This window comes from Pseudohongiella nitratireducens (genome assembly GCF_001642735.1).
GTDB classification, from domain to species: Bacteria; Pseudomonadota; Gammaproteobacteria; order Pseudomonadales; family Pseudohongiellaceae; genus Pseudohongiella; species Pseudohongiella nitratireducens.
In genome coordinates, this window is record NZ_LWHM01000019.1 from 56896 (window position 1) to 113473 (window position 56578).

57 protein-coding genes and 1 pseudogene (2 of these 58 running past the window's edge) are annotated in these 56578 nt (G+C 52.6%); 36 read left to right on the plus strand and 22 right to left on the minus strand.

All coding sequences use genetic code 11. The features are described from left to right. The 4 genes in view from PSCS_RS07120 to PSCS_RS07135 are tightly spaced (at most 48 nt apart) and all read right to left on the minus strand, a layout consistent with a single transcriptional unit that may run on beyond the window. A protein-coding gene (locus PSCS_RS07120) for a GlxA family transcriptional regulator (RefSeq protein WP_068811242.1) crosses the window boundary here: on the minus strand, positions 1-398 show its start. The gene continues 601 nt to the left of window position 1, outside the view; the window shows 398 of its 999 coding nt (coding positions 1-398); the start codon lies at positions 396-398; the stop codon falls past the left edge of the window. Further along, complete coding sequence (gene greB, locus PSCS_RS07125; RefSeq protein ID WP_068811244.1) at positions 398-901, minus strand: transcription elongation factor GreB; 504 nt, start codon at positions 899-901, stop codon at positions 398-400. The genes PSCS_RS07120 and greB overlap by 1 nt, the downstream gene beginning before the upstream one ends. Then, positions 898-1986 (minus strand): 3-phosphoserine/phosphohydroxythreonine transaminase, encoded by a 1089-nt coding sequence (gene serC, locus PSCS_RS07130; RefSeq protein WP_068811246.1) that lies wholly within the window; start codon positions 1984-1986, stop codon positions 898-900. Before serC ends, greB begins: the two co-directional genes overlap by 4 nt. A 48-nt stretch (positions 1987-2034) precedes the next feature. After that, the gene (locus tag PSCS_RS07135) at positions 2035-3216 is read right to left on the minus strand and encodes a phosphoglycerate dehydrogenase (RefSeq protein ID WP_068811248.1); all 1182 of its coding nucleotides are present in this window, start codon (positions 3214-3216) and stop codon (positions 2035-2037) included. A 262-nt stretch (positions 3217-3478) separates the two neighbouring features. Here PSCS_RS07135 and PSCS_RS07140 point away from each other — a divergent pair, with 262 nt between their 5' ends. From PSCS_RS07140 to PSCS_RS07205, 14 genes are all read left to right on the plus strand, one after another. Beyond that, complete coding sequence (locus tag PSCS_RS07140) at positions 3479-4351, plus strand: MBL fold metallo-hydrolase (protein WP_082866425.1); 873 nt, start codon at positions 3479-3481, stop codon at positions 4349-4351. Then, positions 4344-4670 carry a GIY-YIG nuclease family protein gene (locus PSCS_RS07145; protein ID WP_068811250.1) on the plus strand — a complete coding sequence of 109 codons (327 nt, stop codon included), beginning with the start codon at positions 4344-4346 and terminating at the stop codon, positions 4668-4670. The genes PSCS_RS07140 and PSCS_RS07145 overlap by 8 nt, the downstream gene beginning before the upstream one ends. Before the next feature lie 36 nt (positions 4671-4706). Further along, positions 4707-5666, plus strand: coding sequence for a YbgA family protein (locus PSCS_RS07150; protein ID WP_068811252.1), 960 nt, complete (start codon positions 4707-4709; stop codon positions 5664-5666). A gap of 154 nt (positions 5667-5820) precedes the next feature. Next, positions 5821-7122: a glutamate-5-semialdehyde dehydrogenase gene (locus PSCS_RS07155; RefSeq protein ID WP_082866435.1), complete on the plus strand. Its 1302-nt coding sequence runs from the start codon at positions 5821-5823 to the stop codon at positions 7120-7122. Then, positions 7119-7838: a nicotinate (nicotinamide) nucleotide adenylyltransferase gene (gene nadD / locus PSCS_RS07160; RefSeq protein ID WP_068811254.1), complete on the plus strand. Its 720-nt coding sequence runs from the start codon at positions 7119-7121 to the stop codon at positions 7836-7838. Before PSCS_RS07155 ends, nadD begins: the two co-directional genes overlap by 4 nt. A 78-nt stretch (positions 7839-7916) precedes the next feature. Next, positions 7917-8294, plus strand: coding sequence for a ribosome silencing factor (gene rsfS / locus PSCS_RS07165; RefSeq protein WP_068811256.1), 378 nt, complete (start codon positions 7917-7919; stop codon positions 8292-8294). Next, positions 8284-8754 (plus strand): 23S rRNA (pseudouridine(1915)-N(3))-methyltransferase RlmH, encoded by a 471-nt coding sequence (rlmH, locus tag PSCS_RS07170; RefSeq protein ID WP_068811259.1) that lies wholly within the window; start codon positions 8284-8286, stop codon positions 8752-8754. Before rsfS ends, rlmH begins: the two co-directional genes overlap by 11 nt. A gap of 80 nt (positions 8755-8834) precedes the next feature. Next, positions 8835-10802: a penicillin-binding protein 2 gene (gene mrdA, locus PSCS_RS07175; protein ID WP_068811261.1), complete on the plus strand. Its 1968-nt coding sequence runs from the start codon at positions 8835-8837 to the stop codon at positions 10800-10802. A gap of 57 nt (positions 10803-10859) precedes the next feature. Next, complete coding sequence (locus tag PSCS_RS16255) at positions 10860-11723, plus strand: septal ring lytic transglycosylase RlpA family protein (RefSeq protein ID WP_068811263.1); 864 nt, start codon at positions 10860-10862, stop codon at positions 11721-11723. Positions 11724-11861: 138 nt separating this feature from the next. Continuing rightward, complete coding sequence (locus tag PSCS_RS07185; protein ID WP_106387089.1) at positions 11862-13001, plus strand: D-alanyl-D-alanine carboxypeptidase family protein; 1140 nt, start codon at positions 11862-11864, stop codon at positions 12999-13001. A 71-nt stretch (positions 13002-13072) separates the two neighbouring features. Further along, the gene (locus tag PSCS_RS07190; RefSeq protein ID WP_068811268.1) at positions 13073-13366 is read left to right on the plus strand and encodes an HP0495 family protein; all 294 of its coding nucleotides are present in this window, start codon (positions 13073-13075) and stop codon (positions 13364-13366) included. 86 nt (positions 13367-13452) lie between these two features. Then, the gene (gene lipB / locus PSCS_RS07195) at positions 13453-14070 is read left to right on the plus strand and encodes a lipoyl(octanoyl) transferase LipB (protein ID WP_229694687.1); all 618 of its coding nucleotides are present in this window, start codon (positions 13453-13455) and stop codon (positions 14068-14070) included. Positions 14071-14103: 33 nt separating this feature from the next. Continuing rightward, entirely contained in the window at positions 14104-15141 is a 1038-nt protein-coding gene (locus PSCS_RS07200) for a peptidylprolyl isomerase (RefSeq protein WP_068811269.1), read from the plus strand. Next, positions 15138-16490: a sodium-dependent transporter gene (locus PSCS_RS07205; RefSeq protein ID WP_068811271.1), complete on the plus strand. Its 1353-nt coding sequence runs from the start codon at positions 15138-15140 to the stop codon at positions 16488-16490. Before PSCS_RS07200 ends, PSCS_RS07205 begins: the two co-directional genes overlap by 4 nt. A 6-nt stretch (positions 16491-16496) precedes the next feature. Here PSCS_RS07205 and PSCS_RS07210 read toward each other — a convergent pair whose 3' ends face one another. From PSCS_RS07210 to PSCS_RS07220, 3 genes are all read right to left on the minus strand, one after another. Then, on the minus strand, positions 16497-17684 hold the full coding sequence (locus PSCS_RS07210; protein WP_068811273.1) for an aminotransferase class V-fold PLP-dependent enzyme: 1188 nt from the start codon (positions 17682-17684) through the stop codon (positions 16497-16499). Beyond that, a complete protein-coding gene (locus tag PSCS_RS07215; protein WP_068811275.1) occupies positions 17681-19153 on the minus strand; it encodes an aspartate kinase in 1473 nt (490 codons plus the stop codon). Before PSCS_RS07215 ends, PSCS_RS07210 begins: the two co-directional genes overlap by 4 nt. 148 nt (positions 19154-19301) lie before the next feature. Continuing rightward, positions 19302-20684, minus strand: coding sequence for a nucleotidyl cyclase domain-containing protein (locus tag PSCS_RS07220; protein ID WP_068811278.1), 1383 nt, complete (start codon positions 20682-20684; stop codon positions 19302-19304). Positions 20685-20832: 148 nt separating this feature from the next. Here PSCS_RS07220 and PSCS_RS07225 point away from each other — a divergent pair, with 148 nt between their 5' ends. The 3 genes from PSCS_RS07225 to PSCS_RS07235 all read left to right on the plus strand — a co-directional run bounded on the left by PSCS_RS07225 (position 20833) and on the right by PSCS_RS07235 (position 22428). After that, on the plus strand, positions 20833-21399 hold the full coding sequence (locus PSCS_RS07225; RefSeq protein WP_068811280.1) for a methyltransferase family protein: 567 nt from the start codon (positions 20833-20835) through the stop codon (positions 21397-21399). Further along, positions 21372-21995, plus strand: coding sequence for a hypothetical protein (locus tag PSCS_RS07230; RefSeq protein WP_068811282.1), 624 nt, complete (start codon positions 21372-21374; stop codon positions 21993-21995). The genes PSCS_RS07225 and PSCS_RS07230 overlap by 28 nt, the downstream gene beginning before the upstream one ends. A 175-nt stretch (positions 21996-22170) precedes the next feature. Beyond that, positions 22171-22428: a DUF4404 family protein gene (locus tag PSCS_RS07235; protein ID WP_068811284.1), complete on the plus strand. Its 258-nt coding sequence runs from the start codon at positions 22171-22173 to the stop codon at positions 22426-22428. 32 nt (positions 22429-22460) lie between these two features. Here the strand turns inward: PSCS_RS07235 and holA are convergent, their stop codons facing one another. The 7 genes from holA to miaB form a co-directional block, all read right to left on the minus strand. Next, positions 22461-23468: a DNA polymerase III subunit delta gene (holA, locus tag PSCS_RS07240; RefSeq protein WP_068811285.1), complete on the minus strand. Its 1008-nt coding sequence runs from the start codon at positions 23466-23468 to the stop codon at positions 22461-22463. Further along, entirely contained in the window at positions 23465-23959 is a 495-nt protein-coding gene (locus PSCS_RS07245; protein WP_068811287.1) for an LPS-assembly lipoprotein LptE, read from the minus strand. Before PSCS_RS07245 ends, holA begins: the two co-directional genes overlap by 4 nt. 4 nt (positions 23960-23963) lie before the next feature. After that, positions 23964-26441: a leucine--tRNA ligase gene (leuS, locus tag PSCS_RS07250; RefSeq protein ID WP_068811289.1), complete on the minus strand. Its 2478-nt coding sequence runs from the start codon at positions 26439-26441 to the stop codon at positions 23964-23966. Positions 26442-26474: 33 nt separating this feature from the next. Continuing rightward, positions 26475-27374, minus strand: coding sequence for an HlyC/CorC family transporter (locus PSCS_RS07255; protein WP_068811291.1), 900 nt, complete (start codon positions 27372-27374; stop codon positions 26475-26477). Next, on the minus strand, positions 27371-27874 hold the full coding sequence (gene ybeY, locus PSCS_RS07260; RefSeq protein WP_068811293.1) for an rRNA maturation RNase YbeY: 504 nt from the start codon (positions 27872-27874) through the stop codon (positions 27371-27373). Before ybeY ends, PSCS_RS07255 begins: the two co-directional genes overlap by 4 nt. Further along, positions 27858-28889 carry a PhoH family protein gene (locus tag PSCS_RS07265; RefSeq protein ID WP_068811295.1) on the minus strand — a complete coding sequence of 344 codons (1032 nt, stop codon included), beginning with the start codon at positions 28887-28889 and terminating at the stop codon, positions 27858-27860. The genes ybeY and PSCS_RS07265 overlap by 17 nt, the downstream gene beginning before the upstream one ends. A 105-nt stretch (positions 28890-28994) precedes the next feature. Further along, a complete protein-coding gene (gene miaB, locus PSCS_RS07270; RefSeq protein WP_068811361.1) occupies positions 28995-30335 on the minus strand; it encodes a tRNA (N6-isopentenyl adenosine(37)-C2)-methylthiotransferase MiaB in 1341 nt (446 codons plus the stop codon). A 136-nt stretch (positions 30336-30471) separates the two neighbouring features. On the opposite strand from miaB, the gene PSCS_RS07275 reads away from it, so the two are divergent. Further along, on the plus strand, positions 30472-30801 hold the full coding sequence (locus PSCS_RS07275; protein WP_068811296.1) for a DUF1820 family protein: 330 nt from the start codon (positions 30472-30474) through the stop codon (positions 30799-30801). 117 nt (positions 30802-30918) lie between these two features. Next, positions 30919-31455, plus strand: coding sequence for a hypothetical protein (locus PSCS_RS15875; protein WP_157885653.1), 537 nt, complete (start codon positions 30919-30921; stop codon positions 31453-31455). Between the two features lie 122 nt (positions 31456-31577). On the opposite strand, the gene PSCS_RS07285 is transcribed toward PSCS_RS15875, so the two are convergent. Next, a complete protein-coding gene (locus PSCS_RS07285) occupies positions 31578-32852 on the minus strand; it encodes an aminotransferase class I/II-fold pyridoxal phosphate-dependent enzyme (protein WP_068811301.1) in 1275 nt (424 codons plus the stop codon). A gap of 137 nt (positions 32853-32989) precedes the next feature. Here PSCS_RS07285 and PSCS_RS07290 point away from each other — a divergent pair, with 137 nt between their 5' ends. Continuing rightward, on the plus strand, positions 32990-34009 hold the full coding sequence (locus PSCS_RS07290) for a serine/threonine protein kinase (protein WP_068811302.1): 1020 nt from the start codon (positions 32990-32992) through the stop codon (positions 34007-34009). A gap of 5 nt (positions 34010-34014) precedes the next feature. Here the strand turns inward: PSCS_RS07290 and PSCS_RS07295 are convergent, their stop codons facing one another. Both PSCS_RS07295 and PSCS_RS07300 read right to left on the minus strand, forming a co-directional pair. Then, on the minus strand, positions 34015-34548 hold the full coding sequence (locus tag PSCS_RS07295; protein WP_068811304.1) for a peroxiredoxin family protein: 534 nt from the start codon (positions 34546-34548) through the stop codon (positions 34015-34017). 26 nt (positions 34549-34574) lie between these two features. Further along, positions 34575-35780: an acyl-CoA desaturase gene (locus tag PSCS_RS07300; RefSeq protein ID WP_082866423.1), complete on the minus strand. Its 1206-nt coding sequence runs from the start codon at positions 35778-35780 to the stop codon at positions 34575-34577. A gap of 212 nt (positions 35781-35992) precedes the next feature. Between PSCS_RS07300 and PSCS_RS07305 the strand changes: the two genes are divergently transcribed. Beyond that, positions 35993-36226: a SlyX family protein gene (locus tag PSCS_RS07305; RefSeq protein WP_068811306.1), complete on the plus strand. Its 234-nt coding sequence runs from the start codon at positions 35993-35995 to the stop codon at positions 36224-36226. A gap of 50 nt (positions 36227-36276) precedes the next feature. On the opposite strand, the pseudogene PSCS_RS16120 reads toward PSCS_RS07305, so the two are convergent. Then, positions 36277-36492 (minus strand): annotated as a pseudogene (locus PSCS_RS16120) (cold-shock protein); the annotation flags it as partial. Between the two features lie 462 nt (positions 36493-36954). Here PSCS_RS16120 and PSCS_RS07315 point away from each other — a divergent pair. From PSCS_RS07315 to PSCS_RS07330, 4 genes are all read left to right on the plus strand, one after another. Further along, positions 36955-37482 (plus strand): glycine zipper 2TM domain-containing protein, encoded by a 528-nt coding sequence (locus PSCS_RS07315; RefSeq protein WP_157885654.1) that lies wholly within the window; start codon positions 36955-36957, stop codon positions 37480-37482. Positions 37483-37556: 74 nt separating this feature from the next. After that, positions 37557-37907 carry a PepSY domain-containing protein gene (locus tag PSCS_RS07320; protein WP_157885655.1) on the plus strand — a complete coding sequence of 117 codons (351 nt, stop codon included), beginning with the start codon at positions 37557-37559 and terminating at the stop codon, positions 37905-37907. 32 nt (positions 37908-37939) lie between these two features. After that, the gene (locus tag PSCS_RS07325) at positions 37940-38614 is read left to right on the plus strand and encodes a response regulator transcription factor (RefSeq protein WP_068811310.1); all 675 of its coding nucleotides are present in this window, start codon (positions 37940-37942) and stop codon (positions 38612-38614) included. A gap of 2 nt (positions 38615-38616) precedes the next feature. Beyond that, entirely contained in the window at positions 38617-40071 is a 1455-nt protein-coding gene (locus PSCS_RS07330) for an ATP-binding protein (RefSeq protein ID WP_068811312.1), read from the plus strand. Here the strand turns inward: PSCS_RS07330 and PSCS_RS07335 are convergent. After that, entirely contained in the window at positions 40064-40822 is a 759-nt protein-coding gene (locus tag PSCS_RS07335; protein WP_068811314.1) for a sulfite exporter TauE/SafE family protein, read from the minus strand. The two genes, PSCS_RS07330 and PSCS_RS07335, sit on opposite strands and share 8 nt — an antisense overlap. A gap of 162 nt (positions 40823-40984) precedes the next feature. On the opposite strand from PSCS_RS07335, the gene PSCS_RS15880 reads away from it, so the two are divergent. From PSCS_RS15880 to PSCS_RS07350, 3 genes are read left to right on the plus strand one after another with little or no spacing between them, the layout of a single operon-like run. Further along, positions 40985-41275: a hypothetical protein gene (locus PSCS_RS15880; RefSeq protein WP_068811316.1), complete on the plus strand. Its 291-nt coding sequence runs from the start codon at positions 40985-40987 to the stop codon at positions 41273-41275. 19 nt (positions 41276-41294) lie between these two features. Then, the gene (locus tag PSCS_RS07345; RefSeq protein ID WP_229694682.1) at positions 41295-41960 is read left to right on the plus strand and encodes a hypothetical protein; all 666 of its coding nucleotides are present in this window, start codon (positions 41295-41297) and stop codon (positions 41958-41960) included. Positions 41961-41984: 24 nt separating this feature from the next. Beyond that, positions 41985-42458: a hypothetical protein gene (locus tag PSCS_RS07350; RefSeq protein WP_068811320.1), complete on the plus strand. Its 474-nt coding sequence runs from the start codon at positions 41985-41987 to the stop codon at positions 42456-42458. Here PSCS_RS07350 and PSCS_RS07355 read toward each other — a convergent pair. Next, the gene (locus PSCS_RS07355) at positions 42449-42979 is read right to left on the minus strand and encodes a GspH/FimT family pseudopilin (protein WP_068811322.1); all 531 of its coding nucleotides are present in this window, start codon (positions 42977-42979) and stop codon (positions 42449-42451) included. The genes PSCS_RS07350 and PSCS_RS07355 overlap by 10 nt on opposite strands. Before the next feature lie 63 nt (positions 42980-43042). On the opposite strand from PSCS_RS07355, the gene PSCS_RS07360 reads away from it, so the two are divergent. The 3 genes from PSCS_RS07360 (at position 43043) to gmhA (ending at position 46598) form a co-directional block, all read left to right on the plus strand. Next, positions 43043-44251 (plus strand): NAD(P)/FAD-dependent oxidoreductase, encoded by a 1209-nt coding sequence (locus tag PSCS_RS07360; protein ID WP_068811324.1) that lies wholly within the window; start codon positions 43043-43045, stop codon positions 44249-44251. 76 nt (positions 44252-44327) lie between these two features. Continuing rightward, entirely contained in the window at positions 44328-45995 is a 1668-nt protein-coding gene (locus PSCS_RS07365) for an NAD+ synthase (RefSeq protein WP_068811326.1), read from the plus strand. Continuing rightward, entirely contained in the window at positions 45996-46598 is a 603-nt protein-coding gene (gmhA, locus tag PSCS_RS07370; protein ID WP_229694683.1) for a D-sedoheptulose 7-phosphate isomerase, read from the plus strand. It abuts the gene before it with no gap. Positions 46599-46715: 117 nt separating this feature from the next. On the opposite strand, the gene PSCS_RS07375 is transcribed toward gmhA, so the two are convergent. Then, positions 46716-47732, minus strand: coding sequence for an outer membrane protein assembly factor BamD (locus tag PSCS_RS07375; protein ID WP_068811327.1), 1017 nt, complete (start codon positions 47730-47732; stop codon positions 46716-46718). Positions 47733-47831: 99 nt separating this feature from the next. On the opposite strand from PSCS_RS07375, the gene rluD reads away from it, so the two are divergent. The 5 genes from rluD (at position 47832) to ilvN (ending at position 55010) form a co-directional block, all read left to right on the plus strand. Then, the gene (gene rluD, locus PSCS_RS07380) at positions 47832-48806 is read left to right on the plus strand and encodes a 23S rRNA pseudouridine(1911/1915/1917) synthase RluD (RefSeq protein ID WP_068811329.1); all 975 of its coding nucleotides are present in this window, start codon (positions 47832-47834) and stop codon (positions 48804-48806) included. Positions 48807-48808: 2 nt separating this feature from the next. Further along, positions 48809-49627: a peptidoglycan editing factor PgeF gene (pgeF, locus tag PSCS_RS07385; RefSeq protein WP_068811331.1), complete on the plus strand. Its 819-nt coding sequence runs from the start codon at positions 48809-48811 to the stop codon at positions 49625-49627. A gap of 157 nt (positions 49628-49784) precedes the next feature. Next, positions 49785-52391, plus strand: coding sequence for an ATP-dependent chaperone ClpB (gene clpB, locus PSCS_RS07390; protein WP_068811333.1), 2607 nt, complete (start codon positions 49785-49787; stop codon positions 52389-52391). Positions 52392-52792: 401 nt separating this feature from the next. Next, positions 52793-54517: an acetolactate synthase 3 large subunit gene (locus PSCS_RS07395; protein WP_068811335.1), complete on the plus strand. Its 1725-nt coding sequence runs from the start codon at positions 52793-52795 to the stop codon at positions 54515-54517. Between the two features lies 1 nt (position 54518). Then, complete coding sequence (ilvN, locus tag PSCS_RS07400; RefSeq protein ID WP_068811336.1) at positions 54519-55010, plus strand: acetolactate synthase small subunit; 492 nt, start codon at positions 54519-54521, stop codon at positions 55008-55010. Between the two features lie 308 nt (positions 55011-55318). Here the strand turns inward: ilvN and ilvC are convergent, their stop codons facing one another. Then, positions 55319-56578: the 3' portion of a ketol-acid reductoisomerase gene (ilvC, locus tag PSCS_RS07405; protein ID WP_068811338.1), read on the minus strand. It continues 210 nt past the right edge of the window; the window shows 1260 of its 1470 coding nt (coding positions 211-1470); the start codon falls outside the window, past its right edge; its stop codon occupies positions 55319-55321.

Here is a 56578-nt window from a genome sequence, read left to right on the forward strand (position 1 = left end):
GTGGTGGCGACTCGTTCATCCAGCAGTCCGGCTTCCGCCAGAAAGTAACTGCCGGTACCGACGCTGCAGAAAGTGGCACCGTTCTCATACTGTTTCTGTATCCAGGCGACGATCTCCGGGTGACGGCGCACGATAGCAGAAGGGTTCCCCCACAGTGCCGGGATGAATATCAGGTGGGTATCATCGACATCAGCCAGGGCTGCCGCAGGTTGCAGTGTCAGACCGGCATTGACCTGCATGGGGCGGCGGCTTTCCGCAACGGTGACCAGCGTGAGCTGTCCAGGGCGCTGGCGCTGTTTGAGGCTGTGAATGGTGTCGGCGGCATTGAGCATTTCCATGGATATGGTGATACTCGACGCCAGCGCCTGCGGCAATAGCAGGAAGCTGATATGGTCCATTAGCTGTCTGTGTAGCGAATGTCGGTGACCCAGTATAGCGTGACACCGGAAGGCGCGCGAACCCGGATTTCATCGTCGACCTGCTTGCCGAACAGACTTTTGCCCAGCGGGGCATCCATGCTGATAAGGCCTTCGCTTTCACCAATCTCGTCTGGGCCGACAATACGAAACGTGTGTGCTTCGCCGTCTTCATCTTCCAGTGTCACCCAGGCGCCAAAGTAAATCTTACTGGGATCACTGGGCGGGTCTTTGACAACCACGGCCGATTCCAGGCGTTTGCTGAGGTAGCGCACGCGGCGGTCGATTTCACGGAGACGTTTCTTGCCGTAGATGTATTCGGCGTTTTCGGAGCGGTCACCCAGGGCAGCGGCGTCGCTGACCTGGCGGGTGACGCGAGGGCGCTCATCGCGCCAGAGGTAATCCAGTTCCTGCCGCAGTCGGGCTTCGCCCTCTGCGGTCAGGTAGTTGGACTTGGGTGGTGCCGGTGGCCGGTATCGGCTCATCCGTGCTTGGCAGCAAACTGCTTCATGAACTCAGCCAGGGCTTCACAGCCGGCCAGGGGCATGGCGTTGTAGATTGAGGCACGGATACCGCCAACCTTGCGGTGACCTTTCAGTGCGTACAGGCCAGCGGCTTCGGCTTCCGCCACGAACTGCTTGTCCAGGTCGCTGTTAGCCAGGTTGAAGGTCACGTTCATGTGTGAGCGGTGTGCCTTGTCAGCCGTACCGATGAAGAAGTCGTTGCTGTCGATCAGGTTGTACAGCAACTCAGCCTTCTGCGCATTGACCTTCTCAATGGCATCCACACCGCCCTGGTCCTTCAGCCATTTCAGCATCAGGTTCATCATGTACACTGCGAAGGTGTTGATGGTGTTGGGCATGGAGTGTGCATCGGCATAGGTCTTGTAGTTCAGCAGGCTGGGCGTTTGCTCCAGTGCCTTGCCGATCAGGTTTTTGCGCACCAGTACCACGGCCATGCCGGAAGGACCGAGGTTCTTCTGCAGACCGGCAAAGATAACGCCAAACTGGTCAAAATTCAGACGACGGGACAGCAGTTCCGATGTCATGTCAGCCACCAGCGGAATATCACCCGTGTCGGGGAATTCGTTCCAGCGCGTACCGAAGATGGTGTTGTTGCTGGTCAGGTGGACATAAGAGGTATCTGCATCCAGCGTGCTGGGATCAAAATCCGGAATGCGGTTGAAGTTAGTGTCTTCACTGGTCGCAGCCACTGTCACATTGCCGAAACGCTGGGCTTCTTTACGGGCCAGACCGGCAAAGTTGCCGGTTTCCAGGTAAGCGGCCTTGTGCGCCGGATTCAGACCCAGCAGGTTCAGCGGGACAGCAGCAAACTGCAGTTGTGCGCCGCCGTGGATGTACAGGATTTCGAAATCATCTGGCAGACCAGCCACTTCGCGCAGCAGTTCGTCTGTCTCGGTGACCAGGGCATCAAACTCTTTGCTGCGGTGGCTGATTTCGATCACGGAGCAGCCCATGCCGTTCCAGTCCAGAAAATCCTTCTGTGCCTGCTCCATGACAGAGGTCGGCAACATGGCTGGACCTGCACCGAAATTGTATACGCGATTCATCTTTACTCTTCCCAAGTTAACAGAGGTCTAAAATTAAACGGAGGTTTCTTAAAGTACAGTAACGTTGATAACGTCTTCGATGCCCCGGATGGCATCGGCAGCCGCACTGCTTGGCGCCTTGTCCAGGTCAATCAACGTATAGGCAATTTCGTCACGGCTTTTGTTGATCATGTCGATCACGTTAATGTCCTGCTCGGCCAGTACAGAAAGGATCTTGCCGAGCATGCCTGGTACGTTCTTGTTGCTTATTGCCAGGCGGGTGTCGGTTTCTGCGCCAGGCACACGATCCAGAGACAGTGCCGGGAAGTTCACCGAGTTGCGAATATTACCATTGACCAGGAAATCCTTCAGCTGTTCTGCGGCCATGACCGCGCAATTTTCTTCCGCTTCAGCGGTTGAGGCGCCGATATGCGGTGTCAGGATGACATCGTCGCGGCCAATCAACTCATAGCGAGGGAAGTCGCTGACGTAACGGCCGATCTGGCCGTTATCCAGACCCTTGATCACGGCGTCATGGTCGACGATTTCGTCACGGGCAAAATTCAGCAGGCAAAGGCCGGGTTTCATGGCAGAAACCATTTCATCATTGATCAGGTTACGTGTGCTGTCCAGCACGGGCAGGTGCAGGGTGACAAAGTCAGAGTTAGCCAGCAATGCTGTTACGTTTTCAATTTTCTGCACCTGGTTAGGCAGTCTCCAGGCCGCGTCAACTGACAGGGCCGGGTCATAGCCCAGTACGGTCATGCCCAGGTCGATAGCCATACCGGCAACCATGGAGCCGATAGCGCCCAGGCCAATGATACCCAGTGTTTTGCCAGCCAGTTCATTGCCGGCAAACTGTTTTTTGTCCGCTTCCATCTGTTTCGACAGCGCCGCATTGTCACTGCCGCCAGCCTGTTTGGCGATATGCGCCATGCCTGGAATCACGCCGCGAGTGGACAACAGCATACCGGTCAGGACCAGTTCTTTTACGGCATTGGCGTTGGCGCCTGGGGTGTTGAAAACAACCACGCCTCGCTCTGTGCAATGAGTCACTGGCACGTTATTGGTGCCCGCGCCGGCTCGTGCGATGGCACGCACTGAGCTTTCAATCTCATCCGGGGCCAGCTTGTGGCTGCGCAGCACGATGGCATCGGCATCCTGTTGGTCGGCACCGACCTGGTACTGGGCGCGATCAAAGCGGTCCAGGCCTTTGGATGAAATCTGGTTGTAGGTTCTGATCTTTGTCATGATGGGTTCCCTGATCGTTAGCCAGTATTTTTCATTGTTATGTCAGGCTGGGTGTTTAAGCGAAATAACCGGAAGTAACCGACAGACGGATGATTTCCGCAGCAAAATCGATTGTTTGGCCGTCGCCAAAAAAGGTGGACTGTTATAACGCGAAATGGACTGAAAAACCAGCCAGAAAGTCGATATGACTGATATTCAGGGCTAACATGAGCGATAATTTGAGGCGAATACCGGTTTTAGTCAAAACCCACAGTGAGACAGCATGACTGATATGGAAACGCAAATGCTGCAGGTCTTTCGGGTGCCAACCCGGCGCATTCCTGTTATCAGGATATTGTGTCCAAACCCCGGCATGATGACCGGGCCGGGAACCAATACTTACCTGATTGGCAGCACAAGACGGATATTGCTGGATCCTGGCCCTGATGTGCCAGCGCACCGGCAGCGAATTCTGTCCATGCTGGGAGATGATGTACTGGACAGTGTGCTGGTGACCCATACGCATGGTGATCATTCCCCGGGCGCACTGGCTATTCGCCATGCCACAGCTGCGTCCCTGGTAGGTTTGTTGCCGTCGCTCAACAGTCAGCACCAGGATGAGACGTTTGTGCCGGATCTTGAGCCGCAAGATCAGCAGGTACTGAAAATCGCTGATGTCGAGATTCAGGCTATTTATACACCGGGTCATGTTGGTAACCACATTTGCTGGTTCCTGCCCGATGAGGGCCTGCTGTTTACCGGCGATCACATATTGCAGGGGACGACACCGGTCATATTACCGCCTGACGGGGACATGGCTGCTTACATGGACTCTCTGCGCCGTATTCAGAGGATGCGCTGTGACCGGCTGGCGCCAGGTCACGGTCAGATTATTGATGACGCCGATGGTAATATTCAGGGGGTCATTGCGCATCGTCTGGCACGCGAAGAAAAAATTTTCAACGCGCTGCAAACATCCGGTGAGGCTATGACAGTGGAAGCGCTGGTTCGCCAGGTTTATCAGGATGTGTCTCCGGGTCTTTGGCCCTGGGCAGCCAAAACCATGCTGGCGCACCTGATCAAGTTGGTCGCAGACAAACGTATAGCTCACGATGAAGCCAACAAAGAGTGGAAGGTAATCCAGGCCGATGGATGAAAAGGGAAGTGAGACCGCCGCGCTCTGGTGGCTCTACGTGATCCAGTGCGGTGACGGTAGTTTGTATACCGGCGTGAGTACCGATGTACAGCGCCGGTTTAGTGAACACCAGCAACAAGGTGCCAAAACAGCCCGTTACCTGCGTGGCAGAGGGCCGTTGCGACTGGTTTTCAGTATCGAAGCTGGTAACAGAGGGAATGCCTTAAAGATGGAGTACCGGGTAAAACAACTTTCCCGTTCCGAAAAATTGACCATGATCAGCAACCGGAAATTACCTGCCAGCTTGGTGACCACAGCGGTTACAGAGATAACAAAGTGACGTCCCAGGTTGGCAGTACAAACAGAGAATGAATCTATGTCTGAGGCTGTAAAAAACAAAATTCCGGTGGGCATCAGTGCCTGCCTGTTAGGTGATGAAGTGCGTTACAACGGGGGGCATAAACGTCACTCCTATATTCAGCAAACACTGGGGCAATATTTTGAGTTTCGCCGCTTTTGTCCGGAAGTGGATATCGGTCTGGGCATTCCCCGTCGCCCGATCCGGATTGTGCGCGAAGGTGAGGCACTGTCTGTCGTTGATCCCCAGGACGAGTCCGATCACGATTATGCGCCAGCTCTGGCTGAAACGGCGGACGCACAGGCACAATGGCTGAAAGACATGAGTGGCTATATTCTTAAAAAGGATTCCCCCAGTTGCGGTATGGAGCGGGTAAAAGTCTACAGTGGCGGTATGCCGGAGCGCAGCGGGGTTGGTGCCTTTGCCGCCCGCGTTATGGAACTGTTTCCTGAGTTGCCGCTGGAAGAAGAGGGGCGCCTGGGAGATTCCGTGCTGCGTGAGAATTTTATTCAGCGCGTTTATGTTTATGATCGCTGGAAGCATATGGTGGCATCGGGTCTGACCTTGAAAAAGCTGCTCGATTTTCATGCCCGTCACAAGCTGATTCTGCTGAGTCATTGCCAGAAAACCTATCGTGATCTGGGGCCGAAGCTGGCCAAGGTCAACAAGGCCGAAGTGGCCGAATTTGCGGCAGACTATGTTTATGACCTGATGAAAGCGCTGAAGAAGCCAGCCAGCCGTGGTGATCATGTTAATGTGTTGCAACACGTCCAGGGTTACCTGAAGAACGACCTGACCCCGGAAGACAAGGCGGAATTAACAGAGCTGATTGCCCGGTATCAGGATGGTACGGTGCCTTTGATCGTCCCGATTACCTTGTTGAACCATTACTTCCGCAAGTTTCCTGATGAATACATTGCCAACTCCTGGTACATGCATCCCTATCCGGCGGAAATGGCGCTGCAGAACGCGATTTAAGTCTGCGCAGAGGTGGTTTGGTGGCTGATTGTTTGGTGTAACCGCACCTGGGCCGCTATAATAGCCGCCTTTTCGCGAAAAATGCCGTCAAGAATTTTGCTGTTGCGAAGTTAGCGGTTACGAAATTAGTGGTTCTGAAACTAATAGGATGACAATGCAAGCTGTATCAGAAAACACAGTGGTTGCCGATGCCACGTTGGATGTTGAAGCCTACATGCTTCGGCTTGGCCAGCAGGCCCGTCAGGCATCGCGCCAAATGGCAGCCGCCTCGACTGCTGCCAAAAACACCGCCTTGTTGGCGATGGCTGATGCGATTGATGCCAGCCGTGAGACGCTGCACCTGGCGAATGAACAGGATTTGCAGCAGGGTCGTGAGAAAGGGCTTGATGCGGCCATGCTGGATCGTCTGGCGCTGACGCCGGCACGCATAGACGGCATGATAGAAGGCCTGCGCCAGGTTGTTGCCCTGCAGGATCCGGTTGGTGCCATCAGTGATATGAGTTTTCGTCCCAGTGGTATCCAGGTTGGTAAAATGCGTGTGCCGCTGGGTGTGATTGGCATTATTTATGAATCACGACCCAATGTGACCTGTGAGGCTGCCAGTCTTTGCCTGAAATCGGGTAATGCTGCGATCCTGCGCGGTGGCTCGGAAGCCCGGCACTCCAATCAGGCCATTGCCGAATGTATCCGGCATGGTCTGGCCGCGGCTGACTTGCCTGCTGAAGCGGTACAGGTGGTGGAAACCACTGACCGTGCTGCGGTAGGCAAACTGATTACCATGCCGGAATTTGTCGATGTGATTGTGCCTCGCGGTGGCAAGGGACTGATCGAGCGTATCAGCAATGAAGCGCGTGTGCCCGTTATCAAGCACCTGGATGGTAATTGTCACGTCTATATTGATGATAAAGCGGATGTAGACAAGGCAGTTGCTGTTGCGGAAAACGCCAAGACGCAGCGTTATGGCACCTGTAACACCATGGAAACGTTACTGGTTGCCGAAGGTATCGCCAGCACTGTGCTGCCCTTGCTGGCAGAGCGTTATCATGCGCACGGTGTGGAAATGCGGGGTTGCCCTGTGGCACTGCCTTACCTGGGCGATGAAGCCATCGCGGCCAGCGAGGCTGACTGGGAAACTGAATACCTGGCGCCGGTACTGGCCATCAAAGTGGTCAGCGGACTGGATGAAGCCATTGCCCATATCAACCAATACAGCTCAGCGCACACTGAGTCGATTATCACTGAGGATTTTGACCGGTCGCAGCGATTCCTGCGCGAAGTCGACTCAAGCTCGGTGATGGTTAACGCCTCGACCCGGTTTGCCGATGGCTTTGAATATGGGCTGGGAGCTGAAATTGGCATTTCCACCGACAAGATCCATGCCCGCGGACCGGTTGGTCTGGATGGGCTGACATCACAGAAATACATTGTGCTTGGACAGGGCCACATCCGGCAATGAGCCGTCGTGTCGGCGTGCTGGGTGGCATGTTTGATCCGGTCCACAGCGGCCATGTGGAAGTAGCACTGGCGGTCCAGTCTGAATTGAAACTGGATGAGGTCAGACTGGTGCCCTGCGCCATACCCAATCACAAGGCCAGTGCCAGCGCCGGTGCCATACATCGGGCCAATATGCTCCGTCTGGCCATCGATGGTCTGCCTGGTCTGATGGTTGATGAGCGTGAGCTGCAGCGCAAAGGCACGTCCTACACCGTAGACACGCTTGCCGAAATGCGAGCGCAGTTTCCGGCTACCAGCCTGGTTTTTATTCAGGGTGAAGACAGTTTTCGTACTCTTCCGCAATGGCATCACTGGCGGCAACTGCTTGAATATGCGCATATTTGTGTGATGTCGCGGCGATCTGAGGAGGGCGAGGCACTTTACCGGCCTGAGCTCGATGCATTGTTGTTGGAATATGGCGTGGATTCAGTTGAAACCCTGTTTCAGGCGCAGCAGGGATATATTCTTCAACTGGATGAAGTGGATAACCCGGTCTCCTCGACCATGCTCCGTGAAGCGCTGCTGCAAAGACCGTCTCTGGCGAATGCTGTCAACAAGGCAGATAGCCATTGTGCTGGATCAGGTACTACAACGCCCGGTAAAGCATTAGACAGTTCATGGCTTGATAGTGCTGTGCTGTCCTACATTGAACAACATGCGTTGTACCGTGAGCATTAACATGTTCGCAACTGTTTAAATGGTTAAGTATTGAATTTTTATTGAATAAACGCCCATGCATGGCGAAGGAAAAAATCGTTGGAAACCAAACAAACGCTGGAAATTGTTAAAACTGCCATTGAAGATATGAAAGGGCAGCAAATTGAAGACTATGACGTGTCATCGCTGACGCCTCTGGTGGAGCACATGGTGATTGCAACTGGCAATTCCACAACGCACATCAAAGCCCTAGCTGATGAAGTGGCCGTGAAGATGAAAGATGCTGGCGGGCAGGTCAGAGGCGTGGAAGGCCACGGTCAGCAAGCTGACTGGGTGCTGGTGGACCTTGGTGATGTTGTCGTGCATTTGATGTCGGGTGCGACCCGTGCGTTGTATCGTCTGGAAGATCTGTGGAATTTTAAAGCGCTGGATGCTGACCCTGAGGCAGCAGACGAGGCTGTTGACGGTGAAAATTAGGCTGCTGGGTATCGGCACGAAAATGCCGGCCTGGGTTGAGGCAGGGGTGGCTGAATACAGCAAGCGCCTGCCTGCGCCTTTTCGTTTTGAGTGTGTTGAACTGCCTCTGGTTCATCGGGGTAAAAACGCCGACACCGCCCGGATTATCAAACAGGAAGGCGAGGCACTGTTATCCAAAGTGCAGGATCAGGATTATGTGGTCGCGCTGGATGTGCAGGGCAAGTCGCTGTCGACAGAGAAACTGGCAGAACGTATGGCTGACATTCGGGAACGCGGTGCCCAGTTAAGTTTACTGGTGGGTGGCCCCGATGGTTTGTCTGCTGAGTGTTTGTCACGTGCCGATGAAAAATGGTCACTGTCTGCCTTAACGTTACCGCACCCGCTGGTGCGCATTGTCGTCGCCGAACAAATTTATCGCGGCTGGAGCGTATTGGCAGGACATCCCTACCACCGAGCCTGATAGCGGTGTAAACTATTTGCCAAAATCAGGGTCTATCTTCAGGACTTTCACTTTTTGCATGGTTCCGCGACCAGGATTGTATGGCACAACGATTCCGACTAGACGAGCATAAAAAAGAATCCAGAATTTTCAACGGACGGCTGATTTTCTCGGTCAGTGTTGTCTTTCTTCTGGTCGTCATCCTGGTGAGCTGGCTGGTCAATCTGCAGTTTGTCCAGCATGAATATTATTCTGCGCGCTCTGATGGCAATCGCCTTCACTCTCAATATATCCCGCCAACCCGTGGTCTGATTTATGATCGCCAGGGTCGTCTGCTTGCTGAGAATCGCCCCATTTTTAACCTGACAGTCGTACGTGAACTGGCGGAAGATTTTGATCAGTCATTGCAATTGTTGCGTGACGAGATCGGTTTGACCGACGAGGATATTCAACAATATCAGGTACGTCAGGACCGCCGTGCAGTACCACGTTCTTCTGTGCCGCTGAAAATCAAACTGGACGATGACCAGATTGCTAAAATTGCTGTCAACCAGCACCGCCTGCCAGGTATTGCTGTAGAGGCACAGCTGCTGCGTTATTACCCTTATGATCAGGGGACGTCTCATTCCATCGGCTACGTTTCGGAAATCAACCGGGAAGAGCTGCAAGGTATGAATGAAGAGGAAGCGCTCAATTATCGTGCGACTGATCATATTGGCAAAACCGGTATTGAGAAAACCTACGAGGAACTGCTGCACGGTACGGTAGGTTTTGAGACCGTCGAAAAGAATAACCGTGGCAGTGTGACCCGGGTGCTGGGACGAACAGATCCGGAACCGGGCCGGGATATTCAGCTACACCTGGACATCGCCCTGCAAATGGCAGCTGAAGAAGCACTGGGTGAGCGCCGGGGCGCCATTGTTGCCATCGAGCCTTCGACAGGTGGCATTCTGGCAATGATCAGCAAACCAGATTATGACCCCAATCTGTTTGTGACCGGTATCAGCCGGGATCAACTCGGGGCGTTGAACCGGTCCCGTCACTCGCCAATGTTTAATCGTGCGATTAATTCCCGTGTGCCGGGTTCCACGATCAAGCCGATTATGGGGCTTGCCGGTTTGTATTATGGCGTTGTGGATCAGGAGTTCGTGATCAATGACCCCGGTTACTACCGTTTACAGGGCCGTTCGCGCCCTTACTATGACTGGACCTGGTGGGTGGACAAGTCAGGCCATGGTCAGATTGATCTCGAGCGTGCTATCTACCAAAGCTGTAATACCTACTTCAGCCATATTGCGGTGGAGCTGGGCATCGACAAGATCCATGATTACCTGCTGACCTGGGGTTTTGGCAGTAACGAGGCGCTGGATGTGCCGGAGGCGGCCGTTGGTATTGTCCCGTCTCCGGAATGGAAGCGGGAAAACAAAGGTCTGCCCTGGTATCCCGGTGAAACACCGCCGGAAGGCTTCGGAAACGGCATGTTCCAGGCCACCACCCTGCAGATGGCCAGTGCCGCAGCGACTATTGCCAACCACGGTCAGTTTGTCCGGCCACGTATGCTCAAAGCGATACAAAGTGGTGGCGAAGGTGAGTTTGCTGAAGCCATTTTCGATGGTGAGGCTGTGCAACAGCCGTTGCTGCCATCTGCGGAAGATATCGCTTATGTGCGACACGCCATGGAGCATACAGTCAGTAAACCCTATGATCGCGAGCATCGCCGTCATGAGGGGACTGCTTACCCGTACATTGCCGGAGAGGAGCCATTGGCGTACCCGATGGGCGGCAAGTCCGGTACCGCACAGGTGGTGGGTGTTCAGGTTGACTCGCGAGGTAACCGCATTGATCCGGAAGAGATCAGTGATGAGCACTTGAACCACGCAATGTTTATCGCTTTTGATGCTTCTCCGGAGTCCAGGATTGCTGTGGCTGTTTTTGTTGAAAATGGCGAGGGCGGAAGCTCGGTTGCAGGTCCGCTGGCGCGGGAAGTGCTGGATGCTTACTTGTTGCCCAGGCTGGAGCAGGAAGAATCTCAGGACAGTGAGGCACTTCTGCTGACAAGCAGTCCGTGACTGGGTTAACATCAGGCAATCTGTTGTTTAATTTCCAAACATGGCGCTGACAAAAACGTGAATTCATCGAGCAAGGTAGTCATTGCACTGATCCTGGGTGGACTGATTTCCGCTTGTAGCAGTGTATCCCCACCCTCTGGCAGCTCCGGCAACTCTCAGGCTGGCCGCTACTCCATTAGCCAGGATCGTGCGCCCAGTGTTGCGGTTGATCCTTCACGGATTCAGGACGTCATACCGGAGCCGATTAATCGGACCATGGCGGGCAACCGCTCTCCCTATACCGTCAACGGTCGCAGTTATCGGGTCATGGCCAGTGAAGAAGGGTTTCAGGAAACGGGTCTGGCCTCCTGGTATGGTGAGAAATTTCACGGCCATGCCACTTCCAATGGTGAGATTTTTGACATGTACCAGGTCTCGGCCGCTCACACGCGATTGCCGATACCCAGCTTCGCCCGTGTCACCAACCTCGAAAACCAGCGCAGTATCATTGTCCGGGTCAATGACCGGGGCCCTTTCCATAACGAACGCATCATTGATCTGTCATTCGCAGCCGCTTATAAGCTCGGCTTCGCGGATCAGGGCACAGCGCTGGTTCATGTCGAATCCATTGTGCCCGGCCAGGAGCGTATACTTGCCGCCGCCAGTCGGGAACCGGCACCGGTAATGGAAGTAAACAGCAGTCCCGCCCGTTATCTTCAGGCAGGCGCTTTTGCGGACCTGAGCTCCGCCCAGCGACTATCCGACCGCTTACGGAATATGACCGGCCGCCCGGTGTTCATTCGCTCGATTCAGGCTGATGGCCCGAACCAGCAATTGCACAGGGTTCGCATTGGCCCGATTGTGGATAGCAACGAATTGCGACGTGTGACTGACCTGATTGTCGGTGCGGGACTGGGTCAGCCGTTCACCGTTCAGGAATAATCGCCTGGTCATCGCCAGCTATTCATACAAGATTCTAAAGTACTTGGGAAACCCGATATGACAATTACAGCCAACGCTTCACACAACTCTGGTACTGGTCCGCAACTGACAGGATGGCGGCGCCATGTTGCAGTTGCTATGTCAGCACTGATGGTATTATTCAGCAGCCTGCCAGCTGCGGCACAATCCATTATGCCGCGAGCGCCGGAAGTTGCGGCTAGCAGTTACATCCTTATGGATGCGACCACCGGTCACATCATCATGGAAGAGAATGCGGATGAGGCATTGCCACCAGCAAGTCTGACCAAAATCATGACTGCCTATATTGCCGAGGTCGAAATTGATAATGGCAATATGAGTTATGACGACCAGGCCTACATTAGCGAGAAAGCCTGGCGTACCCAGGGTTCCAAGACATTCGTGGATGTGGGCAGTTATGTGCGGGTGGAAGATCTGTTGCGCGGTATTATCATTCAATCGGGGAATGATGCCAGCGTTGCCATGGCTGAACATATTGCCGGTAGCGAAGAAGCTTTTGCCGACCTGATGAACCAGCATGCCCAGGCACTGGGAATGGATCAGTCTCTGTTCCTCAACTCCAGCGGTCTGGATACCCCCAGCGGTGATACCAACCTGATGTCTGCTCGTGATCTGATGAAGCTGGCGCGAGCGACCATCCAGGAGCACCCGGATCACTACGATATTTATTCTGAGCGTGAATTTACTTTCAACGGCATTACCCAGGGCAACCGCAACAGCCTGTTGTTCCGCGACCCTTCAGTGGATGGCATGAAAACCGGCTGGACGGATCGCGCAGGGTATTGTTTGGTTGCCTCTGCTGAACGTGATGGCATGCGACTGATCTCAGTTGTGATGGGCACTGCCAGTGAGGAAGCCCGTGCGGTGGAAACCCAGAAAATGCTCAGCTACGGGTTCCGTTTTTACGAAACGCATAAACTTTATGATGTTGGCGATGTGATTAACACCGCTCGTGTCTGGTCAGGAGCCGAGAATTCGGTGGAACTGGGAATAAATGAAGAAGTGTATATTACCATTCCACGTGGCCGGGCTGATGAACTGACAGCGACCCTGGATTCGGAAGAGTTTATCCGTGGCGGGTTTGAAGCAGGCACCGTGCTCGGTTCAGTTAATGTCACACTGGATGATGAGGTGCTTTACAGCGGAGATGTCGTTGCGATTGAAGGCGTTGAGCGTGCTGGCTGGCTGAAGCGGCTGATCGATGCACTGACGCTGTTTATCATGGGACTGTTTAACTGATAGCAGCCAGGTTTACATTTCAAATTCATATTTAGTGCAAGTACAAGCAGTCAGAGCAAGCTGGAGATTTCATGTCAGCAGACAATACAGATAGTTCCACTGAACAGGAAAAACCCAAAATTGAGTTTCCCTGTCGTTACCCTATCAAGGTGATGGGACATGCCACGGATGATTTTGTCGAGGAGGTGATGGTGATAGTTCGCCGTCACGCCCCTGAGACACATAGTGATGATGTCAACAGCCGGCCCAGTGCCAAGGGCAACTACCTGTCAATCACGATTGTGATTGAAGCGCATGGTAAAGAGCATTTGCAGACCTTGTTCACCGACCTGAAAACCCTGCCTGCTGTTAAACTGGTGCTGTGAACGAAGTGGCTGCACCAGCAGGGACGGCACAACGGCTGGTAATCCGCCAGCTTGGGCTTCAGCCCTACGAACCGGTATGGCGCGCCATGCAGCACTTGACGGAAACCCGGAGCGATGAAATTGCTGACGAGTTGTGGGTGCTGCAGCATCCTCCTGTTTTTACTCAGGGGCAGGCGGGCAAGGCCGAGCATTTGCTGGCGCCCGGGGATATTCCCGTCATCCAGATTGACCGTGGGGGGCAGGTGACCTATCACGGGCCAGGTCAACTGGTGATTTATCTGTTGATTAACGTGCGACGTGCTTCTGTCGGTGTCAGAGAGCTGGTCAGCCTGATCGAAGCAGCCATCATTGATACACTGGCATCTTTCAAAATCGAGGCGGCTGCGCGCCCGGACGCGCCCGGGGTTTATGTCGGGGATGCCAAAATTGCCCAGCTCGGCTTGCGTATCCGCCGCGGCTGCTCATATCACGGTCTGAGTTTGAACGTCGCCATGGACCTGTCCCCATTTTCGCGTATTAATCCCTGTGGTTATGCTGGCCTGGCGGTGACCCAGCTCATTGACCTGGTGGCTGAGGATGATGAACAGTCATTGATGGTAACAGTGGAAAAATTATTATTGCAGGGTATTATCGAGCGTTTGCAGCCTTATAGCTGGGTTGACGTCAAACACGAGTTGCCCGAAAGTCCTGGCCAAGCAGGCTAGTGGAATCGAGTTAACAGGTTAACAGGAGAGTACATGTTGTTCAGTATTGCCAAAAAAGCCAGGCAGTTCACTGCCGGCACGATCATTAAGCGCAGCCATTCTGTATCGGCAGGCAGCTCACGGCGCATTGCCCTGGGCTTGTCAATGCTGATGGCTGCCTCTGCAGGGTCAGTTGCCGAAGCCAACACGCTGGTCAGGGTGACATCGACGTATGGTGATTTTACGCTGGAACTGTTTGACGATCAGACGCCCAATACGGTCAACAATTTCCTCGGCTATGTTGATCGAGGTGACTTCGATATGACGGTGGTGCATCGCTCTGTCAGTAATTTTGTGATTCAGATGGGGGCTTATAACTGGTTGGGCGATTGCGTTAGTGATGCGCCGCAGCCGGGTATTAACTGCAGTGCTGTTTACACCCAGCAACAGGACCCGGTCGTGAATGAGCCGGTGGTATCGAATACAGAAGGTACGATTGCCATGGCCAAGCTGGGTGGTAACCCTAACAGCGCAACCAGTCAGTGGTTTATCAACCTGGGTGATAATTCCGAAAACCTTGATGAGCAAAACGGGGGGTTTACCGCGTTTGGTCGAGTGCTGGGTGACGGTTTGGAGGTTGCTAATGAAATTAACGGGTTGGAAGTGGTGAGTGTCGGTGGCGCAGCAACTGAGATGCCTCAACGCAATAATCCAACCAGGTTGCCACAGACTGATAACCTGGTCTTAATGAGCGCCTACCGCGTGGATCGTTTCAGTACGGCCATGCATATTTTCGAGTACAGCAGTGGCCGGCTGGCTGCCTACGTGAATGCGGGCGATCTGGGTAACTACAGCATGCAGTTCAACCTGGTCGAGGGTGACGGTGGGGTTATCTTTGAACTGGATACAGGTAACATGGTCCCGCTGGAAATCACACCAGAAGGTATGGCGAACTATTTGCCCGATGAGCAGAAAGTGGCCATTCCGCAAGTGGAGATCAATAATAACGGTTCAGTCAGCGTACTGAATAATGTGGTACTGCACATGATTGATGAAAGCCAGATGCGCTTCGAGTTGGAATCCTACGAATGAGTGCGCCCCGGGGTGAGTTCAGTTCCCGGTTCGGTTTTTTGATGGCGGCCTCCGGGTCGGCTGTCGGACTGGGAAATATCTGGGGCTTCCCCACCAATACCGCCAGCAATGGTGGTGCGGCATTTCTGTTTACTTATATTGTCCTGGCCTTTGCCATTGCCTACCCGGCACTGATGGCGGAACTGATTATCGGTCGCCATGCCAAAGCGAATGCGGTGACGGCTTTGAGAGGGCTGGCAAGAGGGCCGCTGACACGCGCTCTGGGCGGTATGGTCGGTTATGCCGGTATGATCACCGTCAGCCTGATCCTGAGCTTCTACGCCATTGTCAGTGGCTGGATGCTGGCCATGACCATGGCGTCGCTGGCCAATCTGCTGCAGTTTGATGCTGCCGCCGACTGGCTGGCAACGGGATCTGTGGTACGAGATGCCATATTTACCCTGGGCTTCATGCTAATGACACTGTGGGTGGTGACTGCTGGTGTCAGTAACGGTATCGAAAAATGGGCCTCGCGGCTCATGCCTTCACTGTTCATTATTCTGGTCTGCCTGATTATCTATGTCTTCACGCTGGATGGCGCGATGGAAGGGTTGCGCATGTATCTGGTGCCTGACTTTTCCCGGATGCTGGAGCCTGGTTTGGTGGTCAGTGCCATGGGGCAGGCGTTCTTTTCCCTGTCGCTGGGGGTAGGCACCATGTTGATCTATGGCTCCTACATCAACCGGCGTGAAAATCTGCCGGCTCTGGGGCGCATGGTGACCCTGCTGGATATCAGTGTGGCAGTGACAGCAGGTCTGCTGATTTTGCCAGCCATGACGGTGGCATTGAATCTGGGCGTGCCTATCTATGATGAACAGGGAGGACTGATCGCCGGTCCCGGGCTGATTATTTCTGTCCTGCCAGCACTGTTTGATCAGATTGGACTGGCCGGGATACTGGTATCGCTGGCATTCTTCATCCTGATGACCATTGCGTCGCTGACTTCCTCCATTTCCATGCTGGAGGTACCGCTGGCCTATGTGGTCGAGAATTACAACACCAGTCGCCGGCGGGTCGGTACCTGGCTGACCCTGGGTATTACGGCTATCAGTCTGCTGATTGTGTTTAACTTCGATACCCTGTTTGATCTGGTGGTTTCCCTGACGACAGAATACAGCCAGCCATTACTGGGTTTCTTCTTTGCCATCTTTGCCGGCTGGATCTGGCATCGTAACGGCATACTGCAGGAAATCAGGCAGGGCAGTGAGAACGTAGAACATACGATGTTCTGGCGTATCTGGCCGGTTTATGTGAAATTTGTGGTGCCGGTGGCCATTCTGGCTATCTACCTGCAAACCCTGTTGGGGTGATTTCTGTTACCTGACAGACATGATTTGCTGTAATACGGCACAGAATCGGGTGATTTCATCTTCCGTATTGTAGGCATGTAACGATGCCCGGTTGATATCGGGCAGTCGTCGGTAATAGTGGTCCAGCTGTGTATTTTGCTGCCGCACCACCGATGTGTTGATCCCCGACTCCCTGAGCAAGGCTGCAATTTCTGTCGCAGGCTGAGTCTCGGCATGAAAGGTCACAATGCCGGACAGGTTTTCCCCTTTGTCATCTACACTGATTCCTTCTATCTTGCCTAGCTGCTGGCGCAGTGAGGCGGCCAGCGTGCAAATTCTTGATTCAATCGCGGGCATACCCACCGACAAGGCATAATTAACGGCAACGCCTAGTGCGATGCGGCCCGCTACATCATGCTCCCAGGCTTCAAAGCGACGGGCGCCTGGCGCAATCTCGTATCTTTCAGGTGAAAGCCAGGTAGCCGACTGCAGGTCAATGGCAGCCGGTATCATTCGGTTGGCCAGGGCTTCCTGTGCGTAGAGGAAGCCTGTACCGCGCGGGGCTCTGAGGTATTTTCTGCCTGAGGCAACCAGCATGTCACAGCCCAGCTCATCAACATCGAGGTGCAGGTGCCCGGCGGACTGGCAGGCATCCAGCAGATAGGGAATATTGTAGTGTCGGGCTATTTGGCCCACTTTGGCTGCCGGCTGGATGGTGCCGCTTTGACTGGGCAGGTGGGTGAGCAAAATCAAACTCGCACCGTTTTCAGCCTCCTGCTGCAGGCGCTGTAAATCAATGCTGCCCGACTCATCATTCGGCACGAACACAAGCGCAATCTGTCTGGTTTCGGCCAGGTGAAGCAGGGTCAGGTAATTGCTGGAATATTCAGACTGATTAACCAGGATACGATCGCCAGGCGCCAGCGGAAGCGCTGCGATTAACAGCTGGAAAGCACGAGTGGCGCTTTCCACGCAGGCTATTTCATTTTCATGGCAGTTCAGTAGCCGGGATAAGGCTGTGTAGGTCTGGGCACTGGCTTTGGCGTTTTGCAGCGCCGCTTCGTAACCGCCGATTTTCTGTTCAAGTGCCAGGTGATCCAGTTGAGCCCGGGTAACCTGGGCTGGCTGCAATGAGGCTCCAGCGTTATTGAAATGAATCAGATCCCGACAGGCTGGTGTGTCATCACGTAGCTTGTCGGGATCCATCAGGTTCATGCCAGTTTGATAGCACGTCCGTGGTTATAGACTTCCACCAGTTGTGAGTGCATGGCCTTCACCGCTGTGTTGTAGTCGTCTTCATCCAGGACAAATTGCATATCCACCTGACGCATGCATTGATGCACACCCAGAATATCCACACCGGCATCGGCCAGTGCCTGGGTTGTTCTGGCCAGCATGCCAGGGATCTTCAGGTCGCTGCCAATGGCAGAAACGATGCAGACCTTCCGCACATTAATCTCAGCGCCGGGAAACAGGTCGGCCAATGCTGCCTGAATGCGCTTGACCGTTTTCAGGTTGGCGGACAGATAATGCGTGATGGTATTGGCATTGAGGTCCTTGTTGATGACCTGGGCCTTGAAGCGGGTGATTTGTGCCAGAAACTGTTTCTCATAATGTGACAGGTCGCCCACCATGTCCTGGTCAAACAGCTCAATGGCGTAAACACCCTGACGACCAGCTACGATCTCGACACAAGGCGAGTCACTGACGTAGTCGCGGGTAATCAGCGTGCCGCCGTGCTCGGGCTCAAAGGTGTTTTTGACGCGCAGATGAATATTACTCTGACGCAGGCCTTTTGCCGCTCGCGGGTGGATAGCCTCCATGCCCAGATTGGCTAACTGGTCCGCGACATCGTAATTGGTGCGACCGATCGGCACGGCTTTGGTCTCGCCAACAATACCGGGGTCGGCACTGCTGAGGTGGAATTCTTTATGGATGATGGCTTCGCGAGCGCCGGTCAGAACGGCGATACGGCTGAAGGTCATCTCACTGTAGCCTCGATCAAAAATAGCCATCAGGCCGCCTTCACAGTGGCTGTAACCAGTGGCGATGGGTAGCTCCTTGCTCAGGTCAATGCCCTCAAAGGCACGGCTGATGTGTTCGTCAAGAGAGAGGTGCTTTTCGCTGTTCCAGCCAGACAGATCAACCAGCCTGGCGTTGATGCCATGCAAGCGGAGCAGCTGTGCAGTATTGGAGGCACTGTGGATCTCACCCAGGCTGGCCAGCATCTCTCGCACGGTCTGCAGGTAATCGGACAGGGCAAAATGCCCGTGCTGGCACAGGCTGGCGACATCTTCCAGTACGCTTTCGGCGTCCTGCAGTCGGTCCAGTATGAAATCGTTGGCTTTTTTTAGCTCAGATTCACCATGATCGGCAAAGAGGTTGTCATTGAGCTCCAGAAGGTATTCGCGTGTTTCCTTGAACGCTTTGCGCCAGCTGGTCTGGTCTTCTGCGTCAGCAAACAGTGAGTAAATACCGGATTGCCCGGTCTTTTTGTGTTCCAGCAACATGTTGGTAACACCGCCGTAGGCAGAAACCACAAATATTCGCTGATAAACATCCCCTGCAAGGGCGGGATTCATGAAGATATTCTGGCGCACAGCTTCAAATTGACTCATTGAAGTGCCACCGATTTTTTCGACCGTATGGCCTGAAGACGATGGCTCTGCCTGTGAATCTGACATTTTGTTTCCTGTAATCAAGACTTGAGGCGACGGATTATACCGGAAATTGATGTCAGTTTCATGCCAGCTCTATTGACAGGGTGTTACCAAGCTGTCAGCAGTGCCGCAGAAATGCTGTCAATCATGGTGCAGATTGCTTCCCCGGGTCTTAAGGGAGAATGTGGAAGTAGACAAATCGGGCATTGGGGTCCTGAGGCATTGGGTACTCAATGGCTTTCAGGTCGATTGGCTGAAACAGGCTCTTGTAGCCATCACAAAGTGAATTGAAAATCACTTCCTGAACGATGAGTATATTGTAGTCCTGCAGGCCTTGTTGATGGGCACTGTCATCCATGATGCTGGCAATTTTCGGGTTTTTGCGCATCTCTTCGTAGCGATAGGCCTGAACCAGGGCGTCTCCATACAGGTCGTAGGCTCGGATACCGCTGCTTTGGAATGTCCCTTGCACGGTATTAAACGCCAGCCCCATCGCGGCTTTAATCGGATGACCGTAGCTAAAGCGATCCACCTCAGCATTAAAGGCCTTGAACATCATCAAGGCGGTATCCACGGCATGGTCGGCCAGTGACATGCTTTTCTCAGTCATAAAAGGGTAACCCACAGCGCTGATAAAACCGTCGCCGGTTTCTTTCAGTCGGAAGGCACGGGATTTGAGCGGGTTGTGACGGTAACCCATCATGCAAATCTGCGAGAAAGCCCGAAATACATTGAGGAAAAAATTCTGAGTGCGTTCATGCCGGATAGCGCTTGATCGGATAATATCAAACACATTAATGATGGCCTCGCTGCGGGCCACGGGCATGGTTTCTTCCAACTGGTCCCCAGACTTGATTCGTTCCAGCTGATGTGGGTAGACGAGTTTGGATAACTGGTTATAAAGGTGCTGGCGGGTGTCTGCATCAACCGACTTATAGTAAAAACGACTTTGGATACGACGGAAAAACAGCCAGCCTACAATAATGCCACCGAGATAGCCCTGTATCAGTTGCATGATATTAAGGGTCAGGTAGGTCGCATTGATGCGGTAGATCATCAGCACGGTCAGCAGGGTAAAGACAGTGTTTCTCAGGAGCGTGACTTCAAAGCGGGTATGGTAGGAGAAAGCGGTTGTCATCAGGATGACAAAATTAATCTGCCCGGACAGGGCAATGTAAAAATTGGATTGCTCCTGTTGCGTTAATTCGGGCCGGAAGATCAGCTGCAGTGTCATGCAGAAACCGAACAAGATGCTGAACACAAAACAGTCGAACACGGTACGCGAGAGTTTGCTGGTGGTTGAAAACAGCAGCGTGACCCAGGGGAACAGCAGTACGATCAGAATCGGTATGGAGTAGGTCAGTAGTGCCTGGCCAGCATAAGGGTTATTGCTGCTCAGCAGGTTCTGCCAGGTCATCAGTGAGGAAACCAGGAGGAGTAATGCTGAGGTCCGGGCTGGCCAGTTTTTGAGTGCCCAACTGGCATCGTCACGCAATTCATCACGGAACTCAGTGACATGTTCTCTGCAATATGCCGAGTACTTGTCCTGATTCATATTATAAGTGCTCAAAATTATTCATATTGTTATGCCGACAAATTGCGTGACATGATTATACATAAATGTGGTGCTCCAGCAATGCAGCAAAAGGCATGTCGGGCGCCAATCATTGAAAATTCATTATTTCATAACTTAGAGGTTGGATATGTTGATTTATCTGGGGCTGGCGTTGTACCTGGGGATTGTGTTGAGTTTGCTGTGGGGGCGTTTTGCCTTCTTTAAAATGAACTCGGGCACCCCGTTTTGGCTGGCGCTGAGTTACGACCTTGCAGTCGGTGTCCAGATGGTTTCAACGGTTTATGGCTTCATTGTTGTGACGGACGTCACAAAACTGCCCTTGTATATTTGTCTCGTGTTGTACGCCTTTTCGCTGGTGTTATTCTGGTGGTCGATTGTCACTGCAAAATCACTCGACTTTGCCTTCAGCACAAGCGTTGGAAAAATCGTGACAACTGGTCCATTCGGGGTGTTCCGTCACCCGTTTTATGTCTCTTACATCCTTGCCTGGCTGGGCAGCTCGCTGCTGTTTGGGTGGCCTTGGCTATGGCTGAGTCTTGCCTATCTGACAGGTTTTTATGTGATGTCCGCAAAACGGGAAGAGGCCGTTATTTTGCAGAGTGAGCAATCAGAGCAGTACAAACTTTACCAACAACAAGTAGGCATGTTCCTACCAAGGATATTAAAATGGAAGCAATCAAATTTAAAACATTAACTGACACAACTGAAATCGATTTTTTCCTGTCTCGTTTCGAGAGTTTTGTCGGGGTCAAACTGCCTTACGATTACATGGAACGCAGTCAGTTCGTGGCCGGTTTCAAAGGCGATGAAATGGTGGGTGGCTATATGCTGGTCACCAAACCTGCTTTTCGCAGTCTGATGTTTGTCCCGGATGATGTCAAACAGTCCCACGAGTTTTTCCAGAAAGACAGCTACGACATGATGGAAATTAACGGACTGTGGATGAGCGCTTCATTGAAGAGCGCCTCAGAGCAGTTCAGCATCTGGACCCGCCTGGTTCTGGATGCATTCAAGTGCCGCAAGCAGTATGTTCTGCTGATGGCTAACCAGCGCAACAAGAATATCCGACATGTTCATGCCATGACGGGTGCCAAGGATATCTACGAAGGCCAGCCGATGCTCATGTCGGGCGATAAGAGCCATTCCACCATTCGTGTCAGCTACACAACACGCTGGTCATTATTGCTTAACCTGCCACGTTACTGGGCAGAGCATAAAAGCCGTGAGCGCCGTTTCCAGCGTCGCCTGAAACAGCGTGCCTACAACCGTGTGATGACCAAAACCAGCTGATTCCGGGTTATGCCCATTGTTGTTGGGTGAAAACCGGGAACAGGAAGTCCCGGTTTTCACTGGCATCAGGGTTGTCCAGATTCTTCAGGCCTGCTTTACTATAGAGAATGGTTGTATGATGTTAGTTACATTCAGCGCTGCTTGTTTGGCGTTACTTTATTGATAGGAGCAGGAAGTGAGTCAGGAATCTATCCGTCAGTTGTTAGAAAATTTGGAAACGGAGTTGAACCGCAATGAGTCAATGGACGATGAGACTCGCGCGCTTCTGACCCGTCTTGATAATAATATTGATCAGATGCTGGAGGATTCTGAACCGAATAGCCCCGAGATGGAGCAATTAATTGATATGGAAGCGCGATTTGCCGCAAACCATCCGGTCGCTGAGCGTATTGTCAGAGAGCTGATAGCCACGCTGTCACGCATCGGTATATAAGTCAGATTATCCGTTAACGACCCGCTTATCTGTTAACGATTAGTGCACAGGGAAGTGACAAGTTTTTCCAGGGTTACCCAGGTATCCCCCGGGCGAAGGCCTTTGGCCCCAGCATCAATGGCGTGCAGCCCGGCCAGTAGTCGTGACAGTGACTGTTTGCTGTGACGTTGCAGGGCGGCTTCGACTGCCTGTTGCCGGTTTCCCCAGACACGGAATGATTTCAGCACGCTGCCCATCGGCGAGCCCTGTTCCATCTGTACCTTCATGGCCAGTAACTGCCGTAGTTCTCTTGCCACCATCGCCAGTATGTAGAGCAGCTCATTGCCTTCTTCCCGTAAGCGTTGCAGGGTAGTCAGGGCTTTTGCGGTATTGCCGGCGAGGCAGCTTTCGATCAGCGCAAAAACGTTGAAGCGGGCATTGTCAGTCACACTCTGGCTGACAGCATCCAGGTCGAGCTCGCTGCCGGCACCAAACAACATATAGAACTTCTCTATTTCCTGATCGGCTGCCAGCAGATTGCCCTCGGTACGTTCGGCGATCAGCCGGATAGCATCGGGTGTGGCAGACATCTGGTAGCGCTGCAGACGAGCACGAAGCCAGTCGTTAAGCTGACCCGGGTCGATATCGTACAGTGGCAGAAAGGCACAATGTTTTTCAATTGACTGAAACCATTTGCTCCGTGTTGCCGCAGCATCCAGCCGAGGGGTTTGCAGTAACAGGATGGTGTCTTCGGGAGGAGACTCCAGATATTCGATTAATGCTTTCCTGGCAGTATCGTCAGGTTTGCTGCCAAGTCGAATCTCGATCAGTTTTTTATCGCTGAACAACGACATGCTACTGGCAGCGTGATGGAGGATATCCCAGTTGAACTGGCGATCCGCATCGTGCACTTCCCGCTCGCTGAAACCCGCTTCCCGGGTTGCCTGGCGGATCATGTCGGCGGCATCTCGCGCCTGTAACGGCTCATCGCCAGCTATCCAGTAACATCCTTGCAGTGATGACTGCAGGTTTTGGGCAAGCTGGGCGAACTTCAGTTTCATATTTCGATGGCCTGCAGGCGAATCACGATCTGCTGGGCCAGCTCCTGGCGCAGATCGTCCAGTGCAATCTCCCGGCCCGACTGGCTGCCACCGATATTGGCTGTGTCTTCGAAGAAATTCCCCTGGGCTTCAAAAAGCTCCGGGCCTGCCATCAATGTGCCATTCAGATGCAACGCCGCTTCAACGGACAGGCGCAGCTCGTATTGCCCGGCACCAGCGCGGGTATTCAGGCTGACCGTCTGTTGTTCAATCGCTTCATTGGAAATCAGTAATTCAAAATCACTGGCATTACGCGGTACCAGTTCCACATCATAGCTGGACAGATATCGGCTTAATGGCGCTTGCAAGGGGTGCAGACTGTTGGCAAAAGTCACCGTCAGGCGATCAATAGGCAGCGAGCCGTCATCACTGCCACGTAAGGTAAATCCGCAACCTGCCAGGCTCATCAGCACGATGATCAGCCCGGCAGACATGAGGCGCCGAATCCCCATCAGCTTAGCCCACCACGATGTTGATGAGTTTGCCGGGTACGACAATGACCTTGCGAACCGTTTTGTCATCGAGAAAACGCTGCACGTTATCGTCTTCTTTGGCCATGGCCATCAGCGTATCCTGGTCGGCATCTTTGGCGGCGCTGAGCTTGCCACGTAGCTTGCCATTGACCTGAATAACATATTGCACCGAATCCTGCACCAGCGCTTCCTCGTCCACCTCAGGCCAGGACTCGTCAATGATAGCTGTCTGGTGACCAAACTTCTGCCATAGTACGTGGCAGAAATGCGGGACGATCGGCGACAGTGCCAGGAGTACGATTTCCAAGGCTTCTCGTGACACTGCCTGGTTATTGCCAGCGCTGGTATCGGCTTCTTCCTGAAACCGGGTGATCGCATTAACCAGTTCCATAACCGCTGCTACAGCCGTATTGAAGGTTTGACGACGACTATAGTCATCACTGATTTTTTGCAATGTACTGTGTGCTTTCAGGCGCAGTTGTTTCTGAGCATCGTTCAACTGGCTGCGATCCAACTTGGCTGTTTCGACAGAAATGTGCTCCATGCAGATACGCCAGAGTTTTCGCAGGAAACGGGCACTGCCTTCCACGCCACTATCGGACCACTCCAGTGACTGAGTGGGTGGTGCCGCAAACATGGTAAACAGACGGACCGTGTCGGCGCCATACTTCTCAATCAGTTCAGCAGGTTCAACCGTATTGCCCTTGGATTTCGACATTTTACTGCCGTCTTTCAACACCATGCCCTGGGTCAGCAGACGCTTGAATGGTTCATCCGAAGAGACCAGGCCTTCGTCACGCATTAACTTGTGGAAGAAACGAGCGTAGAGCAAGTGCAGGATGGCGTGTTCGATACCACCGATGTACTGGTCTACCGGCAACCAGTGGTCGGCACGTTTGTCCAGCATGGCTTCAGTCTGGTCTGGGCAGGTATAACGTGCGTAATACCAGGATGACTCCATAAAGGTGTCAAACGTATCGGTCTCGCGCTCTGCATCGTTGCCGCATTTGGGGCATTTGGTTTGATAGAACTCGGGCATTTTTTTGATGGGCGAGCCGCTGCCATCCATGTTGACGTCTTCAGGCAGTATCACGGGCAGTTCATTTTCAGGCACTGGCACAGATCCGCAGTCATCACAGTTGATAATCGGAATCGGTGTTCCCCAGTAGCGCTGACGGGAAACCCCCCAGTCGCGCAAACGGAAGTTGATCTGTTTTTCGCCTTTGTTTTGCGACTTCAGCCAGCTTTCAATGGCATCAAAAGCTGCCGGAAAGTCCAGGCCATCAAATTCACCGGAGTTAATCAGCACACCTTTTGCTGTATAGGCGCATTCGTCCAGATTAGCCGATTCGCTTTCATCAGCAGGCCGGATCACCTGCTTAATGGGCAGGTCGTATTTTTTGGCAAATTCATAATCACGCTGGTCGTGGGCAGGTACTGACATAACGGCACCGGTGCCATAACTCATCAGTACAAAGTTGGCGACAAACACGGGAACTTCTTCACCAGTGACCGGGTGAACTGCCTTGAAGCCGCTGTCCATGCCCAGTTTTTCCATCGTCGCCATGTCAGCTTCAGCTACTTTGACGTGACTCTGCGCTTCGATAAAACTGCCCAGTTCAGCATTACTTTCGGCCGCCTGCAGTGCAAGCGGATGTTGGGGGGCAATGGCGACGTAAGTCACGCCCATCAGCGTGTCAGGGCGTGTCGTATAGACGGTCAGTCTCTCATCACTGCCTTGAACCTCGAATGCCAGTTCGACACCTTCTGAGCGGCCAATCCAGTTGGCCTGCATGGTGCGGACTTCTTCCGGCCACTCTTCCAGTTTGTCAAGATCATCCAGTAATTCCTGGGCGTAATCGGTAATGCGGATAAACCACTGTGGGATCTTGCGACGTTCAACAATCGCACCAGAACGCCAGCCGCGACCGTCAACAACCTGTTCGTTGGCCAGAACTGTCTGGTCAACCGGGTCCCAGTTCACCTCGGCTTCTTTCTTGTATACCAGTCCCTTTTCAAACAGGCGGGTAAAGAACCATTGCTCCCATTTATAGTAATCGGGGTGGCAGGTAGCCAGCTCGCGACTCCAGTCATAGGCATAGCCCAGCTGTTTGAGCTGTTTGCGCATATAGTCGATGTTGCTCCAGGTCCACTGTGCCGGGGGCACCTGACGCTGGATAGCTGCATTCTCTGCAGGCAGGCCGAAAGCATCCCAGCCCATTGGTTGCAGTACGTTCTTGCCCAGCATACGTTGATGGCGGCTTATGACATCGCCAATCAGGTAGTTACGGACGTGCCCCATGTGCAGGTAACCACTGGGGTAAGGGAACATGGACAGGCAATAGAATTTTTCCTTGTCACTGTCTTCTGTTACCTGAAACGATTGTGCCTGATCCCAGAATTGCTGGGCGGCTGCCTCAATTTCCTGGGGCTGGTAGGTTGCTTCCGCTTGTGTCGTCATTGTTGCCTTCAACTGTGTCTGTTTATCTGATATTCAAGAATCTTTGACTTGCTGGGCTGCTTCTTTCTGTTCATGAAGTCGTGCCGCCACTTCCACTGGAAGTGTCAGTTTGAGCAGCCGAATCTGGCGGCTGTCTGAGTTCAGTACGGTAAACTGGAATTCGCCCAAATCAACCGACTCATCCCGCTCGGGTATGTGCCGCAGTTCCTGGAGAACCAGACCGCCCACGGTATCCGCTTCTTCATCGCTGAAGGAAGTCAGGAAGTATTCATTAAAGTCTTCTACCGGTGTCAGTGCTTTGATGATGTACTGCTGGTCATCAAGGCGCTTGATGTAGCTTTCATCATCCACGTCAAACTCGTCATCAATTTCACCGACGATCTGTTCCAGTACATCTTCAATAGTGACCAGCCCGGAAGCGGTGCCATACTCGTCAATAACAATGGCCATGTGGTTTCGGGTCTCACGAAACTCTTTGAGCAGGACATTGAGCCGCTTGCTTTCCGGGACAAAGGTAGCTGGCCGGATAATATCTTTTAAATTAAAGCGCTCAGCTTCCGGATTCAATGCCAGGGGCAGTAAATCTTTTGCCAACAGAATGCCGATGATCTGATCCGGGTTTTCACCGGTAACCGGGAAGCGTGAGTGGGCTGCCTCAACAACGATGTCCAGTATTTCTGCCAAAGACTGCTGTATGGAAACAGTAGCCATTTGCGGTCTGGGAATGACAATTTCCCTGACCTGCATACTTGATACCTGCAGGGCGCCCTCAATGATGCTCAGAGCGTCTGCGTCCAGCACCTGGTCCTGTTCAGCGCTGCGCAGCATGGCCAGCAGGCTTTTGATATCTGTGGGTTCATCAGAGAAAACCTGCGCGATGCGCTCAATCCAGGATCGCTGGCGTGGCTCACTACTCGGGGGTTCGTCGATCATGTGCTCGGAATACTCCTGTTTTCATAGGGGTCGGCGATGTTAAGTGATTTAAGGATGTCAATTTCAAGGTTTTCCATCTGTTCAGCGTCACTGTCATTCTGGTGGTCGAAACCTAACAGGTGCAACACACCGTGGATTACCATGTGTGCCCAGTGATCAGACAGTGATTTATTTTGCTCGCCAGCCTCGCGTGATACCACAGCCTGACAAATCACAAGGTCGCCCAGCGGGAGCGTATCCAACAAGGTCGCAACCGATGCCGGCAAATCGCTGGGGAAGGATAGCACATTGGTTGGATTGGCTTTGTTGCGATACTGCGAATTCAACTCGGCTGACTCTGCTTCGCTGACAATCCTGACGCTGATTTCAGCATTGTCTGCTACTGGTTTCAGGTTGCCGGCGGCAAGTAATGCGGTCTGGCACCAGGCGGCTATGGTGTCAGCGTCTGGTTGCTCTGCTTCATCTGTGATATCTCTGATGACTTCAACGGTCGCGGTCATTGCTGGCATCCTGGTTCAGCGACTTCACGGTAGTCTGCTTGTCGTAGGCATCATAAGCTTCGACAATGCGCTGTACCAGTGAGTGACGAACAACATCCTTGGAGTCAAAAAAGTTGAAGCCGATGCCTTGCATACCATCGAGTACTTTCAGTACATGAACCAGTCCGGACCGGGTGCCTTTGGGCAGGTCGATTTGTGTCACATCACCGGTTATCACAGCAGTTGAGCCAAACCCGATGCGTGTCAGAAACATTTTCATCTGTGACACGGTCGTGTTCTGACTTTCGTCCAGAATGATGAATGAACCATTGAGCGTGCGGCCGCGCATGTAGGCCAGGGGCGCAACTTCAATGACATTGCGCTCTATCAGACGGGTGACTTTTTCAAAGCCAAGCATCTCATAGAGGGCGTCGTAAAGTGGCCGTAAATACGGATCAATTTTCTGTGCCAGGTCGCCAGGCAAGAAGCCCAGTTTTTCACCTGCTTCAACCGCCGGGCGCACCAGCAGTAACCGTTTGACCCGATCCTGCATCAGCGCTTCAACTGCACAGGCAACTGCCAGGTAGGTTTTACCTGTGCCTGCAGGGCCGATGCCGAAGTTGATGTCATGATGGCGAATACACTGCACATATTGACGTTGATGGCCGCCACGAGGCTTGATGGATGCCTGGGGTGTTTTAATCAGTACTGGGCGATCCGGGTCATCCGTGACTGGCTGGTCGGACCCGGTTAATAACTGACCACCGTCTTCTTTCAGTGTCAGGTGCACAAGATCCGGACTCAGACCGTTGCCGTCAGCGGTTTGCTCATACAGGGATGAGAGAACGCGGGAGCCTTCCTCAATGGCAGGCCTGCTCCCGGTTAACTGAAAACGATTACCTCGCTGACTGATACGGACTGCCAGCGATTTCTCGATTTGATGTAAGTGCTCATTGAGGTGGCCACAAAGATTAGCCAGACGAGATGTGCTGGCTGGCTCCAGGGTCAGCTGTTGCGTGCTTTGTTCCGTTGCCATGTAGCTGGAAAATTACCTCCGGCGTCAGTATCTGCGCCTAATATGTTATGAAAATGGCTGTTTTGACTATGCTGTTTTAACTATATATGGAAAGTATAGAGCAAGTTAAAGCTGGCCTGCCAGTGAGTTGGGGTAGGCCTCGAGAATTTTTACCTCAGCAAACTGGCCAATCAGACGGATATCATCACATGGGAAGTTTACGACACGGTTATTCTCCGTTCTTCCTTGCAGACTGTTAATGCCCCGTTTGGACGGTCCGGTGACCAGGATTCGCTGTGTGCTGCCGACCATAGACTCACTGATGGCGGCAGCATGTTGCAGAATTTGGGATTGCAACACCATGAGCCGGTGCTTTTTCTCCTTCTCACTGGTTTCATCGCTGAGCTCTGCAGCTGGCGTACCGGGTCGGGCACTGTAGATGAAACTGAAAGATGTATCAAAGCCAACTTCAATAATCAGATTCATGGTGTCTTCGAAATCCTGGTGCGTTTCACCCGGGAAGCCGATGATGAAATCCGATGACAGGCTGATACCCGGCCGAATCGCCTTTAAGCGGTCAATGATTGCCAGGTAGTCCGCTGCAGTATGACCGCGCTTCATCGCCTTGAGTATGCGGTCTGAACCGCTCTGTACAGGTAAGTGTAAATGGCTGACCAGTTCAGGCACATGCTGATAGACGTCAATCAGGTCGCTGGAAAATTCAGTCGGATGAGACGTTGTGAAACGGATCCGGTCGACTCCTTCGAGCGCAGAAAGATAAGTTATCAGGGTTGCCAGATCCACTAATTGGCCATCATGGGTCATGCCTCGGTAGGCGTTGACGTTCTGACCCAGCAAATTGATCTCGCGAATACCTTTTTCAGCCAGGTGCGCGGCTTCCGCCAGCACATCGTCAAAAGGGCGGCTGACTTCTTCACCACGGGTGTAGGGTACTACGCAGAATGAGCAGTACTTGCTGCAGCCTTCCATAATGGTCAGGAAGGCTTCACAGCCTGATACGCTGGGCTCCGGCAGGCGGTCAAATTTCTCGATTTCCGGGAATGTTACGTCCACCATCGGGATGCCGCGTTTTCCCTGGTCCAGCATGTCCGGCAGTTTGTGCAGCGTTTGCGGACCAAATACGACGTCCACATAGGGCGCACGCTTGCCGATGGCAGCTCCTTCCTGGCTGGCAACACAGCCACCCACTGCGATTTTGACATCAGGACGGGCTTCTTTCAGTGATCGCCAGCGCCCCAGCTGATGAAATACCTTTTCCTGAGCTTTTTCGCGGATTGAGCAGGTATTCAGCAATAAAATGTCGGCATCTTCGGGGTTGTCAACCACTTCTGCGCCTTGTTCGACTTTCAGCAGGTCGAGCATCCGGGACGAATCGTATTCGTTCATCTGGCAGCCGTGAGTTTTGATGTAGACTTTTTTACGCGGTGCGCCGCTTTGGTTTTGCATACTCATGAGATAATTCGATGAAAATTCAGGAAAGTGGTCGATTATAACAGGGAATTTCCTACTATGCTGTATCTGTAAGAAGGCTTTGCGATACAATAGCGGGTTCTGTTCAGTTTGATCCAGAGGTTCCCCATATATGGCAATTCGCCAGGAAGTTTATCGCATCACCTTCCTCAACAAAGGCCAGGTCTACGAAGTCTTTGCCCGCCAGGTTTATCAAAGCGAGCTGTACGGCTTTATTGAAGTTGAAGAGTTTGTGTTCGACGAACGCAGCCAGATGGTAGTAGATCCAGGTGAAGAAAAGCTGAAAATGGAATTTCAGGATGTGAAGCGAAGCTTTATTCCCTTGCAGGCCATCATACGTATCGATGAAGTTGAGAAAACCGGTGTGGCCAAGATCAGCAGTGGCGACAACGTTATGCCTTTCCCGGCACCCGCCTTTAGCACGCGTAATAACGACAGTTGATTTCCTTCTTCCCTTAACCGGTCTTTCGTCGCTAGCTCCTTCCCGGTTCAGTCTCGATTCAGGCGTCATTGCGTATAACTGACCCTGACATTGATACAAATCGGGGAGGTGTGAATTATGTTTCACGGAAAAATTACCCAGCTTCAGTCCGGTAAACGTCAGTCCGGGCGGTTGGCGCGGGTCGCTGCCATGATCGCGGTAGTCGTTGCTGGCGCAGCCTGGAGCGCTCAGGCATCGGCCGACATTACGGTGATTTACAGTAGCGATGACCGTGATAGACATCATCATAGACACAATCACAGGCACCATAATGATGGAGTGGGGTTGATAGGCAGCTTACTGATGCCAGGCTCGGTTCACTTCCAAAATATCCGGCATTCGCACTTCGATCGACACCATAACCGTTATAGCAGGCGTGACCGATATGACAGGCATGACCGATATGACAGGCATGACCGATATAACAGGCATGACCGCCATCGCCATCCACATGCCAAGCACTCACGGCATCGTGAGAGTGCCCGCGGTAATCGTGGCCGCTGGCAGAGTAATCGGCATCGCGAAATCATCTACGTGGATAAAGATGTCAGGCATCGAGGCAATTATCGGGATGTAGAGCGTCGCAGTGTGATTATTCGACGTCGTGACAGGTAATTAAAGTAACGAAACAATCGGGGTAAGAGCACCGCAAGAGGTTATCAAGGGGTAACAAAGTTAGCCCTGGCTGTCAGTAACTCAGCCAGGGCATTTTTTTGATACGGGTGCCTATGCGCTGATCAGGCTGCCTGCTCCAGCGTCGCAATTTCAACACAAAGTACAAACACCTGCATGGCGGCATCAATCTCTTCCAGGCTGGGGAAAGAGGGTGCCAGGCGGATGTTGGTATTTGCCGGGTCCTTTTTGTAAGGCCAGGTAGAGCCAGCCGGTGTGAGTTTCACGCCCGCATCGGCGCAAAGCTCGATAACGCGTGTCGCCAGGCCTGGCTGCGTATCAAACAGAATGAAATATCCGCCCTGGGGGCGAGTCCAGGTGCCAATGGCCTTGCCGTTCACTGTTTTATCACCCAGGCCTTCATCCAGGTGCTTCAGCACCAGTTCGAACTTGGGCTGGAGAATGTTTCGGTGCGACTGCATCAGTTCGCGCAAACCATCCATGTTTTTGATAAAGCGCATATGACGCAGCTGGTTGACCTTGTCCGGGCCAATGGTCGAAATCCCCAGGTAAGCGACGAAATTCTTGATATTCTCTTCAGCAGAGGCAATGAAAGAAATGCCTGCGCCTGCAAACGTGATTTTCGACGTTGAGCCAATGATAATGGCATTGGCTGCTGTGCCTTCAGCTTCGCTCAATGCCAGCAGGTTGGCCAGCTCCGGCGGGTTGTCGGCCAGGTGGTGCTCGGCATAGGCGTTATCCCACATGATGCGGAAATTTGCGCCGGCGATTTTGCCCAGTCTGGCAAAGCGTGCCACCACTTCATCCGAGTACACGATACCGTTCGGGTTGGCGTATTTCGGTACACACCAGATGCCTTTGATCAGTGGGTCTGATTTGAGCAGAGATTCGACCTGATCCATGTCTGGGCCGTTTTCGTCCATGGTAACCGGGATCATTTCGATGCCGAGTGATTCACAGACCGAGAAATGGCGGTCGTAGCCAGGCGCGGGGCAAAGGAATTTGATGCGTTCACCGTTGCTGGCGTCATTCACCCAGGCGCTTTCCGGTCCGCTGACACCGTTCAGGTAGGCATGCACGACATACTGATACATCAGTTGCAGAGAGCTGTTGCCGCCGACCATGACCTGGCTGACTTTAGCGTCCAGATACTCGGCGGCAAATTCGCGTGCCTCGGGTATGCCCAGTCCACCGCCATAGTTTCTGCTATCAGTTCCATCGGCACAGCGGTAATCGCCTTGCAGTGCGCCATCGAGGCCATTGCAAAGATCCAGTTGGGCGGTTGCTGGCTTGCCTCGCGTCAGGTCAAGACTTAGCTGTTGCTGTTTAATCTCTTCCAGACGTTGATTCAATTCCTGAAGACGTGATGCATTGCTCATGCCGACTTTGAACTCCTTGATAATGAGTAAGTAGAGTAGCTGGTGGCAGAATACCCGATTGCTTATTCCGGTCAGTTGCCAGACCAGCCCGATATTTTACAGTATACTCGCGGCAAACTCGATCTACAGGTGAAAAAATGGCGGATGACGATGAACAGATTTACCCCTTTCAGTTTCTGGGGCCAGATGCAGTCCTCGATGCCGTTGAATCACTGGGATATGAAGCGAATGGTCAGGTCTTTGCGCTGAACAGCTATGAAAACAGGGTTTATCAAATTGGCCTGGAAGGTGGAGACAAGCTGGTCTGTAAGTTTTACCGCCCGGATCGCTGGTCGGATGCCCAGATTCTGGAAGAGCACCAGTTTTCACAGCAGTTGAGTGACCTGGAGATACCGGTGGTAGCGCCTTTGTCAATTAATGGCGACACTCTTCAGGTTTGTCAGATAGAGGGTGAGGCCTTTCGTTTTGCCGTTTTTCCCTATCAACGCGGGCGTGCTCCAGAGTTTGACCAGGATGCTCACCTTGAGGTCATCGGGCGGTTTCTGGGGCGCGTGCACCGTGTCGGAGCGCAGGCAGCATTTACACACCGGCCGGCCTTTTCCGTGCAAAGTTTTGCCGAGGATTCAGCCAGTTTTTTGCTTGAGAATGATTTTATCCCGCTATCGTTACTGCAGGCTTATGAGTCACTGAGCCAGGATCTGATGGGCAGGTTAAATGACCGCTTTCAGGATGTGGCAGGGCAGATCTCGATATTTCGGGTGCATGGTGACTGCCATCCAGGCAATGTCCTCTGGCAGGACAATACACCATTCTTTGTTGACCTTGATGATGCCCGAAACGGTCCTGCCGTCCAGGATTTATGGATGTTGCTGTCAGGCGATGACATGCAGATGCAGCGTCAGCTGGGCATCATTGTCGAAGCTTATGAGCAGTTTAATGAATTTGATGTCAGGGAGTTGGTGCTGATCGAGCCGCTGCGCACCATGCGTATGATGCATTACGCTGCCTGGTTGGCGCGTCGCTGGGTGGATCCGGCATTTCCCAGGAACTTTCCCTGGTTTGAAAGCGAGCGCTTCTGGTCAGATCATGTGCTGGCGCTGCGCGAGCAACTGGCGGCACTGGATGCGCCGCCGTTGCGCTTGTCGGTTTTTCGCTGAGCTGATTACTCGGATGCTGAAAGCAGTGTCTGGATGGCGTTGTCGATCACTTCGATATCGCCATCACGATAACCTTCGTGAATCATCTGGATGTTGCCATCACGGTCGATCAGGAACGACGTGGGCATGCCACGTACCCCATAGTCATACATGACATCAGACGTTTCATCCGCCAGCAGTGTGTATGCCAATGGTGTTTCCAGGTCGGCCAGGAATTCCTCTGCGTCACTGACCGGTGCGTCAATCGTCAGGGCCAGTACCTCAAACCCCTGGTCCCGGTATTTTTCATACAGACCATTGATTTCAGGCAAAGAGCGTAGACAGGGCAGACACCAGGAGGCCCAGAAATCGACGTATACCACTTTTCCCTGCAATTCAGAGAGTGTCGTCCTGGGATCTTCAGGGCGGACACCCGGCAGGGTGAAATCAGGAGCTGCCTGGCCGGTTTCCACGCTGTAAGCAGGAAACGCTGGCAGCGCCAGGACGGCGAATAAGCTGATTATCACGCTGGCACGACTGAATTTGTTGAATAAAATCATAGCTGTTTCAAATCCCGGTATCAGGTTCAGGCGGCTTGCAGGTTGCCGAAACTCTGCATCAGCTCCTGCCAGCGCTGGCGTTGCAGCTTCAGTCGGTACTTCACTTCACGGTATTTGTCGCGCAGCGCCAACTGATCCCACTTTTCATGCAGTTGTTCATATTGCTCGTGCAACTGGGAGGTCTTGCTGTCATACCATTCCTGGCGATGTTGCGCCCAGAGGTCCAGCGTTGTTTTCAGTTGCTGGTACTCTTCTTCCAGCTTCTCGCGCCATTTATCGGCATTGGCTAATGAGCTGCATTTTTCGCTGGCCATGCGGTATTGCATTTCCAGGCGCGCCGTCTCAATCATGAGTGGGGATACGCGCTTCAGGTCACTGGTCAGTCCCAGCCAGGAGCAACTGCGAATCAACCACTTGGTAGGGTCGTAGTGCCACCAGCGAACGCCGTTGCGGTAGTCCCACTGAAACGTATGATGATAATTGTGATAGCCCTCACCATAGGTCAGTAAGGCCAGTACCGGGTTGTCGCGCGCTGAGCTTTTCTTGCTGAACGTCTGTTTGCCCCACATGTGAGCCAGTGAGTTAATCAGATAGGTGAAGTGCTGGCTTAACACCAGTCTCAGCAAGCCGCTCAGCAGAATGCCTGCCATGATGCTGCCACCGAGGTAACCGAGGAAAGCGGGCAAGGCGATATTCATTATCAGCACCAGGGCCAGGTAATGTTTGTGCTGCCATCTAAGAATGGGGTCTCTTTGCAAGTCTTTGATGTTAGAGAAATCTTCCTTGCTGCTTTCGTAGTGGCGGACAATCCAGCCGATATGCGAAAACCAGAAACCGCGCCCGGCAGAGTAGGGGTCGCGATCATTGTTGTCGACAAAGGCATGATGTCGGCGGTGATCCGATGCCCAGTGGAACACATCATTTTGCAGGGCACAGGCTCCGCCAAGGGCGAAGATGGCGCGCAAAATGGGGTGCGCTTTGTAAGCTTTGTGTGACCATAGACGGTGGTAGCCGGCAGTGATGGAAATGCCACAAAACCCCATCATCAGTATGAATGCGACCCAGTCATACAAGGAATAACCGTATACCATACCGTACCAGGGCACCAGAATGGCGGCCAGCAACGGCGTCGAAGTAAACAGGATCATGTTGGTCCAGTTTATGGGAGCATGCTCGTCCTTGGGGGCATTGGCTGTGACGGAATCGATATTGGTTTTTTCTATCTCATGCATTAGCTACTGGGTCCGAAAGTTACTGATATAAAAAGGTTATCTGACTTTTAACTGGTTTTTCTCTGACTTTTATCTGGCTTGGAGGATGACTGGTAGATGAGTTCCGGTAACGCTGCTCATCGTGTCCAGATCAAATGTCCGTTATTATAGACAGGTTTAATGTCTGGCATATTACACGTAGACCGTTTGTAATTGAATAGAGTTCAACAATAATGGATGATCAATCACTAAAAGCCCAGCTCACTGATTTGCAAAGCCGTATGGCATTCCAGGATGACACCATACAGACTCTCAGTGATGTGATGGCCGAGCAGCAGCAACAGATATCCCGGCTGGAAAAAGCACTGGCGTTGCACCGGGAAAAACTGCTGGAATTGATGACTGACCTGGAGCAACGTGCCAGTCACAGTGGTCAGGTGGTGGACGAGCGTCCACCCCACTATTAATTGAGGGACCTGTTAATCCCTCTGGCCGATCATCAGGTTGTCAGCAAAGCTTAGTGACGCTGAATCGCGACCACATCGCTGGCCTGCAGGCCTTTATCTCCCTGGCTGACATCAAATTCAACCGGTTGCCCGTCCCGCAAGGAACGGTGACCTTCGCCACGGATGGCACGAAAATGTACAAAAACATCTTCGCCGTTATCTCTGGTGATAAAACCGAAGCCTTTGCTGGTGTTAAACCATTTGACCCGCCCTTGTTCCCGGTTATTGTCAGCGACTTTGCGGCGTGGTTTAGCTGGCTTGCGGGTGGGTTTATTTACTTTGGAGCGAGCCAGGGAAGCGTTGGCACTTAACAGACTGGCTACGAAAACAATAACAACTGACAGGATTAGTGAAACAGGTGTGGTTTGCTGGTTAAGGAAAAAAAACGGTGTACTTAATAAAGCTATAGCCAATGTTGGCGCAAAAGTGGTTCGAATCATGGAGGTACTCACACGTCTGGTTATCGCTCAGTGATTCGAGCGATTGTTCGTTATTTTGTTATAAGATAATGATTGTACCCACAACGCCGCTACTGTCAAACCGAATTCATTCATTTTCATTTGCATTCAGCCTGAATTCAGATTGTCCCGTCTATGCTGTCACTGTAAATCCTGAGAACAGGATGATAACCAGTGTTTCAGAGGTGCAAGATGAACACAAAAAAAGCAGGTCAACGAACAGCAGGGACAATGGTAAAGACATTTAAAATGGTCGCAGCAGCCACTGTAGCAGGCTTGGTTGCAACTTCTGTGCATGCGGAATCGCAATATGTTTACGCTGACGTAGTAGATGTTCGCCCTATATATCAGGCAGTGACGGTTTCCGTGCCACAGGAAACCTGTTGGCAAGAACAGGTCGCCATAAAATCATCACGACGCGAGAGTAAAACACCGGTGCTGGTAAGTACGATTGTTGGTGGTGCGATTGGTAACGCGCTGGGCAGCAACAAGTCCAGCCAACGCGTGGGTGCGGTAGTTGGTGCCGTGTTGGGGCATTCAGTTGGCCGTGATATAGTAGCTTCGAATCGTCGTCATGAGCCTGCTCGCTACGAAATGGTAGAGCACTGCGAAGTCTCGGAAGTTTACCGGGATGAAGAGCGCATGGTTGGCTACCAGGTTAAATATGAATACGCGGGTGAAATTTACGCGATTCAGACTGAGAATGACCCTGGTGACCAGATTCGATTAAGAATTGATATTACCCCCACTGTATATTGAGTAGCGTCCTGGCGGCCGTTGCCAATCCAGTCCGGGTTGACGTACTAACGGTATTTAATAAAGGCGGTCCAGGCATGTTTCACTCTCTAACTCAGCGACGGGCCATACAGGTATCTGCTCGTGTGGCTCGCCGATCGGTATTCTCGGTGTGCTGGCTGCTAGTTGCCTGTTTCACTTTGCCGAGCCAATCGGCCGAGGTCGTGGCCCAGTCCTCTGGTCAGGGCGAGACAGCGCAGGAAGTCATAGGGCCGGTCAATGAGCGTCAGGCATTACAGATTGCCAGGGCGAGATTTGAAGGCAATGTTATCAGTATTAATGAAGTTCGGCAGAATGGTCGTGTACGCTTTCGAATCCGTATGGATAATGAGGGCAATATCTTTACTGTCTATATCGACAAGGCGACAGGTGTCGTTATTGAAGGTTAGACCGTTTCTAATCGCAAGTCAGGGAGTTTCGCATGCGACTGCTGGTCATTGAAGATGCCAGTCTGCTGCAACAGCAACTGCAAAGGACGCTGGAGGGAGCCGGTTATGTGGTGGATGTGGCTGGCGATGGCCGCACTGGTCTCTATCACGCGGTTGAGTATGATTACGACGCAGCTATTATTGACCTTGGGCTGCCGGAAATTGACGGTATTGAAGTCATCAGACAAATGCGTGAAAAAGGTCGGCACTATCCGGTTCTGATTCTCACCGCCCGTGGTGACTGGCAGGATAAGGTGGCTGGCCTGGATGCAGGTGCTGATGATTATGTGGTTAAACCCTTTCAGATGGAAGAAATTCTGGCCCGACTGAATGCCTTGGTCAGGCGGGCTGCCGGCTATGCCTCCCCGGTGTTAAGCAGCGGTCCGATTGCTCTGGATAGTGCGGCAAAGCGTGTGACTTTACATGATGCGCCGGTCGATCTGACTGCCTTCGAGTACAAAACGCTTGAGTACCTGATGATGAACCGGGACAAAGTCATCTCTAAAACCGAACTGACTGAACACCTCTATGCCCAGGACTACGATCGTGACAGTAATGTGCTGGAGGTGTTTGTTCGCCGTCTGCGTCAAAAGCTCGATCCGGATCAATCATTAAAGCCAATTGAAACCATTCGTGGCCAGGGTTACCGGATTCGGGATCTGGGCTAAGGATGAGGCAGCCTGCTGCATACTCCCTGCAATCCCGCTTACTGGCCTCAGTCGCTATTCTGCTGGCAAGTTTCCTGGGCTTAACCGGCCTGGTACTGGACCGTGCCTTTCGCACCAGTGTTGAGGCTGGCGTGTCGGAACAATTACGCGTACAAATCTACGTGATGCTGGCTGCGGTTGACGAGGCAGACGGTGACTTCTATTTCAGTGAGTCTCTGCAAGAGCCAAGGTTCAGCCAGATCGGTTCCGGACTGTATGGGTTTCTCAGTAGCCCGGACGATGGTGTGCTGCTAAAGACGCAATCAGCCCTGGATGTTGAACTTCCGCTGGAAATCCTGAACTTTGCACTGGAGCGCGGTGAAACACGCTTTGACCGTGTCCAGCTTTCTGCTGATACCCGGTACTTTCTAAGCACCTATTCCGTGACCTGGGAGAATCGTGAGGAGCCTGTTTTATTTACCGTGCTGGAAAGTCAGGACCTGTATTTGCTGGAAGTGAACAATTTTCGGCGTAGCCTCTGGTCCTGGCTGGGTGGTCTGGCTGTGTTGTTGCTGGTTCTGCAATTAACTGTTCTGCGCTGGGGGCTGTCGCCATTACGCACAATGTCGCGGGAACTGGCTGCCATCGAAAGTGGTGACAGCGATAGCTTGCAGGCCCGTTACCCCAGGGAACTGGAACAGGTTACCAGTAATTTAAACCTGTTAATCCAGACGGAAAGAAAACAGCAACAACGATATCGCACAACACTGGGAGACCTGGCGCATAGCCTGAAAACACCGCTGGCCGTGATGCAGGGCGAGATTGATAATATTGGCGGCCTAAAACAGACTGACAGTCGCAATGCGAGCAGCCATCAAACTCTGCAAGAGCAGTTGGACCGAATGAATCAGCTGGTGAGCTACCAGTTGCAGCGCGCCGTTAAAAGCGAAGCTTCACCCAGCCTCAGTCGCCATGTCCCTGTTGCCACCCTGGTCGCTGGTCTTTGCCGGGCACTGGAAAAGGTCTATCGGGAGAAACCGGTTGTGATTTCTCAGCATATTGATCCGCAATTAATGTTCCAGGGCGACGAGCGCGACCTGATGGAAGTGATGGGTAATGTGCTGGATAACGCCTGTAAATACGGCAATGGCCAAGTGCGGGTCAGCTCAGTCACTGTTGCTGAAATGCTAAAGGCACTACCTCAGGAGAATACGCCTGACTTCTTTACAGGCAAGGCGGCTAACCAGGCTCTGTTGCTGATTGAAGATAATGGCGGCGGGGTGGATGACTCTCTCCAGCAACAGGTACTGGAGAGAGGGGTTCGTCTGGACACCTTAAAGCAAGGGCAGGGCATTGGCCTGGCAGTGGTCAACGATATCGTGCAAAGCTACGGTGGTCATGTTGCCATTATGCAGAGCACTTTATTCAGTGGCGCTGCCGTTGTCATTCTGCTGGAAAGCCTTCGCCAGCTCAGGTGATAAACGCAGCAGCACAAGCGACCAATGTCATCGCGAAAAGAAACCATTTGATGGTGGACTGTTTTGCGTTAATGGCAAACTTGACGCTGAGGTGACTGCCGATCATGGTGCCGACGGCTAATACCAGCCCGGGTATCCAGCGAACCTGACCAAAGCTGATGAAAATGACCAGCGCCACGGAAGTGAAAGCCAATGTGCATACCATTTTCAGTGCGTTGGCTCTGACCAGGTCATAACGCAGTCCGCCAGCCAGTGCTGCCAGCAGGATAAATCCCACACCAGCCTGCACGAAGCCGCCATAAATACCGGCCACAAACAGGCCCAGCCATGCCGAGCGCGATTCGGAAGGGGATTTCACCGGTGTACCAGCAGGTGGCGCAATAAAGTTGGGACGAATCAAAATCACCAGAGTCATGGTCAGAATCGTACCCAGCAGCAGAGGCTTCAGGGTTACATTAGGTAGCAGCGCGGCAGTGATGGCGCCAATAGCTCCGCCAATCAGTGTGGGTAACAGTATCGCCCAGACATTTCCGGTATCGAGTTTGCCGTGGTGGTGAAAGCCTCTGACCGCCACCGCACCTTGTAATACGACACCAACCCGATTGGTCGCGTTTGCCACATCCGGTGGCAATCCAAGTACCATCAGCATGGGAAGTGTTAGATTGGAACCCCCGCCAGCCAGTGTGTTTATCCAGCCGGCAATGACGCCTAAGCCAGCCAGTACCAATAACAATAGCGGATCGTATTCCATAAGATTCCCGGTGTTTTGCCAGAGCGCCTGGCGATTATAGGGAAATCAGCGCCAAGGTGCCAAAGTCTTGTCAATTCCTTTGTTTGATCGCCGATCATCCTGCAAAGCAGTAATCTGGCAGCTAGACTGCATAAGAGTGCTATACAGAAGGTTGTACGGATAATGAACGCACTATCTAAACGGCGGGGTATGGTGCTGCTGGAAATGTTGCTGGTGCTGACCCTGGTTAGCAGTGGCTTGGTGGCAATGCTCAAGATCTATGCATATAACGAAATTGTCTGGCAGCGTTTGCTCAGTAACTATTGTGATTATTTACGGCAAAGTGAAGTCAGCGGGCGGCAAGCGCTGTCCGGGACTGGAGTGGTGAGTGATTGGAATGAAAACTGGCTGCAGGGCTGTCACTCGGTCAGGTTACCGCAGCAGAGCATACCAATGTGGTCTCACTCTGATTGAATTATTGACGGCGCTGGCTTTGTCTGGTCTGGTTGCTTCGGCGTTGCTGGGCTCTGTGGGGTGGCTAAGCGATATCCACAATATGCAGAGTGAACGGATTACAGCCTGGGAGCGAGAACTGCTTGTTCGGCAAACCTGGCAACGTGCTTTTCGTCGGCTGCGTCTGGGGCTGCCGTGGGCAATATTTGAATGTGACACTGAACGCTCAGAACAGGCTGATGCCTTATTGGGTTTGCCACATATGTCCACTTTGTCAGTGGTGGGAGCTGGAGATGATGGCGCTCCGAGCCGGGCCGTGGCAGACAGTGATGTGATTTCGATTCGTCATTATGGCTGCGGTGGTTATTTCACTGAGCAATACTATGTGGGTCGTAATGCTCGTGGTGATGGCGAGGAATCTCGTGGGTTGTATTACCGGGAGCGATGGCAGGAGGAGCGTTGGAGTTACTCTCAGGAGGTTTTGCTGGGCCTGACTCGAATGCAGCTGCGACGTTGTGATCAGTCCTGTCTGCCTGGGCAGGAAGTGTCTGGGTTTCAATCAGTGCGGGGTGTTCGCATGGCATTTCACTGGCATGAGACATCGGCCCTGCCTTTTGCAGTTTCCTACCTTACATTACCGGTCAGTAATATGCGTGCGCTGCCTGGGCAGCCAGAAGATACATCAGAGCTTGGCGCTGACAACTGATGTCTGTTTGGGTTAAGAGATAACATGCAGAAGTTAAAATCATTCCATTGTACTGCTGTCAGGCAGCAAGGCTGGTTGCTGCCATTTTCTCTGCTTTATCTGGTCGTTGGTACGACATTAATGTTGTCAGAACTGGACCGGGTTGTACTGCTGTCACGTCTGTTCCAGCGTGTCATAGAACGTGAGCAGGTGCTTGTTGAGGTGACACAGGATCTGGCATGGATTCAGCAGAATGGCCTGACCGGTAGCGACTTTTATCCCGGCGCTAACGGGGTGGATCAAGGTGTTGCTCTCTGGGAGGTGATGTCACCTGCATCTGGGGTGATGGTGCAGGTGTCGGAAGCTGAAGCCGGAAGGTGTCAGTTTGATTCACAACTACAGGTCCAGACAGATATAGGCAGAGCGCAACGTCGCATTGACACCTGGTCGGTATATGGCTGTGTGTGGTTCCAGTCAGATGAGTCTGTGGTGTTTTACGTGCCCCAGACTTATTGGTGACAGGTGATCGGGGTGCCGCTACTGGTTTCCCGAATGCCATCCTGGTCACTGTCAATAGCCAACCGTGTTCGACCTGCCGAGTTGATGATAAGTTGCTGCGCTTTGGTTTTGTCGAGGTCGGCTGGGCAGTATGTGAAGCTGCCGTTTTGATAGCGCAGCATGCCTCGTTCATCAATAGTCAGGTAGTTTTGCCGGTTGAATCCTTGCCAGGTCAGTCTGCCATTAAACTGCCAGCGATGTTGAAAGATCACATCACCTTCAGCCAGGATGCTAAATCCAGTGTTCCAGTCGTCTGCACACCGGGCTGTCTGACCAGCTTCCAGCCCACAGAGCCTGACTGGCTTTCCCAGGAGAATCGCTTCGGACCTGGCCAGCCGAATGCCATCTGCCAGGCGCTGCAACTGCTGACGGGACGTCAGGCGTGAGGAATAATCGGCTTGCGGCAGGGAAAGCGCAGTCAGAGTTGTTATAATAGCCAGCACAATCAGCAACTCAATCAAGGTCCATCCGTGATTTTGCATGGGTAATACCATTCCTTCGGCATCGTTGATGTTCTTGTTGAGTTATTAGCAGATCCAGTAAGAGTGGGTGGGTTTTTGATAGATTTTCTTGTCTGTGGCGCCGGTATTTCCGGCTTGCTTGTTACACGCGAGCTTCTGGAACGCGGAGCCAGCGTTATGCTCATAGATCGCGGCAGTATTGGTAGCGAAGCTTCTTGGGCGGGCGGCGGGATTGTCTCTCCCCTGTACCCCTGGCGTTACAATGATGCGGTAACAGCGCTGGCGACTCGTGCCCAGCATGCCTATCCAAAGCTGGTAGCACAGCTGCAATCTTCAACCGGAATTGATGCGCAACTCAATGTCACCGGGTTAATGATGCTGGAAGCGGATGACAGTGACAGAGCATTAGCCTGGGCAGAGCACAATGGTCATGAAATGGCCTCATGGTCACCGGAGGATATTTATGCACGGGAACCGGGATTGGCCGTCGGGTTTACCGAAGCGTTGTGGATGCCAAAGATCGCTAATGTGCGTAACCCCAGGTTATTAAAAGCACTGCAGCATTATGTTGCCAGCCATCCCAATGCATCTATTGCAGAGCATTGTGAATTACTTGGGCTGAACTGCACGCAAGGTCGGGCAGAATCTGCTGTACTCGGTCTGGGCGGCAGCAGCCGCAAGGTGGAAATGGGTCAGGTTATCATGACAACCGGGGCCTGGACCGGTAACCTGCTGCAGCAGTCACAGGCGGTGTTGCAGGTGGCTCCCGTGAAAGGTCAGATGCTGTTGTATCAATCGGAAAAACCATTATTAAAAGGTATGGTGCTTAATAAAGGACGATACCTGATCCCCAGAAATGATAACTTGATTCTGGCAGGCAGCACGCTGGAATTTGAAGGTTTCGATAAAGTGGCGACGGCATCTGCAGCTGAAGACCTGCATACTTCGGCAACGGCGATGTTACCGGCTTTGTCGACAACACCACGAATAGGGCATTGGGCAGGTCTGCGCCCCGGCAGCCCCAGAGGAGTGCCATACATTGGTTATCTGCCAGGTTTGCAGAATGTTGCCGTCAATGCCGGACATTATCGCAACGGCCTGGTGCTCGCTCCGGCCTCTGCTGAATTGCTGGCGGACATTGTCATGAATGAAGTGCCTGGGCTTGATCCAGCACCGTATAGCCCAGTCATGCGTTTACATGACCGGGAGTCAGAACGTCACGGATTGGGGGCGCCGCAAATGGGTCCAAAGTGGCAGTCGCCAGCGATAGAGCTGAACATATCTGATGCCTGATACGAGAGTGGTGTCATTGGCAGGAATGATGAGAGGGTAAGGTAATAAATGAATTTAACTGGCAGGGAATCAGTACATGAATCAGCTTAATGTGGTCATGGCCCAGCTCAATTTTCTGGTGGGTGACATTCCCGGAAATACACAGCGCATTATTGAGACCGCGCAGCAGGCAATCACGGAACACGAAGCACACCTGGTGATTTACCCGGAGTTGAGCCTGACAGCTTATCCGCCGGAAGATTTACTGCTGCGGCCGGCATTGTGCAAACGCGTCGAACGGGCGCTACAGCAAATCTGTGACGCTAACTTGCCAGGCTGTCTGGTTGTAGGCTTTCCACACAGTGAGGGTGAGCTTCTCTATAATGCATTAGCTGTTATCGATCACGGCAAACTGATTGCCAGGTACCGAAAGCAGTGCCTGCCTAATTATCAGGTGTTTGACGAGCGACGTTATTTCTCTGAGGGCGAAGAGCCTTGTGTTGTCTCGTTGTTTGGTAGCCAGGTTGCTTTTACGATTTGTGAAGACCTTTGGCATGAAGAACCTATGCGACAGGCAGCAGAGGCAGGTGCGCAACTGATGGTTAATATCAACGCCTCACCTTTTCATACTGATAAACTGGAACAGCGCATTGCCTTGCTGGAAAATCGGGCTAAAGCACATGCCATTCCGATACTGTATGTGAATCAGGTGGGTGGCCAGGATGAGTTGGTGTTTGATGGTTATTCCATGGTTGCAGATGCCAATGGGCAGGTATCAGTTCCCGGTGCCGGATTTGCTGAAGCAATGGTACCGGTGACACTTTCACTGGTCGGGCAAGGACAGTTCGCTGTGCAAAGCCAGCACGAAACAGGCAAGGAATTGGCCACCAGGCTGTCGCTGGAGAAGCGCTGCTATGATGCCATGGTGCTGGGTTTGCGCGATTACGTACATAAGAATGGCTTTAAAGATGTCATGTTGGGCCTCTCTGGTGGCATTGATTCCGGATTGACCCTGGCTATTGCAGTAGATGCGCTGGGGGCAGAGCATGTCACAGCAGTGATGATGCCTTATCGCTATACATCTGACCTGAGCCTTTCATTAGCCGCAGAGCAGGCCAAGCGTCTGGGCACCCGATATGAGATATTACCGATCAACAAGGCGTATGAGTCTTTTGCAGAGATACTGGAAGCGCCGTTTGCCGGCAAGGCCGTTGATCTGACCGAGCAAAATATTCAGGCCCGTTGCCGGGGCATTTTGCTGATGGCGCTGTCCAATAAATTTGGTGCACTGGTATTAAGTACGGGCAACAAAAGTGAGGTCGCTGTCGGATACTGCACGTTGTATGGTGATATGGCGGGTGCTTTCAATGTGCTGAAAGATGCCAGCAAGACACTTGTGTACCAGCTGGCGCGTTACCGTAACAATGTGGCAGCCGAGGCCGGGGAAGCAGATGCGATTCCTGAGCAGGTTATTACACGCCCCCCTTCAGCAGAACTGGCGCCGGGACAGAAAGATGAAGACAGCCTCCCTCCTTATGACAGGCTCGATCAGATCATCTCCCTGTATGTTGAACAGGATTACAGTACGGCAGATATTGTTAAAGCCGGTTACGACAAAGATGAGGTTGGCAAGGTGGCGCGTCTGATCGATATTAATGAATACAAGAGACGACAGGCATCGCCTGGTGTCAGGTTGACGCTAAGGGCGTTCGGGCGTGACAGACGTTATCCGATCACCCAGGGCTGGAAAAGTGAGGTCGTGTAAATGACAGAAGCAGGTATGCAGGCGCAGGTCGAACAGATTATGCGAGATGCACAGCGATTTCTCGATCGTTTTGTGTCAGATGAAAGCAACTTGGCAAAAGTCGCTGCAGCGGCTCAGCTTATGACAGGCAGCCTGGAAGCAGGCCATGCTATTTACAGCTGTGGTAATGGTGGTTCCATGAGTGATGCCATGCACTTTGCTGAGGAGTTGACCGGACGATACCGAGATAACCGCCCCGGGTTGGCGGCTACAGCCATCAGCGACCCGGGCCATTTGTCATGTGTCGCCAATGACTTTGGGTATGAGTATGTGTTTTCCCGCTATATAGAGGCAAGAGGCCGGGCCGGGGATGTATTGCTGGCCATCAGTACCAGTGGCAGTAGCAAAAATGTGATTAACGCCTGTAAAGCAGCCCGGGATGCTGGCATGAAAGTGGTGAGCCTGACAGGGGCGCCGGGTTCTAAATTAGGGGAGCTGGCGGATGTTGATCTGGCGGTTGGGGAAAGCAATTACGCAGACCGGGTTCAGGAGATGCACATCAAAGTCATTCACAGCCTGATCGAACTGATTGAACGCCATTTCTTTGCCGGTAACTACGATTAATCAAGTCGTTACGATCAAGCCACTAACTTCGTATAGCCAGCCAGCTCAGTAACAGAAAGCCTAATGATAAGAAAGGAGCAGTCGCCTGAGAGTGGCGCTGCTCCCCTTTATTCTGGTTTATTCTTCGACAGGGGTGCCGGGAGGCGGTTCTGTCGGGGTCACTGTTTCATCAGCGCTACGACCCAATGCACCAAAGGTGATGATGTTCAGTAATGAGCGTCCTTGTGGCTCCAGGCCGCTGGTGTCAGGCGCCAGTGAGCGCTCTGGACGTTTGGTGGGAGCAAGCGGTGTATCGTCAACGTTGCTGCCCAGCAGGCCGAAGCTGACGGTATACAGCAGAGAAGGATCGGTGACGTGATTACGAACAATAAACTCGCCATCATCACTTAGTGTGGGATGCTCCGGATAATTTTCTCTCAGCAATGCCAGTGATGTATCGGCGAGGTCATTCAGGCCCAGTCGCAGATAACATTCGACCATAATGGATACGGCATCTGCTACCACCGGGCTGCCCTGGAAATTTTCCACAACGTAACGGCCCCGATTCAGCGCTGCCACGTAAGCGCGTCGCTCCATGTAGTAGTTGGCGACATGAATTTCGTAGCGTGCCAGGTTATTGCGTAGGAAAATCATTCTGGCCCGTGCGTCTGCGGCGTAATCGCTTTGCGGATACAAAGACAGCAGAATGGAGAACTCATTGAAAGCATCGCGGGCCCGGCTGATATCACGCTTGGAGCCGTCGGTTGGCAGGAAGCGGCTGACCAGACCACTGTTTTCGGAGAAGCTGGCGACACCTTTGAGATAATAAGCGTAATCAATGCTGTCATGGTCCGGGTGCAGGCGGATGAACCGGTCGGCGGCAGCACGCGCGGCTTCCAGATTACCACTTCGATACTGGGCATACATCATTTCCAGTTGTGCCTGAGATGCGTACTGACCAAAAGGGAAGCGCGATTCAAGCGCCTGATAGGTTCGCACCGCACCGCTGAAGTTGGATGCATTCAGTTGGCGGTTCGCTGTGCGATAGAATTGCTCTTCTGTCGACAGCGCCGCAAATTCGTCTCGCTCTTCCCTGTCGAAGACAGAGCATGAGACACTGCCTAGCAGCAAGACTATGAGTAGCAGATTTCGCACTTTCTTGACACCTCAATCCGTCGGAAACCGACTATAATAACGTTTTCAGGTCGGCTATTTAACCACAGCAAGCCGTCATAACCCAAGGCCGGAGCCGATATGCACGAAACTATTCAACGGCAAGCAACTGTTCCCCTCGAAATGGAGGGTGATCGCTTAGACCAGATTGCTGCCAGTTTGTTCAATGAATTCTCACGGGCTCGCCTGCAGCAGTGGATCAAGGCGGGGGATCTGACGGTTAATCGAGAAAGCCGCAAGCCCAAGGATAAGCTGCTCAGCGGTGATGAGTTATATTTACACACGGAAATGCATATTTCTGATGAATTGCCTGCAGCCGAACCGATTGAGCTGGATATCATTTATGAAGATGGCAGCGTTATTGTCATCAACAAGCCCGCTGGGATGGTTGTTCACCCGGCGGCAGGCAACCGTGCTGGTACGCTGTTGAATGGCTTGTTGCATCATTGCCCTTCTCTGGAACAGATTCCTCGGGCAGGTATTGTGCACCGACTCGACAAAGACACAACAGGCCTGATGGTGGTGGCAAAAACCCTGCAAGCCCACCATAGCCTGGTGAAACAGCTGCAAAAACGCACTGTCACCCGTCTTTATCAGGCTGTTGTCGTCGGTGTACTGACAGGAGGCGGAGTGGTGGATGCACCGCTAGGTCGGCATCCGGTGCATCGCAAGAAGCGAGCTGTAGTAGATGATGGCAAGGATGCAGTGACTCACTATCGGCTGTTGGCTCGCTATCGCGCTCATACACGTGTGCAATGTCAGCTTGAGACCGGCAGGACGCATCAGATCCGAGTGCACATGGCTCATATCCGTAACCCCCTGATCGGTGACCCCGATTATGGTCGGCGCCTGGCTATTCCAGCCGGGGCATCTGCCGAACTTGCTGATGCGTTGCGAGGTTTCCGTCGTCAGGCGCTGCATGCCTGGAAGCTGTCGCTGGTGCATCCGGAGACTGGTGAAGAGAAGACCTGGGAGTGTCCTTTGCCGGATGATATGCAAGCCTTGATTGGCGTGCTGGAACGTGACCTGGCCCAAGATCAGGCCAGAGGCGGCTGATAATGAATTTGGTCCGTCATCCAGGCAGTAAACTGGAGGTCCTGTCCCCGGACTGGCACCTGCCGGCTGGTGTTTCTGCGATGGTGACGACCCGCAAGGGCGGAGTCAGCCAGTCTGGCTATGGCTCACTAAATCTGGGTACGCATGTTGGCGACGAGCCTGCCAATGTCAGGCGCAATCGTGATCGTTTACGGCGGTGGCTGCCTGATGCCGTCACTATCCAGTGGCTGAAACAGGTACATGGAACTAAAGTTGCCAGGTCACGTCAAAGGCGCCTGGCGCCCGGCTTCAGACTGGGAGTCTATACCGCCGATGCCTGCTCTGTTACCCAGCCCAATATCGCGGCAACGGTTCTGACAGCTGATTGTCTGCCCGTGCTGTTTGCTGCGGAAGACGGTCAGCAGGTGGCAGCAGCGCATGCTGGCTGGCGCGGGTTGCTGGCCGGTGTACTGGAAGAAACTGTGCTCACTTTTAAGCGGAGTCCGGCCAGTATCACCTGTTGGTTGGGGCCTGCGATTGGTCCTTGTCATTTTGAAGTTGGTGGTGAGGTCAGAGCTGCCTTTCTTGCGTTTGAACAAGCAAGGGCCAGGGATCCAGAACCTGTAGCTGCCTGCTTCCGGCTTACCCGGGAATCCCCGACAGCTAAATACCTGATGGATATCTATGCAGTGGCCCGGCTACGGTTGCATTATGCCGGTGTGAAAACTGTCTCTGGCGGAAATTTCTGTACGGTCTGTGATCGTGAATACTGGTTTTCCTATCGTCGCGATGGAGCCGTTTCCGGGCGGATGGCCAGCCTGATCTATTGCAGTAACTCATAGCGTGCCAGCTGTTCTTCTCGAATCCTGCTGACTATTTGATCTTTATCAAACAATCCGAGCTTGAATTCTCATTTGCTGCCGCCATTTATATATTATGAATATAGAACTGTGTTGCTGCGTCACCTGTCGTGATGTGTGCCGGTATTGAGGTGGTTTTATGAGAATGGATCAGTTAACAAGTAAGTTGCAATCCGCATTAGCTGATGCGCAGTCTATTGCGCTGGGTCAGGACAATCAGTTTATTGAGCCCGTCCATGTTATTCAGGCCATGGTTGAGCAGAAGGGCGGGTCCGTTCGGCCTTTGCTGGCTCAAACGGGTTTTAATCTGAATGAATTGCGTAAAGGGCTCAAGGCGATCATCGACCGGCTGCCAAAAGTCGAAGGCGGTGGTGGTGATGTGACCATGTCCAACGAGTTGGGCCGGTTAATGAACCTGGCTGACAAAATCACCCAGAAAAACGGCGACAGCTTTATCTCCAGCGAGTCTGTGTTGCTGGCTGCAATGGCGGATAAAGGTGAGCTTGGGCAGTTGCTTAACAGTTTTGGTGTCACCGAGCAGGCACTTAAAAATGCCGTTGATAATTTGCGTGGTGGTGAGAAAGTCACGGATGCTGAGGCTGAAGAAAGTTATCAGGCACTGAATAAGTATTGTGTCGATCTGACAGAGCGTGCCGAAAGCGGCAAGCTGGACCCCGTCATCGGGCGTGACAGTGAAATACGCCGCACCATCCAGGTGTTGCAGCGCCGTACCAAGAATAACCCGGTTCTTATCGGTGAGCCCGGCGTAGGTAAAACAGCCATTGTCGAAGGGCTGGCGCAGCGTATTATCAATGGCGAAGTCCCGGAAGGCCTGAAGGACAAACGCATACTTGCGCTCGACATGGGAGCCTTGATTGCTGGTGCCAAATTCCGTGGTGAGTTTGAAGAGCGACTGAAAGCTGTCCTGAAAGAACTGTCCAAACAGGAAGGTTCCGTCATTCTCTTTATTGACGAAATACATACCATGGTGGGTGCGGGTAAAGCCGATGGTGCCATGGATGCTGGCAATATGCTCAAACCTGCCTTGTCACGTGGTGAGCTGCATTGCGTTGGGGCAACAACGCTGGATGAGTACCGACAGTACATAGAAAAAGACGCGGCGCTGGAGCGGCGTTTCCAGAAAGTCATTGTGGATGAGCCTACTGAGGCAGATACCATCGCTATTTTGCGTGGTCTGAAAGAGCGTTACGAAGTACATCACGGGGTGCAGATCGCAGATGCCGCGATCATTGCGGCAGCACGTTTATCCCAGCGTTACATTCCTGACCGTCAGTTGCCGGACAAGGCGATTGACCTGATCGATGAAGCGGCCAGCCTGATCCGTATGGAGATTGATTCCAAGCCGGAAGAGATGGATCGGCTGGAGCGTCGCCTGATTCAGCTCAAAATTGAGCGTGAAGCCTTGAAAAAAGAAAGCGATGAAGCGTCCAGGAAACGTCTGGAAAAACTGGCTGATGAAATCAAAACGGTCGAGCGTGAGTTTGCCGACCTGGATGAAATCTGGAAGGCAGAAAAAGCCTCTGTGCAGGGCACGCAATCGATCAAGAGTAATCTGGAGCAAGCCCGGGCGGACCTGGAAGTGGCTAGACGTGCCGGTGACCTGGCCCGTATGTCTGAGCTTCAATACGGCATTATCCCGAAACTGGAAAAGTCGCTGGATATGTCCACCCATGCCGAAATGCTGGACATGAAATTACTGCGTAATCGGGTAACAGAAGAAGAGATTGCTGATGTGGTGGCGCGCTGGACAGGCATACCAGTCTCGAAAATGCTGCAGAGTGACAAGCAAAAATTGCTGGAAATGGAAGATGCCCTGCATCAGCGAGTGATGGGGCAGGATGAAGCTGTTTCGGCGGTTGCCAATGCAGTGCGACGTTCGCGTTCGGGGCTCTCGGATCCGAACAGGCCTAATGGTTCGTTCCTGTTCCTGGGGCCAACAGGTGTCGGTAAGACCGAACTGTGCAAAGCGCTGGCGGAATTCCTGTTTGATACGGAAGAGGCCATGGTTCGTATCGATATGTCCGAATTCATGGAGCAGCACTCGGTGGCCCGGCTCATTGGTGCTCCTCCTGGTTATGTCGGTTATGAGGAAGGAGGGTATCTGACTGAAGCGGTCAGAAGGCGCCCTTACTCGGTGTTGTTATTGGACGAGGTTGAAAAAGCCCATCCCGATGTTTTCAATATCCTGCTGCAGGTGCTGGATGATGGCCGTCTGACCGATGGTCATGGCCGGACAGTGGATTTCCGTAATACGGTGATTGTGATGACATCCAACCTGGGGTCAGACCGTATTCAGGAAAACCTATCCAGTGATGATCTGATCAATGATGCGACCACCTATGCCAAGGTAAAAGAAGATGTGCTTGCCGTGGTTTCACGTCACTTCCGGCCAGAATTCATCAATCGAATTGATGAAACGGTGGTCTTTCATCCGCTGCTGGCGTCGCAAATACGTGGTATTGCAGAGATTCAGATTGATCTTCTGGGTCAGCGGCTGCATGACAATGATCTGGCGTTGCAGGTCAGTGATGCGGTACTGGACCGGTTGTCTGAGCTGGGTTATGACCCGGTATATGGCGCCCGGCCCTTAAAGAGGGCCGTACAAACCTGGGTTGAGAATCCTTTGGCTCAGAAAGTGATTCAGGGCTTCTATGTTCCTGGCGACACTATCACGATTGATCTCAACGATGGCGAACTGGTCTTTGACAAGCAAGAGAAGTTGTAATCGCGCTTGACAATCCCTGTATTCGTGGGAAAATTATCGGTTCTGATCCGCCTGCCTTTTTCGGGCAGGCGGACAGTGCAGACTGAGAAGGTAATCCCCTCCCCAAATCTGCTTTAGCCGGGGTATGACATAAAGTGTCTTCCCGGGACTAATGCTTAGGTGTCAGACAACATCCACCTATGGCTTCAACCGTTACCGCGCATGAAGCCAGCATGAGTCAGGACTTAAGAGGTTTGCTGGTTCAGCACCGTCTTGTGTCTGGCTTGTGTTTCGGAGCTGTTATACAGTTCCCTTAATCTTTATATTAATGACAGAACACGCATACAGAACGGGATATCGTAAGCATACGGTATGCCGATTTGATGTTTGTTATATCAATCTTTTGAAAAGAGGCTTAGACAGTGGAATTGCTCTCTGGTGGTGAAATGCTGATTCGTGCGTTGCACGACGAAGGTGTTGAGCTGCTGTTCGGATACCCGGGCGGCGCCGCACTGCATATTTACGATGCGATATTCAACCAGGACAAGGTGGACCACATTCTGGTACGACACGAGCAGGCTGCGACTCACGCAGCTGATGGTTATGCCAGGGCCACCGGCAAACCTGGTGTGGTACTGGTCACGTCAGGGCCAGGTGCCACCAATGCCATTACCGGCATTGCGACGGCATTTATGGACTCAATCCCGATGGTGGTTATCTCAGGACAGGTTGACAGCTCGTTGATCGGTACTGATGGTTTCCAGGAAACGGACATGGTGGGTGTTTCGCGCCCGATTGTGAAACACAGCTTTATGGTGCAGCGCGCCGAAGAAATTCCGGAAATTGTGAAGAAGGCGTTTTATATTGCGACAACTGGCCGTCCAGGCCCGGTTGTTATCGATATACCCAAGGATGTGACGGATCCTGCCCGTAAAGTTAAGTATCAGTATCCGGATTCTGTGAAAATGCGGTCCTATTCGGTACCCAGCAAAGGACACACCGGCCAGATCAAGAAGGCGGTGGAAATCCTGCTGGCTGCGAAACGGCCCGTTATCTATGCAGGCGGTGGCGTGATACAGGGTAATGGCTCAGAGTTGCTGACTGAACTGGCAAGGATGCTGGGCTATCCAGTGACCAATACCTTGATGGGGCTGGGAGCATACCCGGGCACCGACGAACAGTTCCTGGGTATGCTGGGCATGCACGGTACCTATGAGGCCAACATGGCCATGCATTTCAGCGATGTGGTGCTGGGTATCGGGGTGCGTTTTGATGACCGTGTCACGAATGCGGTGAATAAGTTTTGCCCCGGTGCAAAAATTCTCCATGTGGATATTGACCCGGCTTCTATCTCCAAGACCGTGACAGCGGATGTACCGATTGTTGGCTCCGTATCCACTGTCCTGGAAGAGATGATCGACTTGATCAAACAGTCCGACAGCCAGGTGGACAGTAAGTCACTTGAACTGTGGTGGCAGCAAATTGAAGGCTGGCGCGAGAAAGAGTGCCTGAAAGTAGAGGCCTCAACTGATGACAGCATCAAACCGCAACAGGTGGTTCAGGCAGTTTACAAAGCTACAGGTGGTAATGCTTATGTGTCCTCAGACGTAGGTCAGCACCAGATGTTTGCGGCTCAGTATTATGTCTTTGACAAACCGCGGCGCTGGATCAACTCCGGTGGCCTGGGCACCATGGGCTTTGGTTTTCCGGCTGCCGTTGGTGTACAGCTTGCTTACCCTGATGCTGTTTCAGTCTGTATCACTGGTGAAGGCAGTATTCAGATGTGTATCCAGGAACTGGCAACCTGTATGCAGTATGCATTGCCGATCAAGATTGTATGCCTGAATAACCAGGCGCTTGGCATGGTCAAGCAATGGCAGGACATGCAGTATGGAGGGCGCCATTCGCATAGCACTTACTCGGAGTCATTGCCTGATTTCGTTAAGTTGATGGAAGCATACGGCCATGTGGGTATTCGCATCGATAAGCTGTCCGAGCTTGATGAGAAAATGGCTGAGGCATTTGCCATTAAAGATAAACTGGTCTTTATTGATGTTTCGGTAGATGCAACGGAGCACGTGTATCCGATGGCGATCAAAGGCGGATCGATGAAAGATATGTACTTGAGTAAAACGGAGAGAACCTGACATGCGGCACATTATTTCCATATTACTGGAGAATGAACCTGGCGCATTATCACGAGTGGTAGGTCTGTTCTCTCAGCGTAATTACAATATTGAATCATTGACCGTGGCGCCAACGGAAGATCACAGTCTGTCGCGATTGACGATTACCACCATTGGTGATGACCGGAAAATCGAGCAAATCACCAAGCATCTGAACAAGCTGATTGATGTGGTAAAGCTGGTCGATCTGACGGAAGGTTCGCATGTAGAGCGGGAACTGATGCTGATAAAAGTGAAAGCATCCGGTGCCCAACGTGCTGAAATCAAACGTACCACGGATATTTTCCGCGGCCAGATCATAGATGTGACGCCAACGGTCTATAGCATTCAGCTATCCGGTACCAGCGATAAGCTGGACAGCTTTATCGCAGCACTGGGCAATGCCGCCGTCCTTGAAGTCGCAAGAACCGGTGTCACCGGCATCTCAAGGGGCGACAAAGTCCTTAGCCTGTAAAAGCGTCAGTGACTCAAACTGAATCTGTTACCTGGCAGCTTCAGCTATAAAAAAACGGGAAGTGCCTATTCGCACTTCCCGTTTTTTTTTACCCCTAAATGCCAACAAACATGGCACAAGGTCAGGGCATCATATTATATATTGTTGCTAATCAGGCCACGCTTTGCATGGCGGTCCTCACCCGAAACAGCAGCCGAACTGTTTGAGCCGTTAGGCGAGTTTTCGGCTGCCGGGTGAGGGCGGCAGGCAGTGGCCAGCAGCAATATATAATATGATGCCCTGGCCGCTCACTGACCTGTTTGTCTGCTTTAGATTGCCCGCTTCATCGCAGTCATGTAACTACGCAGACGCTGACCCACCACCTCAATCGGATGGTTACGGATGCTGTGGTTAACAGCAATCAGCTCAGCGTTATCCACATTGCTGTCACTCAGCTGCAGACCTTTACCAATCACATCAGTGTCGACTTTAGTCATAAAGTCTTTCAGCATAGGAACACAGGCGTGCGAGAACAGGTAGCAACCGTATTCAGCCGTATCAGAGATCACCTTGTTCATCTCATACAGCTTCTTGCGACCAATCAGGTTGGCGATCAGTGGCGTTTCGTGCAGAGATTCGTAGTAAGCAGACTCTTCAATGATGCCAGCGGCTGTCATGGTTTCGAATGCCAGCTCAACGCCTGCTTTCAGGAAGGCGGCCATCAGAATACCGTTGTCGTAGTACTCCTGCTCAGAGATTTCCATGTCGCCCGCTGTTGATTTCTCAAATGCGGTCTCGCCAGTTTCTTCGCGCCAGGTCAGCAGGTTTTTATCGTCATTTGCCCAGTCTTCCATCATGACGCGGCTGAATTCGCCGGCAATGATGTCATCCATGTGCTTTTCGAACAGCGGACGCATGATGTCTTTCAGTTCGTCTGCCAGCGAGTTGGCAACCAGTTTGGCTGGGTTGCTCAAGCGGTCCATCATGTTAGTGATGCCGCCATACTTCAGGCCTTCCGAGATAACTTCCCAGCCGTGCTGAATCAGTTTTGATGCATAGCCAGCTTCAACACCCTGCTCGATCATACGCTCGTAGCAAAGGATGGAGCCTGTTTGCAGAACACCACACAGAATGGTCTGCTCACCCATCAGGTCAGACTTTACTTCCGCAATGAAAGACGATTCCAGCACGCCCGCGCGATGACCACCTGTTGCTGCCGCGTAAGCTTTGGCAAGTTCCAGGCCTTCGCCCTGAGGGTCATTTTCCGGGTGAACGGCGATCAGTGTCGGTACACCGAAGCCACGTTTGTACTCTTCACGGACTTCGGAGCCTGGGCACTTGGGTGCGACCATGATGACAGTCAGGTCGTCACGGATCTGCATACCTTCTTCTACGATGTTGAAACCGTGCGAGTAAGCCAGGCATGCGCCCTGCTTCATCAGTGGCATGACCTGTTTAACAACAGCGCTATGCTGTTTGTCTGGCGTCAGGTTCAGAACCAGGTCAGCGGTTGGAATCAGTTCTTCATAAGAGCCGACAGTGAAGGCATTCTCGGTGGCATTTTTCCAGGACTGGCGCTTTTCAGTAAT

Excerpts from the sequence above, each read along its gene's own strand:
- greB (WP_068811244.1), bottom strand. The coding sequence starts at position 901 with ATGAGCCGATACCGGCCACCGGCACCACCCAAGTCCAACTACCTGACC.
- serC (WP_068811246.1), bottom strand. The coding sequence starts at position 1,986 with ATGAATCGCGTATACAATTTCGGTGCAGGTCCAGCCATGTTGCCGACC.
- PSCS_RS07135 (WP_068811248.1), bottom strand. The coding sequence starts at position 3,216 with ATGACAAAGATCAGAACCTACAACCAGATTTCATCCAAAGGCCTGGAC.
- PSCS_RS07140 (WP_082866425.1), top strand. The coding sequence starts at position 3,479 with ATGACTGATATGGAAACGCAAATGCTGCAGGTCTTTCGGGTGCCAACC.
- PSCS_RS07145 (WP_068811250.1), top strand. The coding sequence starts at position 4,344 with ATGGATGAAAAGGGAAGTGAGACCGCCGCGCTCTGGTGGCTCTACGTG.
- PSCS_RS07150 (WP_068811252.1), top strand. The coding sequence starts at position 4,707 with ATGTCTGAGGCTGTAAAAAACAAAATTCCGGTGGGCATCAGTGCCTGC.
- PSCS_RS07155 (WP_082866435.1), top strand. The coding sequence starts at position 5,821 with ATGCAAGCTGTATCAGAAAACACAGTGGTTGCCGATGCCACGTTGGAT.
- nadD (WP_068811254.1), top strand. The coding sequence starts at position 7,119 with ATGAGCCGTCGTGTCGGCGTGCTGGGTGGCATGTTTGATCCGGTCCAC.
- mrdA (WP_068811261.1), top strand. The coding sequence starts at position 8,835 with ATGGCACAACGATTCCGACTAGACGAGCATAAAAAAGAATCCAGAATT.
- PSCS_RS07185 (WP_106387089.1), top strand. The coding sequence starts at position 11,862 with ATGTCAGCACTGATGGTATTATTCAGCAGCCTGCCAGCTGCGGCACAA.
- PSCS_RS07190 (WP_068811268.1), top strand. The coding sequence starts at position 13,073 with ATGTCAGCAGACAATACAGATAGTTCCACTGAACAGGAAAAACCCAAA.
- lipB (WP_229694687.1), top strand. The coding sequence starts at position 13,453 with ATGCAGCACTTGACGGAAACCCGGAGCGATGAAATTGCTGACGAGTTG.
- PSCS_RS07200 (WP_068811269.1), top strand. The coding sequence starts at position 14,104 with ATGTTGTTCAGTATTGCCAAAAAAGCCAGGCAGTTCACTGCCGGCACG.
- PSCS_RS07205 (WP_068811271.1), top strand. The coding sequence starts at position 15,138 with ATGAGTGCGCCCCGGGGTGAGTTCAGTTCCCGGTTCGGTTTTTTGATG.
- PSCS_RS07210 (WP_068811273.1), bottom strand. The coding sequence starts at position 17,684 with ATGAACCTGATGGATCCCGACAAGCTACGTGATGACACACCAGCCTGT.
- PSCS_RS07215 (WP_068811275.1), bottom strand. The coding sequence starts at position 19,153 with ATGTCAGATTCACAGGCAGAGCCATCGTCTTCAGGCCATACGGTCGAA.
- PSCS_RS07220 (WP_068811278.1), bottom strand. The coding sequence starts at position 20,684 with ATGAATCAGGACAAGTACTCGGCATATTGCAGAGAACATGTCACTGAG.
- PSCS_RS07225 (WP_068811280.1), top strand. The coding sequence starts at position 20,833 with ATGTTGATTTATCTGGGGCTGGCGTTGTACCTGGGGATTGTGTTGAGT.
- PSCS_RS07230 (WP_068811282.1), top strand. The coding sequence starts at position 21,372 with ATGGAAGCAATCAAATTTAAAACATTAACTGACACAACTGAAATCGAT.
- holA (WP_068811285.1), bottom strand. The coding sequence starts at position 23,468 with ATGAAACTGAAGTTCGCCCAGCTTGCCCAAAACCTGCAGTCATCACTG.
- PSCS_RS07245 (WP_068811287.1), bottom strand. The coding sequence starts at position 23,959 with ATGGGGATTCGGCGCCTCATGTCTGCCGGGCTGATCATCGTGCTGATG.
- leuS (WP_068811289.1), bottom strand. The coding sequence starts at position 26,441 with ATGACGACACAAGCGGAAGCAACCTACCAGCCCCAGGAAATTGAGGCA.
- PSCS_RS07255 (WP_068811291.1), bottom strand. The coding sequence starts at position 27,374 with ATGATCGACGAACCCCCGAGTAGTGAGCCACGCCAGCGATCCTGGATT.
- ybeY (WP_068811293.1), bottom strand. The coding sequence starts at position 27,874 with ATGACCGCGACCGTTGAAGTCATCAGAGATATCACAGATGAAGCAGAG.
- PSCS_RS07265 (WP_068811295.1), bottom strand. The coding sequence starts at position 28,889 with ATGGCAACGGAACAAAGCACGCAACAGCTGACCCTGGAGCCAGCCAGC.
- miaB (WP_068811361.1), bottom strand. The coding sequence starts at position 30,335 with ATGCAAAACCAAAGCGGCGCACCGCGTAAAAAAGTCTACATCAAAACT.
- PSCS_RS07275 (WP_068811296.1), top strand. The coding sequence starts at position 30,472 with ATGGCAATTCGCCAGGAAGTTTATCGCATCACCTTCCTCAACAAAGGC.
- PSCS_RS15875 (WP_157885653.1), top strand. The coding sequence starts at position 30,919 with ATGTTTCACGGAAAAATTACCCAGCTTCAGTCCGGTAAACGTCAGTCC.
- PSCS_RS07285 (WP_068811301.1), bottom strand. The coding sequence starts at position 32,852 with ATGAGCAATGCATCACGTCTTCAGGAATTGAATCAACGTCTGGAAGAG.
- PSCS_RS07290 (WP_068811302.1), top strand. The coding sequence starts at position 32,990 with ATGGCGGATGACGATGAACAGATTTACCCCTTTCAGTTTCTGGGGCCA.
- PSCS_RS07295 (WP_068811304.1), bottom strand. The coding sequence starts at position 34,548 with ATGATTTTATTCAACAAATTCAGTCGTGCCAGCGTGATAATCAGCTTA.
- PSCS_RS07300 (WP_082866423.1), bottom strand. The coding sequence starts at position 35,780 with ATGCATGAGATAGAAAAAACCAATATCGATTCCGTCACAGCCAATGCC.
- PSCS_RS07305 (WP_068811306.1), top strand. The coding sequence starts at position 35,993 with ATGGATGATCAATCACTAAAAGCCCAGCTCACTGATTTGCAAAGCCGT.
- PSCS_RS07315 (WP_157885654.1), top strand. The coding sequence starts at position 36,955 with ATGGTAAAGACATTTAAAATGGTCGCAGCAGCCACTGTAGCAGGCTTG.
- PSCS_RS07320 (WP_157885655.1), top strand. The coding sequence starts at position 37,557 with ATGTTTCACTCTCTAACTCAGCGACGGGCCATACAGGTATCTGCTCGT.
- PSCS_RS07325 (WP_068811310.1), top strand. The coding sequence starts at position 37,940 with ATGCGACTGCTGGTCATTGAAGATGCCAGTCTGCTGCAACAGCAACTG.
- PSCS_RS07330 (WP_068811312.1), top strand. The coding sequence starts at position 38,617 with ATGAGGCAGCCTGCTGCATACTCCCTGCAATCCCGCTTACTGGCCTCA.
- PSCS_RS07335 (WP_068811314.1), bottom strand. The coding sequence starts at position 40,822 with ATGGAATACGATCCGCTATTGTTATTGGTACTGGCTGGCTTAGGCGTC.
- PSCS_RS15880 (WP_068811316.1), top strand. The coding sequence starts at position 40,985 with ATGAACGCACTATCTAAACGGCGGGGTATGGTGCTGCTGGAAATGTTG.
- PSCS_RS07350 (WP_068811320.1), top strand. The coding sequence starts at position 41,985 with ATGCAGAAGTTAAAATCATTCCATTGTACTGCTGTCAGGCAGCAAGGC.
- PSCS_RS07355 (WP_068811322.1), bottom strand. The coding sequence starts at position 42,979 with ATGCAAAATCACGGATGGACCTTGATTGAGTTGCTGATTGTGCTGGCT.
- PSCS_RS07365 (WP_068811326.1), top strand. The coding sequence starts at position 44,328 with ATGAATCAGCTTAATGTGGTCATGGCCCAGCTCAATTTTCTGGTGGGT.
- gmhA (WP_229694683.1), top strand. The coding sequence starts at position 45,996 with ATGACAGAAGCAGGTATGCAGGCGCAGGTCGAACAGATTATGCGAGAT.
- rluD (WP_068811329.1), top strand. The coding sequence starts at position 47,832 with ATGCACGAAACTATTCAACGGCAAGCAACTGTTCCCCTCGAAATGGAG.
- pgeF (WP_068811331.1), top strand. The coding sequence starts at position 48,809 with ATGAATTTGGTCCGTCATCCAGGCAGTAAACTGGAGGTCCTGTCCCCG.
- clpB (WP_068811333.1), top strand. The coding sequence starts at position 49,785 with ATGAGAATGGATCAGTTAACAAGTAAGTTGCAATCCGCATTAGCTGAT.
- ilvN (WP_068811336.1), top strand. The coding sequence starts at position 54,519 with ATGCGGCACATTATTTCCATATTACTGGAGAATGAACCTGGCGCATTA.